The sequence below is a fragment of the Arcobacter sp. CECT 8983 genome, from assembly GCF_004118855.1.
Classification (GTDB): Bacteria; Campylobacterota; Campylobacteria; order Campylobacterales; family Arcobacteraceae; genus Halarcobacter.
Genome location: NZ_PDKF01000002.1, coordinates 320,360 through 377,594 on the forward strand (window position 1 = coordinate 320,360; position 57,235 = coordinate 377,594).

Here is a 57,235-nt window from a genome sequence, read left to right on the forward strand (position 1 = left end):
TGCACCTTTAATAAGGTTCTCTTTTAATTCAGTTGATTTATTTTTAGATTCAAATGAATGCAAATCTACCCTTTGTGTTTAAATTTTCGTAATTCTACAAGACAATAGTTACATGATGGTTACAAGGTGGTATAAATTTAGAGATAAGATTTAAGTATTGTAAAGAAGGAAAGTAAGAGTTGCTTTCCCTCTTTTGAATTATTTTTGTGAAAGAATTATTTTCTTTTGTTCGTTAAATTCTTGGTTAGTAATATAACCTTGTTTTTTCATCTCTACAAGCTCTTTTAATTGTTGCATTTTACTACTTTTAGATGTTGTTGTAGTATTATTAACTTGAGTAGGTTGTTTTGAATTTCCTTCAAGTGAGTTATTTACTCCGTCAACAGCTTTGTCAAATAAACTATTTGAAACATTGTCTGCTAATTGATCCATTTTACTTCCAAAATCAAAAGCAAAAATTGGTGAAGTCACAATTAATGTAACAAGAAGTACCTTTTTAAATTTTAACATTTTTTCTCCTAATATATTTTTTTGTTATTTTATAAGAAAAATCATTAAAATAATATTTAACAATATATCTTACAAAAATATATTTAATATTATTATCTAAAAGTGTATAAATTGTAGAATTAAAATATTGAGACACCAAGAGGAGTTATACTTTTTTTTGAAGCACTTTTAATACTTCCAAGACATAAATTGAATTGTTGTAAAGAGCTATTTTCAACAATTTCAATAATAGCAGAACTAACACTTAATAATTTAAATTCTCTTTCGACTCCAAATCTATCTTTTGATGTCATATAGCCATTATTTATATCTTTTTCATTGTAAAGGCTTGTTGCATTTATTCTAAACTCTTCTTGTACATTTTTAATAACTTCATAAACATAGTCGTAGTTACTATTAACAAAACCTACAAAAAAGTCATCTCCTCCTACATGGGCAATGAAGTTTTCACTTGAGATATTTTTTTGAAGGATTTCAGAGAACATTAAAATTGCACGGTCACCTTGTCTAAAACCATAAGTGTCATTAAAGGGTTTAAAGTCATTAAAATCAAAATATACTATTTGAGTATGTTGATTATTTTTAAATGCAGTAGAAATAAAGTTTTCAATTTGTTTATTACCTGGTAGTTTAGTAAGGGGATTTTGATTCTGAGCTATTTCAAGGTTTCTTTTATATGAAAGAGATAAAAGATTATTAAGATTTATAAATCCATAATATCTAGCATCTTTTGAAACAAATACCCCTTGTGCATCATTTCTCATATTAAAAATTTCTAAGGCTTTATCAATCCCCCAACTTAAATCAATTTCCAAAACAGGTTTAATATAGTTTTTTAGTTTTGCTTTAAATGAGTCGTTTTTTGCTAATGATAATCCATATTGAGAGTATGAGATCTCTTTAATATCTACTTCGTAAATGGCCCCTAAAATTTTTTTATTATCATCAATAATAGGAACAAAAGTATTTAAAGTATGCTCTTTAAAATAAACAAATAGTTCATGTAAACTTGCATTTACATTTAGTGGATCAATTTTGTCAATAAAAGATTTATCAATAAAATTTCCCCTTGAAACTCTTCTATCTTTATTAAAAATATTTTCTTTTGAATAATATTTTTTTATATCTTTTATATTTGTACTTGGTCTTGCTACTAAGTACCCTTGGATATAGTCTGCTTTTATCTCTTTGCATACATAATATTCTTCTTTAGTTTCAACACCTTCAGCTATAACTTTTATGCCCATAGTGTGAGCCATTTCTACAATTGAAGCACAAAATAGTCTTTTCTTTGCATCTTTATGAATATTTTCAATAAAAAACTTATCTATTTTAATAAAATTAGTATCTGATAAATATAATAAATGAAGTCCAGAGATTCCTGTACCAAAATCATCTAAAGCGATATTATAATTTTTTGATTTATATGTACTTACAATGTGTTTAATTAATTGTTGGTCTTCTAAAGAACTATGTTCTGTTATTTCAAAGCAGATATCATCTTTGCTTAATTCATATTTTTCAAGTTGTTTTGATGTTTCACCAAATTGAAAATCTGGCATTGCAAAAAGCCTATTATCAATATTATAAAATAGTTTTAGATTATTTATCTCTATTTTTTTGTATTTTTTAATAGCTTTTTTTCGTAAAAGCATATCTACTTTATAAAGTATCTTTTTATTAGCTAAAGTATCAAAAAAATGGAAAATAGATTCAAACTCTAGTTCTTCAACATTTCTAATTAAAGCTTCTACAGCAAAAATTTTACCTGTGTGAGTATTTACGATAGGTTGAAAAGCGAAGTCGAGTTTGTCAACATCAATTTTTGCTGACATAGGATTTACCTCTTTTTTATAGTATTAAATATGAGCTCTTATTTTGTGTTCGCGGGCAGAATAAAAGTTCATATTTAATGCTATTAAAAGAAAGCAGAGATGCTTTCTTTTAATTTTGTTAGTAGGGAAAGAGATTAGTGTTTTAAATCTTCTAATTTAAGTTTTTTAGAATTCATTACTGCTTTTCTAATTTTTGTTCTATCTGCGTCTGGTAAAGCAATTAGTCCAATTTCAGTTAAAATTCCATCAGGTCCAATCATGTTTTCAGACATAAACATCTCAATATATTTGTTCATAGCAGGAACATCTTTTTTATGAGAGTTTTTAGTATAGAAGAATAGTGATCTTGATACTGGGTACTCACCAGAAGAAATTGTATCTGGAGTTGGAGCTACACCATTAATAGTTGCACCAGCTAATTTATCATCATTTTCAACTAAGAAAGAGAAACCAAAAACACCAAATGCATTAGTATTTTTATTTAGTTTTTGAACAATAATGTTGTCATTTTCACCAGATGGAACATAAACACCATCAGTTCTAATTACAGAGTATTTTTTATACTTTTTATTTGCTTTTTTATCAGCATTATAAAGGTCAGTATATACAGACATTTTTTTGAATACTTTTTGCATTACTAACTCTTCAAATGCATCTCTTGTACCAGAAGATTTTGGTGGTCCATAAACAATAATTTCTCTATCAGGTAAAGAAGCATCAATGTCAGACCATTTTTTATATGGGTTAGCAATTAATTTTTTTCCATCTTTAGATGGTACTTCAGCTGCAACTGCTAATGCTAAGTGCTCTCTTGAAATATTAAATGCAGGATTAACTTTTGATTGTGCAAATGCAATACCATCGTAACCAATTACAGATTCAGTAATATCAGTAACTCCATTTTTTTCACACATTGTGAACTCTTTAGTTTTCATTCTTCTTGATGCATTTGTGATATCTGGTGTATTTAAATCATTTCCAGCACAAAATAGTTTCATACCACCACCTGAACCAGTTGATTCAACTACTGGAGTTGGGAATTTAGTTGTTGCACCTAATTCTTCAGCTACTGCAGATGAGAAAGGATATACTGTTGATGATCCAACGATTTTGATTTGGTCTCTTGCACTTAATGATACAGTAAGCGCAGCACTTGCTAGTAAAGCAATTGTAGTTTTCTTTAATGTCATTTTTGTCTCCATATTTTAATTATGATATGGAAGTATATAAGTAGTTGATTACAACTTGGTTACTAAAGGATTATTTTTGTGTATTAGTTATTTTGTAAGAGTGCAAAAGGGCTATTATAGCCCATTTGCTTCAATAAGTCTTGTTTGATAATCAGTAATAAGAGGATCAATTACTTCATCAAAAAGACCATCATTCATGATTGCATCTAATCTATATAAAGTTAGATTAATTCTATGATCTGATATTCTTCCTTGTGGATAATTATATGTTCTAATTCTTCCACTTCTATCTCCAGTACCTACTTGTTCTTTTCTAGTAGCACCTTCGCTTTGAATTTTCTCTTGCATTTCAAGGTCATAAAGTCTTGCTTTAAGAACTTTCATTGCTCTATCTTTATTTTTGTGTTGAGACTTTTGGTCTTGGTTTGTAACAACAATTCCAGTAGGAATATGAGTAATTCTTACAGCAGAGTCTGTAGTATTTACTGATTGTCCACCATTTCCACTTGCTCTCATTACATCAATTTTTAAATCATTTGGGTTGATTTCAATCTCTACATCATCAACTTCAGGCATAACGGCAACAGTAATTGCTGACGTATGGACACGACCTTGTGATTCAGTAGCTGGTACTCTTTGAACTCTGTGTGTACCACCTTCAAATTTTAATTTTGAATATACATGGTCACCTTTAAATAAAGCTACAATTTCCTTGTATCCACCTGCTTCACTTTCACTTTGGTTCATGATTTCAACTTTCCATCCATTATTTTCTGCATATCTGATATAAGCTCTAAAAAGATTACCAACGAAAAGCGCTGCTTCATCTCCTCCAGTACCTGCTCTAAGTTCTAGAAAGATATTTTTGTCATCATTAGGATCTTTTGGAATCATTAGATATTTAATCTCTTCTTCAAGCTGTGGCTTTGAAGCTTCTAATTCTTTAATTTCCTCTTTTGCAAGTTCTCCAAGTTCTGGATCTTCAAGCATTATTTTGTTTTCTTGAATATCTTCTACAACTTTGATATACTCTTTTGCTTTGTTAACAATTGGTTCAATACTAGATTGTTCCTTTGAAAGCTCAGTCATTCTTTTTATGTCAGAAGTGATATCTGGAGAGATCAATAATTTATTGATCTCTTCATATCTGTCTATAAATGGTTTTAGTTTATCTTGTAGCATATTTGTTAGTATTTATTATATTTATATAGACTCGAATAAAATATTTGAATTTATACTTATATAGCGTTTACTTGTACTTGTAGTCTAGAAACTTTTCTAGCTGCAGTACCTTTCTTTAGGATACCTTTAGATACACAGTGGTGGATGTATTTGTTAGCAGATTTCATTGCTTCAACTGCTTTGTCTTTGTCTGCAGCTTCAATTGCAGCTACTACGTCTTTAGTAACATTTTTAATTCTAGTTTTGTAGAATCTGTTTCTTTCTGTTCTAACTTTTGTCTGTCTCGCTCTTTTCTCAGCAGATTTGTGATTTGCCATAATTATTTAACCTCTTTGTAAAATTTTAAAGGATAGAATATTATCTAAATAACTTTAAAGTTAGTTTAAATTTAGGAAGATTTAATGAAACTATTTGGAACAGATGGAGTTAGAGGATTAGCAGGTGAGTTCTTAGATGCAGTTACTGTATTAAAACTTGCAAAGGCTGCTGGAATCTACTTTAGAAAGCATTCAACAACAAAAAGAATATTAGTTGGAAAAGATACACGAAGAAGTGGATATATGATTGAAAATGCACTTGTAAGTGGTCTTACTTCAGTAGGTTATGATGTAATTCAGATTGGTCCTATGCCTACTCCTGCAATTGCTTATTTAACAGAAAGTATGAGATGTGATGCTGGAATTATGATTTCTGCTTCTCACAACCCTTTTGAAGATAATGGTATTAAATTTTTTGATAACCATGGAAATAAGCTAAGTACTAACTGCGAAGAAAATATTGAGAAAATTTTCTTTGATGATGAAGTATTAAAAGAAGGAACAGTAACTGGGAAAAATATTGGTTCTTCTAAAAGAATTGATGATGTTATTGGAAGATATATAGTTGCAATTAAAAGTTCTTTTCCTAATGATTTATCATTACAAGGGATGAGAATTGTTTTAGACTGTGCAAATGGTGCAGCATATAAAGTAGCACCTACTATTTTAGATGAATTAGGTGCGGATGTAATTACATTAAATGATAAACCAAATGGATATAACATCAATGATGGATGTGGTGCTTTATATCCTAAAAATGTAGGTAAAGTAGTAAAAGAGTATAGAGCTGATATTGGTATTGCCCTTGATGGTGATGCTGATAGATTAGTTATTGTAGATGAAGAAGGAGAAGTTGTAGATGGTGATAAACTTCTTGGTGCTCTTTGTACTTTCTTAAAAGAAGAAAATACTTTAAAAGGAAACGCTTGTGTAGCAACTGTAATGTCTAACAAAGCATTAGAAGATTATTTAAATGCACATGACTTAGAACTTCTAAGATCAAACGTGGGAGATAAAAATGTTTTAGAGCAGATGAAAGACAAAGGAGTTAATTTTGGTGGTGAACAAAGTGGTCATATTATTTTCTCTGATGTAGCTAAAACTGGTGATGGTTTAGCTTCTGCACTTCAAGTATTAGCACTGATTTTAAGAAGAAAACAAAAAGCAAGTGTTGCATTAAACCCATTTGAACTTTATCCACAACTTTTAGTTAATTTAAAAGTTAGTGAAAAAAAACCTTTAGAAGAAATTGATGGACTAGAGGAGATTTTAGAACCAATTAGAAAAAAAGGTATTAGAGATCTAATTAGATATTCTGGAACAGAAAATAAAATAAGACTTCTTTTAGAAGGTAAAAATAAAAAAGAAGTTGAAGAGTCAATGCAAACATTAAAAGAGTTTATTGAAAAAGTTCTATGAGAAAAGAGTATAAATTATCAATAATTATTTTTATAGCTATATTTTTGTTTGATCAATTTGTCAAATATGCTTTTGTAAATTTTTCGTGGGAAGTTGATGGAGCATATATGTCTTTGAAATTAGCATATAATTATGGTGTAGCTTTTTCAATGTTTGAATTCTTAGAAGGATATTTAAAGTATATTCAATTGTTAATTGCACTTGTTGCAACAATATATTTAGTGAAAAATAAAGAAATTTTTTATAAATATTTTATACCAATATCTATTCTTTATGCAGCAGGATTATCAAATATTTTAGATAGATTTACATATGGTGCAGTGGTGGATTATTTTTATTGGCACTATGGTTTTGAATTTGCAATTTTTAATATAGCTGATGTAATGATTAATATTGCAGTTGCTATTTTAATTTTGATGCAAATAAAAGAAATAAGAGAAGAAAAGAAAAAAGAAATAGAAAAATAAAATTTGGGACTTAAATATTTATTTAGGTATAATCCAGAAAAAAATATTAAAACGGGGTTTTTATGGGTCAGACAATAACAGAAAAAATATTTAGTGAACACGTTGGAAGAGAGGTTTACGCAGGAGAAATTGTAAGAAGTCCAATTGATATGGTAATTGGAAACGATATTACAACTCCTATTTCTATTAGAGCGTTTGAAGAAGGAGGATTTAAAGAATTAGCAAATCCAGATGGTTTTGCAATTGTATTAGATCACTTTATCCCTGCAAAAGATATTGCATCTGCAAATCAAGCAAAAATTTCTAGAGATTTTGCAATAAAACATGATTTAAAACACTTCTTCGATGAAAAAGATATGGGTATTGAACATGCTTTACTACCAGAAAAAGGTTTAGTTTTACCAGGTGATGTAATTATTGGTGCAGATTCTCATACATGTACTCATGGTGGATTAGGAGCATTTTCTACTGGTATGGGTTCAACTGATATTTCATTTGGAATGATTACTGGTGGTAACTGGTTTAAAGTTCCAGAATCAATCAAAGTTGTAATGACTGGAAAGCCAAGTGAATATGTATCTGGAAAAGATATTATCTTAGAAGTAATTAGAATGCTAGGGGTTGATGGAGCTTTATATCAAACTTTAGAGTTTACAGGTGATACAGTACAGTATTTATCTATGGACGATAGATTCTCTATTTGTAATATGGCTATTGAAGCAGGTGCTAAAAATGGTATTTTTGCATATGATGAAATTACTGAAGAGTTTTTAAAGAAAACTGCTGAAGCAAATAATGGTTTAAGAGCAGAACCAAAAATTCATTACTCTGATGAAGATGCTAACTATACTAAAGTTCTTGAAATTGATGTAGCTAATTTAGAACCAGTAATTGCATATCCATTCTTACCTGATAATGGACATTCAGTTTCTCAAGCAGTTGCAGATGAAATTAAAGTTGATCAAGTATTTATTGGATCATGTACAAATGGTAGATTATCAGACTTTAAAGTAGCTGCTGAAATTATGCAAGGTAAAAAAGTTGCAAGACATGTAAGAATGATTTTAACTCCTGGTACTCAAAAGATTCTTAGAGATGCTACAAAAGCAGGATATATTGATACATTAGTAGATGCAGGTGCTGTTGTTTCAAATCCAACTTGTGGAGCATGTTTAGGTGGATATATGGGAATCTTAGGTGATGAAGAAGTTTGTATATCTACAACTAATAGAAACTTTGTAGGAAGAATGGGTTCAAGAACTTCTAAAATTTATTTAGCAAACTCAGCTGTTGCAGCAGCTAGTGCTATTTCTGGATATATAACTGACCCAAGAAGTTTATAATGAACAGAACACCGCTAAAAGATATCCCTTGCGTTATTCTTTGTGGTGGTAAAAGCTCAAGGATGGGAGAAGATAAATCTCTTCTTCCTTTTTCTACTTCAAGTACACTTACCCAATATCAATACGAAAAACTAAAAAAACTATTTGAAAATGTATATTTATCATCAAAAGTAGATAAATTTGATTTTATCTCAAAAGAAGAATTGCTTCTTGATGAAGCTAAAATTTATTCTCCAATAGCAGCATTACAATCTATATTTTCAAAACTAAACTTTGATAAAATATTTATAATAACAGTTGATACTCCTTTAGTAAAACTTGAATCAATAAAAGAAATTATAAAAGAATCTAATAATTATGACATTACAGTTGCAAAGACTGACAGAGTCCATAACCTTTGTGGAATTTTTAAAAAGCATAAGCTTCAACCCTTAGTTAATAAAATGTTAAAAGAAGACTTTCATAAGGTTGGTTTCCTATTAAAAGAGCTTAAAACAAATTATGTAGAGTTTTTAGATGATGATGAATTTATTAATCTTAATGAAAAAGATGAGTATCAAAGGGCATTGGAAATTATAAGTAAGACTAATGATATTTATTAGTTATTTGTTAAACTTATAAGTTTTGTATTATTTGTTTTTAGATACTCTTTCATATAAATTTTACTTATAATAAGGATATTAGAATGTCTAATAATAATGAGTTAAAAGAGGCTCTTGCTTTAGTAGATAAAGAACTGAAGAAAAAGGGACTTTCAAGAAGAGATGCTTTAAAGGTTGCAGGTTTAGGTTCTGCATCTTTTTTGATGGGGAGTACTGAACTTGAAGCTGCTACAGTTGCAAACGCAAGTGATGTAAAAGCAAAGATTTTAATTATTGGTGGAGGACTTGCCGGTATATCTACTGCTGCAAGATTATCAAATAGTTTATCAAATCCAGATATAACAGTAATTGAGCCAAATCCAAAATCTGTATCATATCAACCTGGAAATACTTTAATTGCATCTGGAGTATATACCAAAGATGACATTATGTATGATACTAAAGATTTTGTACCAAGTGGTGTAAAAGTTATTAAAGATAAAGCAATTGAGTTTGATCCTGATAATAATAAAGTTAAAACACAAAATGGTGAGACTTTTGATTATGATTATTTAATTGTTGCAGCTGGACTTACTTTAGATTTTGCAAGAATTAAAGGTTTAGAAGAAATAGGAGAGTTGACAACATTAGGTGATTCTTCTAAGCTTATATCAAAGCTTAAAGACTCAGGGGTTTGTTCTATTTATTCAACTGATGGTGCAGTTGCAGCTTGGGAGAGTATGCAAAAATTTATACAAGATGCAAAAGCTGGTAAAAAGGTAGAAGCAGTATTTACTCATCCAAATACATCAATTAAATGTGGTGGAGCTCCAAAAAAAATCATGTATCTTACTAACTCAAGACTCGAAGAAGCTGGAGCAAGAAAAAATGCAAACTTAACTTTTTATCCAAATGGTGGAAGTATGTTTGGAGTTAAAGAGTACCATGACGCCATTTTAAAACAATTTAAAGCAAGAGATTTTAAATGGCACTATAATCATAATCTAATAGGCGTTGATTTAGAGAAAAAAATTGCAACTTTTGATAACTTTTGGGATGAAAAAGGTGCATATGATCCTGATTTAGAAGAGTATGATATTGTAACAAAGCATAAAAATGTAGAAGTACCATATGATTTTTTACATATTACTCCTCCAATGAAAGCTCCAGATGAAATAGGTAACTCTGCAATTGGTTCAGGAAAAGGTTGGGTTCCAGTTAATAAAGAAACGCTACAACATGTAAAATATGACAATATTTTTTCATTAGGAGATATTGCCGCAGTTCCAATGGGAAAAACAGGTGGAAGTGTTAGAAAGCAGTATAAAGTATTAGTTGATAATATTATTTTAAGCATGGAAGGTAAAGCTTTAAAAGCTAAATATGATGGTTATACAGTTTGTCCTTTAATAACTGATATTGGAAAAGTAATGCTTGCTGAATTTGACTGGAGTAAAAAGCCAACACCTACATTCCCCCTTGATCCAACTGTAGAGAGATATGTTTGGTGGTTATTAAAAGTATATATGCTTAAACCAATGACTCAATATGGAATGTTATCTGGTAGAGCATAATTAATTATGAGGAAAGAACTTTTATATTTTTGTTTAATATTTGTTGTTTTATCATTTATTATTCACTATAAAGAGTTTCTTTCTTTTCCTTTAACACATATTCAAAACTTATAAAATGCAGGAGCCTATGGATTTAGTTTTTTGCATCCTTTAATTTTCACAATATTAGTATATATAATATTACTTATAATAAGAATAACAATAAGAATGTTTCTAAAAATATTAAATAAATAATACCTATATAACTAATAATTATACTTTTTATAACAAAATATAATTTTACTAAGTTCCTTTATATCGATAATATATAATAGAATATAGATAATATAAATAAAAAAAATAATAAAATATTATAAAATCAAATATCTAGCAAAGAATATCAATATAATTAATACTAAACATATTATAATAATTACATATTCATTGAAGGAGATTGTAATGGATAATAAAGATTTACTTAATGAGTTTGAAAAAGAACTTATTAAAAAAGGTATATCAAGGAGGGATGCTTTAAAATTAATGGGACTTAGTGCAGTAAGTACTGCAATGCTAAATCCTATTGACTCTGAAGCATCTGAGGCAAAAGCTAGTGATGTAAAAGCAAAGATTGTAATAGTTGGTGGTGGTTTATCAGGTATCTCTACTGCTGCAAGATTAATTAACTCTTTAAGTAATCCAGATGTTACTGTTATTGAACCAAGTGATGTATCAGTTTCATATCAACCTGGAAACACTTTTATTGGTGCTGGGGTATATGAAAAAAAAGATGTAATGTATGAACTAAAAGACTTCTTACCACAAGGAGCAAAACTAATCAAAGACAAGGCTATAGAGTTTGATCCTGATAATAATAGTTTAACTATTTCAAGTGGTGAAAAAATCTTATACGATTATTTAGTAATTGCAGCTGGTCTAACTTTAGATTTTGGGAAAATCAAAGGTTTAGAAGAGCTAGGTGATACATATACAATGGATGAAAAAAGTAAAATCAAAGAGTTGTTTGATGGAACAGGCGTAAGCACAGTTTATAATACAGATGCAGCTATTTATACTTGGAAAAATATGCAAGCAACAATTGAAGAAGCTAAAAAAGGCAAAAAGTTAAATGCTATTTTCTCTCATCCTGATACGGCAATTAAATGTGGTGGAGCTCCTAAAAAAATGATGTATTTAATGGATGCAAGATTAAATGAAGCAGGAAAAGATGTGAGAGCAAATGTAGATATGACATTCTATCCAAACTCTACAAAACTATTCTCTGTAAAAGAGTATGCTGATGCAATTAAAAAGCAGTATGAAGCTAGAAATATGAAATGGAAATTTGCTCATAATCTAAAAGCTGTAGATATTAAAAATAAAGTAGCTACTTTTGAACATTATTGGGATGAAAAAGGTGAATATGATCCTGATTTAGGAGAATATGATTTAATTAGGAAAACTAAAATGGTTGATGTAGATTATGACTTCTTACATGTAGCACCTCCAATGAAAGCTCCTGATGAAATAGGAAACTCTGCTATTGGTTCAGCAAAAGGATGGGTTCCAGTTAATAAAGAGACATTACAACACGTAAAATATGACAATATTTTTTCTTTAGGAGATATTGCAGCAGTTCCTTTAGGTAAAACAGGGGGAAGTGTTAGAAAACAATATAAAGTTGTAGTAGAAAATATCATTTCTAGTATGGAAGGTAAAGCTTTAACTGCAAAATATGATGGTTACACAGTGTGTCCTATTATTACAGGAATTGGAACTGTTATGCTAGCTGAGTTTGATTGGAGTATGAAACCAACTCCATCTTTTCCTTTGGACCCAACAAAAGAGAGATATATCTGGTGGCTTTTAAAAGCATATATTTTAAAGCCTATGACACAATATGGAATGTTATCAGGAAGAGTTTAATAAAAAAGGAGAAGAGTATGAAAGCAAAAAGTTTATTAAAAAGTTTAGTTATTCTAAGTTTACTAGTAAGTAGTGTTTTAGCAAATGATTCAACTAATTTAACAAAGGCAAGTGCAAAAGTTCAAAGTATTATTAATAAGTTCAAGTTAGAGATTGTTGATTATAACTACACAAAGGCAAAGATTGGTAAGGGAACTCATAATAGTGCAAAAGCTATTTTAGTAGATGCAAGACCAAATAAAAAGTATAAAGTAGGAACTATTCCAAGCGCAATTAATATTCCTGATACTGATTATAAAGAGTTTGTAAATCAATTGAAAGATACAGCTAAAAATAAAGAAATCATTGTTTTTTGTGGTGGTTGGAATTGTGGTAAATCTCCCAAAGTAGCTAATATGCTTAAAAAAGATGGTTTTACAAATGTAAAACTATATCAAGCAGGAGAACCTGAGTGGTCTAAGAGAAACTATAAAGAAGTTCATTTAGTAGTAACAAAAGCTGCACAAGCAAATAATAGTGCAGTACTTATTGATGCAAGACCTTATAAAATGTTTTTAGCAGAAACAATTGCAGGTGCAATATCTATTCCTGATACAAAAGTAGAAGAGTTAAAAGGAAGATTTCCTATTCATCAAAATGAAAAAATTATTGTATTTTGTGGTGGATATAAATGTGCAAAATCACATAAGGTAGCAAATAAACTTATCTCAATGGGATATAGAGATGTAAATGTATTTGCAGGTGGACTTCCTAAGTGGAAAAAGGCTGGCTTAAGTACTACAAAAAGTGCAGGAGAAGCGACTTCTAAAAAAGCATCTGCTAAACCAATGATAAGTGAAAATGGTGCTAAACTTGGTTTAGATGAAGGAAGTATTGATGGGGAATGGCTAAATGGCTTTATTAAAGAAAATAAAGTACCTGACTTTATTCAAATAGTTGATGTAACAGATCCAAGTGAGTTTAAAAATGGACATATAAAAGGTGCTATAAATATCCCAGCGGAAAAATTATCAGCAAAACAGCTATATGCAAAACTACCAAAGGGTAAAACTATTGTATTTAATTGTACAGCAGGAGGTAGATCAATTGAAGCATGGACAAAACTAAAAGAAGCAAAATTTGATGTAAGTGAAATTTTCTATTTTGATGCAAATGTTGATTGTAAAGGTACTAAGTGTAAAATTGAAGTAAATGAGGCTTTAGGTATTTAATCTTAAATTTTATTCAAGCATAAAAAAAGGTAGAAGAGTTAATCTTCTACCTTTTTTATTTATAGCAAATTTATTAATTATGCTGCTAATGCTTCTTTTGCTTTTGCAACTAATGCTGAAAAAGCTTCTGCATCATTCATAGCAAAGTCTGCTAGGATTTTTCTATCTAACTCAATGTTAGCTAATTTTAATCCATTCATGAATCTTGAGTAGTTAATATCATTTAATCTACAAGCAGCGTTGATTCTTACGATCCAAAGCTTTCTAATATCTCTTTTCTTTTGTCTTCTATCTCTATAAGCATATACTAAAGAACGTTCTAATTGCTCTTTTGCTTTTCTAAAGTGCTTTCTTCTTCCTGAGAAAAATCCTCTAGCTTGCTTTAAAACTTTTTTATGTCTTCTTCTTCTAACTACACCAGTTTTTACTCTAGGCATATTTTTCCTTTCTTTACTCTATTTTTTAATAGGTGTCGATTTTATTATCGAACTTGTCCACTTATGTGGAGGGACTAAATAATTAACTCTAAAAGTTAATTATGCTTGGCATAACATTCTTTTAACTCTAGTTGCATCAGTTGCAGCTACAGTTTGAGGCCCTCTAAGAGCTCTTTTTCTTTTTTGACTCATCTTAGTTAAGATGTGGCTTCTAAAAGCTGATCCTCTTACAATAGAACCATTCTTTTTTACTTTAAATCTCTTTAAAGCACCACTGTTTGATTTCATCTTTGGCATCGTACAGTTCCTTTCTAATAAATTTGCATTTTCATATTTAATGAAAAAGTTCGAGATTTTACTTAAATTTAGCTTTAATTAAGATTAAATAATATAAAGGAGTGCAGAGGGAGTAGTTCCTCTGCATAGAAAATTTTTGGAGATTGTTTTAAATTGTGTATATTTATTATTTTTTATTTTCTTTAGGAAGAACCATCATATTAACAAATCTTCCCTCTTGTTTAGGAGCAGCATCTCTTACTCCATACTCTTCAAGCATAGGCCATACTCTTTCAAGTACTTCTGCACCAGCTTCTGGATGAGCCATTTCTCTTCCTTTTAGGAAAACTCTACATTTTACGTGGTAACCTTTTTCTAAGAATTCAATAGCATGTTTTACTTTATAATTAATATCATTTTCTGCAATTTTTACAGAGAATTTTACTTCTTTAACTACAATTACTTTTTGCTTTTTCTTTGCTTCTTTTTTCTTCTTTTCTTGTTGGTATTTAAACTTACCGTAATTCATGATTTTTGCTACAGGTGGTTTTGCATCTGGTGCAATAAGTACTAAGTCTAGTCCTTGCTCATCAGCCGCATTCATTGCATCTGCTGTAGAGATGATTCCATAGTTTGTTCCATCATCTCCTGTACATCTAACTTCTGAACATTTGATGTCCTCATTCATAATTGCTTCTGGCTTTTTGTTTTGTCTACTCAAATTTTACTCCCTGATTTGATTTCGTTTAACATATTAATAAATTCATTTTTGCTCATATTTGACTGTTCTCTTTTTCTTCTATCTCTTAATGCTACAGTCTCATTTGCAACCTCTTCATCTCCAACAACAATAATCATTGGAACTCTTTGCTTTTCAGCCATTCTAATTCTTTTATTTAATGACTCATTCATATCAAATATCTTTGAATCAATTTCATTATTTAAAAGCTCTTTTTGTAATGATTTTGCATACTCTACATGAGTATCTGCAATTGGAACAAAAATAACTTGTGTTGGTGCAATTACAAATGGGAACTCACCAGCACAGTGTTCAGTTAAGATTCCGATAAATCTTTCAAATGAACCAAGGATTGCTCTATGAATCATTACTGGTTGTTCTTTCTCACCTTTTTCATTGATAAATTCAGCTTCAAATCTACTTGGTAAGTTCATATCTACTTGAACAGTACCACATTGCCATTTTCTTCCGATAGCATCTAGAATTTTAATGTCAATTTTAGGACCATAGAATGCTCCACCACCTTCATCAATACCATAAGAAATAGCTTTTTCATCAAGTGCATCCATGATACCTTTTGTTGTCTTTTCCCAAAACATATCATCACCAATTGCTTTTTCTGGTTTTGTAGAAACTTCAATTTCATATTTAAAATCAAATAATTTTAGTAAAGAATCAACAAATTCTAAAACTTCAAAGATTACATCTTTCATTTGATCTTGCGTACAAAAAATGTGTGAATCATCTTGAGTAAATTCTCTAACTCTGAATAGTCCATGCATAGCACCAGACATCTCATGTCTATGAACAACACCATATTCAAAAAGTTTTTTTGGTAAGTCTTTATATGATACTAAAGAGTTTTTAAATATTTGAATATGACCAACACAGTTCATTGGTTTCATTGCATATTGTTGTTCATCAATAGTAGTATAGTACATATTTTGACTATAGTTAGCATTGTGCCCTGAAATATCCCACATCTTAGATTTAAGTAGTTCAGGACCACGTACTGGTTCATATCCTCTTATTCTATGCGCTTTATATAAGATATGTTCTAGTTTTGATCTTAGACGTGCTCCATTTGGTAGCCACATTGGAAGACCTGCACCCACATCATCACTAAATGTGAAAAGTTCTAATTCAGTTCCTAGTTTTCTATGGTCTCTTTTTTTAGCTTCTTCAAGCATTCTTACGTAATCATTTAGCTCTTTTTTATCAAAGAAAGCAATACCATAGATTCTAGTAATCATTTCATTTTCTTCATTACCACCTAAGTATGCACCTGCAACTCTTGTAAGTTTGAAGCTTCTAATCATTCTTGTATTAGGTACATGAGGTCCTCTACATAAATCTTCAAATTCACCTTGTTTATAAAGAGTTAATGTATCATCTGTGATATTAGAAAGAACTGCTTGCTTTAATTCGTCATTAGCAAATTTAGTTTGAATTTCTTCTCTTGATGCTTCATATCTCTCAATAGGAAGTTTAGCATTTGCTAACTCTTTCATCTTTTTTTCAATCTTTGGAAGATCTTCTTCTGAGATTTTTTCTTCGGTTTTAAAGTCGTAGTAAAAACCTTCTTTTACTACAGGTCCTACGAAGAATTTCGCATCTGGGTATAGTTCTTTAATAGCTTGTGCCATTAAGTGAGCACATGAATGTCTTAATATTTCAAGAGATTCAGGAGAGTTGTCAGCTTTAATCTCATCTCCACTTAAGTTTAAAGCCTCCGCTGTTTGAAGGTCGTATATCTGCCCTTCTTTTAATATACCAATCGGTTCCAATAAATTCCTTTTTTCCTTAAAAGTTTTTAAAATTCTTATATTTTATCCTAATTGCTCTTAAATTTAATCTTAACAGAGAGTTTTAACAAAAAATTGATAAAATAGTGTATGATTTTAAACTTATCTAAAATAAAAACAGAAGCCTTACTATTATTTTGTAAAGACTTGATTCTTTCATATAAAGATAAAGAAGAAAGTTTTTTCAATATCGACAAAGAGATAATTGATTATATAAATTCAATTTCTAATGATATGTTAACTCAAATCAATAATGTAACTTTTCCTACTGAACACTATATCAAAAATAAAAAGCATTATAGAATTTCTGCTGTTTTAAAAGCATATGATTTTATAAATAATTCATTAACAAAAGAGTTTGAAAAAATAGAAGAATCAAAAAGGGTTTTTAATCCATCAATGTTATATTTTTCAATGCTTGCTGTTTGGTTTAAAGAGTTAGATAAAGAGAGCCGCTCAAAAGAGTATATTTACTTTACAATATATCCTTATGCAAATGTATATGATAAATTGTTAATAAATATAAAAGATGAAAATTTTAAAAGAATTAATATTATGATGTTAGAACTTGCAGAGAGTGTGATCTATAAATATAATTCAATCTCTTTTAATAAGTAAAACTTATAAGTAATCTATAAGAAAAATTAATCTTATCTTATGTATAATTCTTCCAAATTTAAATAAGGAGAATTATGAAAGCATTAGTATTTAAGTTATTAGCGCTATTTGTAATAGTTTCAGTAGCACAGTCACAAGAGTTAAAAGTAATCAAATTTCCAGAAGCAAAAAAACTTTTTGAAAATAAAGAAGCTTTGTTTTTAGATGCAAGGGCTGAAAAACTTTATAAAAGAGGAACTATTTTAGGAAGTTTAAATTTACCAGTAAATAGATTTCAAAAGAGTATTGCATTTTTACCAAATGATAAAAATGCAAAAGTAGTATCTTTTTGTAATGGCTTTAAATGTGAGAAATCAGATGAATTAGCACATCTTTTACAAAAAGCAGGTTATACAAACGTTTTAGTATATAAAGGTGGTTATCCTGAGTGGAAAGAAAAATCAATGCCACTTATGGCTTTAAAGACAGAATCAGACGAACCAAAAGTAGAAGAATCAAAAGGTGAAAAATATCAAGTTAAAGGAACAACTATTTATCTTGGGCAAGATAAAGGAATGATTGATCAATTCTGGTTTGAGAAAGTTGTTTTAGAAAATTTACCTAAAAATATTCAATTAGTAGATATTAGAAAAGAAAAAGATTTTAAAGAAGGTCATATAAAAGGTGCAATAAATGCTCCTTGGGATTCAAAAAATGAAAAAATTGATCTATCACAAATATCTGATGATAAAATAATTGTTTTTTATTGTAATACAGGGATGCAATCAGCAGAAGCAGCTTTAAGTTTAAAAAATAGAGTAGGCAAAGATGTTTTCTATTTTGATGCTAATGTAACTTGTAACAAAAACAATTGTAAAGTTGAAGCAAATGAGAATCTATAAGAGGAGTTAACCTCTTATAGTAAATTTAATTAACAAGAAGGAACATTCCCTGAATCATTAGCGTACTCATATGAAAAATCATAAAGATGTGGAACCCATGAATCTTTAATATCAGCTTCTTTAACATCTGGACAAATTGTAATCATCTCTTTTTTAAAATTTCCAGCTTCATTGATTGAAGACCATTCATCTTGAGAGTGTTTTGCTGCAAATTTAGCACCATTAAATCCACATTTAGATTTAAATTTCTTTATAAAAATTTTTTGACCCTTCCTTGCATCTGCTGAAGCAGTTGTAGAAGCAACACCTAATAATAGAACTGCTGCCATTGAAAGTTTAAGTAACTTTGTCATTATTCATCTCCTAATTAATATTTAGGTATGATTATAACCAAGTAAAATAAAAATAATACTTACATAAGTATAAGAAAAAGTGATAAATATTGAAATACTATATTCTAAAAGAGATTGTAAAATACTTACAAGAAAAAGCCCAAGTTGTAAAACATATAAGTAGAATTGATAACAATTTAATTATAATTGAATTTAATAATAAAAATCAAGTATATTTTGATATGAGTAAAGGGAAAAGTTATATTTATAAAAAAAGAGGAGAAAAAGCCTCTAAAAAAGATTTTAATGCACCCTTTGATGTTGTTCTACAAAAAAGATTTGTTAATTCAAAAATAGAAAATATAGATATTTATAATGAGGATAAGATTATAAATATAAAAGTAAATTCTTCTTCTTCATATAAAAAATTAACTACTATTTTACAATTAGAATTTACTGGAAAACATACAAATGCAATTATTTTAGATGAAGATAGAATAATTTTAGAAGCTTTAAGACACATAGATGAATTTGCTTCAAGTAGAGTAGTTAAAGTTGGAATAAAACTTGATGAAGTTCCAAAACAAGATTTTATCCCCAAAATAGAAAGTCTTGATGATGTAGAAGAGCATTTATATAAAGTATATGAAAATATTGAGACTCAAAATTTAGAAAACCATAGACGACAAAAAGTAAGTCAAGTAAATAAAAAGCTAAAAAAACTGCAAAAGACTTTGGATAACTTGCCTAAAAAAGAGGATTTAGAAGAAGAGTCTACCTCTTTATATGAGAAAGCAAATTTAATACTTGCAAATTTACACACAATAAAACCTTATCAAGAAGTTTTAAAAACTTATAATTATGAAGGAAAAGAAGTAGAAATAAAACTTGATACAAGATACTTAGCCTCAACTTATTCAAATGATTTGTTTAAAAAAGCAAAAAGAGCAAAACAAAAAGCAAATAATATAAAAATTGAGAAATCTAATTTAGAGGAAAAAGTGGAGTTTTTAAAAAGACTTATAAATAATATAAATTCTTGTAAAACAATTGATGAAATAGAGTTTTTACTTCCTAAAAAACAAAAAAATCAAGCCCGTACAAAAAAAAGTCAAAACTATGAAAGCTTTTTTTATGAAGGATATAAAATAATGCTTGGAACAAATGAAAGAGAAAATATATATTTATTGGAAAACTCAAAGGCAAGTGATTTTTGGTTTCATATAAAAGATGCCCCTTCTTCCCATGTAATAGTTCAAAATAGTAAGAAAACTATTCCAGAAAATGTGATTGAAAAAGCTGCAAAAATATGTGCTCAATTCTCAACTGATTATGAAGGAACTTATAGTATAGATTATACACAAAGAAGAAATGTAAAAATACAACATGGTGCAAATGTTTTATATAATCCATATACTACAATAAATGTAAAAATATAATTGAGACAATTATGAGACAATCTTTAGATATTATTATCCTTTTAAAAAAAGAAGGAGAAATAAAAAATGAATTTAAAGAATTCATCAATTGCTTTAGTTGGCTTTTTAGTTTTATTTTCTGGGTGCAGTACATCTTCTTATTCAGTAAAAAAAGTAGATCAATCAACTGTTGTTAAACCTAAGGTTATAAAAAAACCTATTGAAAAATCATTAAAAAGAAAAGTTGCAATTGCAAGATTTACAAATGAAGCACAATATGGAAAGTCTGCTTTATTTGGTTTAAACAATACTTACAAGGCTGAAAAACAAGCAACTGATATTTTATCAGCAAAACTTACTCGAACAAACAAGTTTATATTACTTGAAAGAGATGATTTAGATCTCATCAATAAAGAATTGAACTATCAAAAGTTAGATTCAATGAATATAGGCGCTAATTACTTGGTTGTAGGCTCTATCACAGAGTTTGGTAGGAAAAACCTTTCTGATACTGGTGTTTTTTCAAGAAAGAAAGTTCAAATTGCATATGCAAAAGTTAGTATAAGATTAGTTGATGTTAAAACTGGACAAATAATCTTTGCACAAGAAGGTTCTGGGGAATCTAAAAGTGAAGCTGGAACGGCATTTGGTGTTGGTAAACATGTAGGTTACGATTCTACATTAAACGACAAAGCTATTTCTGCTGCAATTAGTAGTGTTGTTGATGGATTACTTTCAAATCTTTTAAATAAACCTTGGCGTTCATATGTTTTATCATCTAAAAAAGGTAATGTAATTATTGCAGGTGGTGCAAAACAGGGAATCAAAGTAAATGATGAGTTTAATGTTTATAAAAAAGGTGAAACAATTAAAAATCCACAAACTGGCATGAATATAGAACTACCTGGTGAAAAAGTTGCAACAATTAAAGTAGTAACAACTTTTGGTAATACATATACTGATGAGGGTAGTGTTTGTAGAATTGTTTCAGGAAACATAGCTAAATATAAAGCAAAGGATTTATATGTTGAAAAATAGTATTTTACTGATATTGCTAGTTTTATTTACAGGTTGTGGATTAAAAGAAACTACAACTCAATATAGAGATAAAGCTTATCTTTTATTCAATAAGTCATATAACAAAACATACACGGTTGTAGTAAATGATAATAATCAATTTGAATTAAAAAATTGTTATTCAACAAATAATCAGAAATGTACAGATTCTTCAAAAGATACTTTATATGAAGTTTCTGCAGGAACAAATAATATTAAAGTATATGATGACCAAAACAATTTATTACTTGAAGATGAGTTTTATATTGGTTCAAATAACACAAAGGAGATTGATTTACCATGACTTTTAAAAATATTTTTCTAATTATATTGCTAACACTTTTTTTTATAGGATGTGGTGCAAATAAGCAAATTCCTCCTATTTATACTTGGAATAACTATGTAGAAAGCTCTAGTGAATATGGAGTAAAAGGACATGAAAAAGAAGTATTCGAGAAACATGTTGCTGAATTACAAAAAATTATTTTAGATTCTAAAGAACAACATAAAAGAGTAGCTCCAGGTATTTATGCTGAACTAGGACAATTACTTTATCAAAGTGGAAAAAAAGCAAAAGCAAAAGAGTATTTTATACTAGAAAAAACTACTTACTCTGAATCAACAGTATTTATGGATAGAGTAATAGCAAAACTATATGGAGAAGAGAAGTGAAAATAAAAGTATTATTATTAACAATTATTTCGATCTTATTTTTTACAGGTTGTGCTGTATCAACTTCTAAAATAACAAAAGAACAGTATTATCCCAAAATTTATAACAGTAAACCAAATTCAATTCTTGTTTTACCTGCAAAAAATACTACAACTTCAGTTGATGCTACTAATAATTTTAGATATACAATTACAAAACCTCTTGCCGAAAAAGGTTATTATGTATTTCCTGTTCATTTAGTTGATAGCTTTTTCAAAAGTGAGAATTTAGTTGAAGCAGAACAAATTAGAAATATACCAGTTTCTAAACTAAAAGAAATTTTTAATCCGGATGCAATTTTATATGTAGATATTAATGCATGGGATACTGGATATAAGGTTATTACTAGTAATGTTGATGTAGGATTATCTTTCTCTTTAGTTGACGCTAATTCTGGAGAAGAAATTTGGCAAAATAATGCATATGCATATTCTTTCCAAGGATTAGATACTGGAAATGGATTAATAGGTTTAGTTGTATCTGCTATTGCAACAGCAATAAATACAGGAACTGACTATACAAAACTTGCTTATGTAGCCAATGTTGCAGGTACTGCAAATATTCCTTACGGTAAATACCACTCTTTATATGGTATAGATGCCAAACACATACTTCAGTTTACAGATTTTGCTTCTATTGAAGATAATAGATTATATGTAAACCCATATTTTATCCATGGAAATAAAAAAGAAGGTGATATTCCTTTAACTATTAGACAACATGCAAAAGGTTATCATTACTTTCCAGTTGATAATATGAATTTTTTTAATCACAATGGTTATTCAAACTACTATGTAACACAAGAAATTAAAGGGAAAAAGTACTTAAGAAATAGGTTCTTTAAATATGAAAATAATAGACCTTATCTTCTTTCAAAAAACAAAAAAGTTTTTGTTTATACTGAAATAGATGGAACAATTCCATTTAGTGAGGATAGTGGTAAATTCTATTTTAATATTGATAGAGTTGTAGAACTAGAAGAGTTGAAAGATAAATAATTTTTCAACTCTTCCAATAATAAATTTAGATTTTATAAATACTTTCAAAAGCCAAATTTTTGTATAATTTAATCTATTTAAAGAAATAGGCTTAATATGACAGAAATAATAAAATCTAGTTCAACGAGAATAAAAACAGGTGTTGTCTTAATATTGGCAACACTAGTTATAGGGTATATTGATTCATTTTTTATAATGTGGTTACTTTTTGGTATTTTATTAGTGTTTTCAATTAATGAATCAATGAAAATGTATAAAATGCAAAGTGACTCAATATATTTTTATACAGGAATAGTTTGGTTTTTAGCTTACTTTTATCCTTATCCAGAAGATTTAGTATTTTTATTAGCCTTAGTTTATGCTTCATTAATTGCATACAAAAAAGAGATTGATAGAAAACTTTTCTTACCACTTTTATATCCAACAGCTTCATTTTTATTTTTATTAGCACTTTACAATGAATATGGTGTTATGTCTTTATTATGGTTACTTGTAATTGTAGCAGGTGCTGATATTGGAGCATATTTTGTCGGTAGAAGTATGGGAAAAACTAAGTTTTGTGAGACAAGTCCAAATAAAACAATTGAAGGTGTTATTGGTGGAGTTGTAGTTGCAACAATTTTTGGTCTTATTTTCTCATTAGATTATATTTCGACAATTGGAGCAATTGTTATTTCAGTTGTAGTTGCTCTTTCTTCTGTATTTGGAGATCTTTTTGAATCTTATTTAAAAAGAATTTCAGGTATCAAAGATAGTGGTAATATTTTACCAGGGCATGGAGGAATATTAGATAGAACGGATGGCTACCTTTTTGGTGGAGTTCTTATGTTAATGATTCTAAGAGCAATAATTTGATTGTACTTGGTTCTACAGGCTCTATTGGAGTAAATACTCTAAATATAGCAAGAAAATTTGGCTTAGATATTGATGTTTTAGTTGCAGGAACTAATATTGAGTTATTGAATAAACAAATAGAAGAGTTTAAACCCAAAAAAGTTGTAATAGCAAGAAAAGATGACCTTCATAAAGTTAATCATTCTAATGTTAGCTTTGGGGAAGATTCTATTTTAAAAGCAATTGAAAACTCAGAAGCTAAAACAGTAGTAAATGCTCTTGTAGGTTTTTTAGGTTTAAGACCAACTCTAAAAGCAATTGAGTGTAATAAAAAAATTGCTTTAGCAAATAAAGAGTCTTTGGTTGTTGCTGGAAAGTTTATTGACCAAACAAAGCTTAGTCCTATAGATTCAGAGCATTTTGCTCTTTGGTATTTACTACAAAATAAAAAAATTTCTTCAATGACTATTACTGCAAGTGGTGGTTCATTTAGGGATTATCCTCTAGAAAAATTGAAAGATGTTTCTATAAAAGAGGCTTTAAATCATCCAAATTGGTCAATGGGAAATAAAATCACAATTGATTCTGCAACAATGACTAATAAAATGTTTGAGCTTATGGAAGCTGCTTGGTTATTTGATATAAGAAAGCTTGATGCAATTATTGAAACAAAATCTTTAATTCATGGTTTAGTAAATTTTGAAGATGGAAGTTCCACTGCACATATTGCAAATGCTTCTATGCAACTTCCTATTGCCTATGCAATTTTAGGAAAATGTGATGAGCAAATATTAGAACCAGTGGATTTATTAAAAGTAGGAAGTTTAGAGTTTAGAGCAATTGATAAGCAAAGATATCCAATTTGGCAAGTGAAAGATACTATCTTAGGAAACCTTGATTTAGGTGTTGTTTTAAATGCAGCAAATGAAGTAGCAGTATCAAAATTTTTAAATTCTCAAATTGGCTTTTTAGATGTTTCTAAAATAAGTTTAGAAGCATTAGAAAAGTTTTCAGACGTTAAGCCAAACTCTATTGATGACATATTTGAAATTGATAAAGAAGTAAGGGCTTTTTATGAGTCTTGATCTATTACTTCCTTTTGGAATACTTTTAATTTTGGTTATTTATTTAATTTACACTAGAAATAAATTTGAAAAAGATATTGTAAACACCTACGAAGAAAAATTTGAGCAGTGGAAAGAACATTCTAACTCAAATAGTGAAAATAAAAAAGTTTGTAAAGAGTTAGTTGGAATTATTTACAAAGAAGAGTATAATATAACAGTAGAGCTTATAGATGAAAGTGTAAGAAGGAACTTACAACAAGGAAAATATAAAATAAAGGATAAGTAATGAAAGTCTTATTCTTCTTAATGTTGATTTTTTCTTTTTCATTTGCACTTGCAAGTGATTTTAAAAGAAATGGCTCATTAAAAGTTGTTGTAGATAATACAAATAAACTAATGTGGATTGATGATATTAGTGTTTTAAAATTAAAATTTAGCCACGAAGATGGGGAAGAGTATTGTGAAAATCTTTCTTATGCTGGTTTTTCTAATTGGCGACTTCCTGATATAAAAGAGTTGGCATTAATAGTTGATAAAAGAAATGAAAAAACAAATATACACAAAAGCTTTAGATATAGAATTGCAGATGGTTTTTGGGCAAGTAAAGCACACTGGAGAACACTGTGGTTTTATGCTGATTATATGTATTTTGTAAGTGGAACTCCTTATTTTGATAGTAGGCACAAAAAGAAATATGTAAGATGCGTAAGAAGTATGTAGAAAGGTAAAAAAGAAAAAATGGAAAAAAGAGTTTTAGTTTTACATGGATTAGGCGGAAGTGATTTTCCCCATTGGCAAGCACATTTAACAAGAGATTTGATAGAGCAAAATACCCCAGTATCATTCCCTGCTTTACCAAATAGAGATAATCCAAACCTTGAAGAGTGGAAAGCTTATGTAAAAGCAGAGATTGAACACTTTAAACCTACAATTATAGTATGTCATTCTTTAGCAAATATTCTTTGGTTTCATTTATGTGAAGAGTTAGATATAAATCTAAAAAAGTTAATGTTAGTAGCCCCTGTACGAAATAAAGAATTAGAAGAAGCAAAGACATTTTTCCCTTATCCTATTCCTAGTAATTTAAAATCAGAAGAAGTAATTATAGCAGCCTCTACAAATGATCCATACATGAATGTAGAAGAAGCAATTAGATTACAAAGTAAACTTGGTGTTGGAATGAAACTTTTAGAAGAAGCAGGACATATAAATGCTGATTCTGGATATGGAAAACTTGATTGTGCTCTTGATTGGTTAAATAGAGAAGAAGAGTGTGAGGAAAACAGATGATTCTATCTATTGAGTCAAGTTGTGATGATAGTTCCATTGCAATAACAGATATTGAAACAAAAAAATTAATTTATCATAAAAAAATATCTCAAGAATTACAACACTCTGTTTATGGTGGTGTAGTTCCAGAGTTAGCTGCAAGACTTCATGTGGAAGCTCTTCCAAAAATTCTTGAAGAGTGTAAAGAATACTTTCCGAAATTAAAAGCAATAGCTGTTACAAATGCTCCAGGACTTTCTGTTACACTTATGGAAGGTGTAACTATGGCAAAAGCGTTAAGTGTAAGTTTAAACTTTCCATTAATAGCAGTAAATCATTTAAAAGGTCATATCTATTCACTATTTATCGAAAAAGAAGAGATTTTACCTATGACTATTCTTTTAGTTTCAGGGGGACATACTCAAATCATAGAGGCAAACTCTTTAAATAATATGAAAATAATAGCAAGTACACTTGATGATAGTTTTGGTGAAAGCTTTGATAAAGTTGCAAAGATGATGAATTTAGGTTATCCAGGTGGACCAATTGTTCAAGAAAAAGCACTTAAAGGAGATGAAAATAGATTTGATTTTCCCGTTCCTTTAAGACAAAGTCCAAATATAGAGTTTTCATATTCAGGTCTAAAAAATGCAGTTCGAATGAGATTAGAAAAACTAGAAGAAGAAGGACTTTGTGAAGAAGATGTTTGTGATGTATGTGCTTCTTTTGAAAAAACAGCAGTTGCACATATTATGCAAAAGGTGAAAAAACTATTTAAACAAAAGTTACCCAAAAACTTTGCAATAGTTGGTGGGGCAAGTGCAAATATAAGACTTAGAACTGCAATTGAAGATTTATGTCAAGCAAATAGAGTTAATCTTTATCTTAGTGAATTAAAATATTGTTCTGACAATGCAGCTATGATTGGAAGAGTTGCAGTTGAACAATACAAAAACAAAGATTTTACAACAATTGAAAAAATAGATGTAAAAACAAGATTAAAGGAGTTTTGATATGGGTTTAGCTGATTTATTAGCTCAAAATATGGGCTCAGATCTTTCAGGAAATGAGTTTGACACAAAGAAAGAGGACAAAAAGAAAAAGTCTAAATCTAGTGAAGTAATTCCTAAAAATCAACATCAATTAGTTTTTACTTTTGAAAAAAGAAAAGGTAAACCAGTAACTTTAGTTGGAAGATTTTATCTTGAAGAGAAAGACAAAAAAGAGCTTTTAAAACTTCTAAAGAAAAAGCTTGCTTGTGGTGGAAGTATCAAAGAAGAGTGGATTGAGCTTCAAGGTGATGTAAAACAGAAGATAAAACTAACTTTAGAAAAAGAGGGTTGGAAGTTTAAAAAATAAAGGTTTTAAATATGAAGAAAGTTTTTTATGAAGTAAACTCTTTAGATAAAAAGTGTTATAACAAGTTTTCCTTAACAGAAGATATATTAATGGAACATGCAAGTTTTTCTATGGCTAGATTTATTGAAGAAAAGTTTGAAGAAAAAAGTTCTGTTTTAATAGTATGTGGTCCAGGAAACAATGGTGCAGATGGAATTGCCCTTGCAAGATTACTTTATAATAAATTTGATATTAAACTTTATTTGCCTTTTGGTGCTAAATCTTCAATGGCAAAACTTCAAGAAAAAAGAGTAAAGCTTTTAGGTTTATCTTTAGTTGATGAATTAATACAATGTGATATCGTAGTTGATTGTCTTTTTGGAAGTGGACTAAATAAAGACTTAGATGAAAACTCTTTAAATATAATAAACACTCTAAATAAATATGAAAGTTACAAAATCTCTTGTGATATTCCTAGTGGTATAAATATTAAGGGGCAAATAAACCAAGAGGCTTTTTATGCTGATACTACTATTACTATGGGAGCTTTAAAAATAGCACTTTTTAGTGATGAAGCCAAAGATTATGTAGGTGGAATAGAAGTAGCTAACTTAGGTGTTCAAAGAGATATTTATGAAGATGAAACAAATATCTTTTTACTTGAAAAAGAAGATATGAAGTTACCATTTAGAAATAAGAAAAACTCACATAAAGGTTCATATGGACATTTAAATGTAGTTGCAGGCTGCAAAATGGGAGCAGGAGTAATTGCTGCTAAAGCAGCTTTTGGTTTTGGAGTAGGGCTTGTAAGTGTTATTAGTCATGAAGATATAGATTTACCATATCATATTATGCAAACACATTTTTTAAGTGATAATTGTACTGCAATAGCTATTGGTATGGGGCTTGGAAAATATGAAACTGATGAGGTAAAAAAAATATTAGACAATGATATTCCAACAATAATTGATGCAGATCTTTTTTATGAAGAGGTTATATTAGACAAACTTGAAAAAGATGTTGTTTTAACTCCCCATCCTAAAGAGTTTTGTGCCCTTTTAAAATTATGTAAGATCACTGATATAAAAGTTGATGAATTACAAAAAAATAGATTTGAATATGTTTCTTTATTTTGTAATAAATATCCTATGGTAACACTACTTTTAAAAGGTGCTAATACTCTTATTGGTAAAGATAAAAATATTTATATAAATAGTTTTGGAAGTGCAGTACTTAGTAAAGGTGGTAGTGGAGACGTTTTAAGTGGTCTAGTAGCTTCTTTACTTGCCCAAGGCTATGATTCACTTGAAGCAGCAAAAGTTGCAAGTTTAGCTCATGCTATGGCAGCAAATAACTATAGAAAAAATAATTACTCACTAATTCCAGCAGATTTAGTAGAAGAGGTTAGAAAATTATGAAACTATTATTAGTACAAACAACATGTGCTTCAAAGAGTGAAGCTAAGAAAATAGCACAAGTGCTTATTGAAAAAAAATTAGCAGCTTGTATTCAAATGAGTAAAATAGAGTCTTTATATATGTGGAAAGATGAATTTTGCAATGATAAAGAAGTGCTTTTAAGTATTAAAACTAAAAAAGAAAATTTCAAAAAAATCAAAAGCAAAATTAAAGAATTACATAGCTATGATGTGCCGGAAATTATAGGCTTAGATATTAGTGATTCAAGTAAAGATTATAAAAAGTTTATAGAAATAAATTGTTAAAACTTATGGAGGAAAAAACAAAAATGAATGACCAGATTTTAAAAATTGGTGATTATGAATTTAATAGTAGATTAATTGTTGGTTCTGGGAAATATAAAGATTTCCAAACAACTAAAGATGCAACATTAGCAAGTGGAAGTGAACTTATTACTGTTGCTATTAGAAGAGTTAATATTACAAATCCAAATGAAGAGAATTTATTAGATTATTTTAAAGATACAAATGTAAAACTTCTGCCTAACTCTGCTGGATGTTTTACTGCTGAAGAAGCAATTACTACTTTTAGACTTATGAGAGAAGCTACAGGTATTGATATTATAAAACTTGAAGTTATTGGTGATGCACAAAAAACTTTGTACCCAGATGTAATTGATACAATTAAAGCTTGTGAAGTATTAAAAAAAGATGGTTTTACGGTAATGGCATATACAAGTGACGATCCAATTGTTGCAAAAAGATTAGAAGAAGCTGGAGCTGATGCAATTATGCCATTAGCGGCTCCAATTGGTTCTGGTCTTGGAATTCAAAATCCTTATAATATCGCATTTATAAAAGATGCAGTAAAAGTTCCTGTTTTAGTTGATGCAGGACTAGGTTGTGCAAGTGATGCTTCTTATGCAATGGAATTAGGTGCAGATGGTATTTTAGCAAATACTGCAATAGCACAAGCACAAGATCCAATGAAAATGGCAGAAGCTTTCAAATATGCAACTATTGCAGGAAGAATGTCATACAAAGCAGGAAGAATACCTAAAAAACCTTATGCAACAGCTTCTTCACCAGTGGATGGACTAATCCAATTTTAGTAAAAAATAGGAAATTAGAAAATTTTTTCTAATTTCCTATAAAAAGTCTTGACAAATTTTTTTTTATGTTGTATAATTCCGTCCACTTTTTGAAAGATTAGTGAATGTTTCGGGGCGTAGCGCAGTCTGGTTAGCGCACCTGGTTTGGGACCAGGGGGCCGGAGGTTCGAATCCTCTCGCCCCGACCATTTTTGAGTGGTAGGTATAGCTCAGTTGGTTAGAGCATCTGGTTGTGGTTCAGAGGGTCGTGGGTTCGAATCCCATTACTTACCCCATTTTATCATTCTTTCAGGATGATTTTTATATAATTTTTTTACATGCGTCTGTAGCTCAGCTGGATAGAGCAATGCCCTTCTAAGGCATCGGTCACACGTTCGAATCGTGTCAGGCGTACCACTTTATTTAAGATTTGAGTTGTTTTTCAACTGAATCTTTTTTTTTGTCTATATGCGGATGTGGTGAAATTGGTAGACACGCCAGACTTAGGATCTGGTGCCTCACGGTGTGGAGGTTCGAGTCCTCTCATCCGCACCACCTTACTATAATAAAAATCGATAACTTTAAGTTAAAAATCTACTTATTTTTATTTATTATTAACATTATGTTAAATTGCCGCGGAATAGAGCAGTCCGGTAGCTCGTCGGGCTCATAACCCGAAGGTCGTTGGTTCAAATCCAGCTTCCGCAACCAAATTATTACTATCAAAAGAGTTTTAATCCACACAATAAATTGTTTTTTTAGATGAAAGGAACAATAATATGTCAATAACAGAAATAAATTTAATTAAGAAAATAGAAGTATTTTTTAGATTACTTCAGAAAAATGAGAATGTTTTAGATGCACTTAGTAAATCAGGAATTGTAATTCCTAATAGACTACTTACTTTATTTATAAAATAGTAAATAAAATATTAAAATATAAAAAGAGTTAACTCTTTTTATATTTACTCATTTATTGTTATTCTACACCCTACATTTGAAATAGTTTCTATTAAATCATAGTGAAGTTTTGACCTAAGTCTATAAATAAGAGTTCTTAAGGTACTTGCTGAAATAGTATGATTATGCCAAATCTTATACTCTAAATCCTCAAAAGTTACAACAGCTCCATTTGCTCTAATTAGTATTCTAAGTAATTGTCTCTCTTTTAGACCAAGTTTTATAAACATATCTTTGTAGTATAGTTTATCTTTTTCTTTATCAAAGTAATAATCAAATCCTAATCTCATAAGACTTTTGTCAATTTTAGGTACAACTGCATTTTTACTTTTATATATACCTAAAAGAATATTTGATTTAAGTTCATCTCTTTTAAATGGTTTTATTAAATAAGTTACAGGATTAGTTTCAATGGCTCTATTTAATGTTTTTTCATCAGAGTATGCTGTTGTATAGATAATTGGGATATTGCTAGTTTTTTGTATTTGCTTTGCGACATCGATACCATCTTTGTCATCTCTTAAATCAATATCCATTAATATAATATCAGGTTTATTGTCTTTAACACTTTTTAAGGCGCTACCATAATCTGTTGCCATGTCTGTTACAATGAAATCAAGTTTTTCTAAAACTTTCTTGATTTCAAGTGCTACAATTGTTTCATCTTCTACTATTAGTACTTTATTCATGATCTCGTTTTCAAAAATTATTTTTTTATATAGAATTATATCATTTTTTTGTCACACCTTAGTCACGCTTACTCTTTTAAGAATACTTTTTTAAAAAATTTAGATGCCAAATTAGGATTATAAGAAATTATTAAAAAAGGAATATCAACATTTCCATAAGAATCTAATTCTTTTTCTACTTTCACTCCACCAAGCTTTTCAAATAGTTTTAGATGATCTGCTCTAATCCCTGAAAGAGCTAGATTGATGTCATTATTTATAAATATATTGTAGATACCACACATTAGATATTTAAACTCTTGATTAAGACCTTTGTTTCTATTTTTAACAATATTTCTTGATATCTCACCTATAAGGTTAAACTCTTCTCTTTGTTTTGTAAAAGAACATTTTTTTTCAGATGGTAACCCATGATTTGAATCAAATATCAATCTTATTGTTCCAGATATTTCATTATTATTCTTACAATAAATTACTGCTGAGTTTTTATCAAATACATCAAAATTTAATCCAGCAATCACATCTGGACACTCTTTTTGATAAGAGATTTCATGGTAAACATTACTTCTTAGTTTAAAAACTTCAATAAGTTCTTCAGCACTAAGTGCTAAACTTGTATTTGTGTATCTATTATCCCAATTCAATCTTTTATTAAAACTAATGGTCTCTTCAATAGTTTCTTCTAGAAAAACTCTTTTTTTAAATACTTCAAGAGCATATCTTTGCTCTTCATTGAACTTTTCAGGCAGGTGATTTATCTGTTTATTTATATTATGTTTTACAAACTCTTGCAAGAAGTTAATTGATATGTTTCTATTTAAGTGACTCATTGTTTGTCCTTTTTTAGACAAATCTTACATGGGTATTGTCACAGTTTATGTCACAAAATTGTGAAAATTAGGGCTTAGAAAGTGGTATTTATTTTACATCCAACATTAGGAATAGTCTCAATAAGTTTGTATTCTAGTTTAGCTCTTAATCTATAAATCAAGGTTCTTAATGCTCCTTTTGATACTGGATAATCAGGCCAGAGTATATATTCCAAGCTATTAAAAGAGACAATTGAACCTTTAGCTTCTACTAAAATATTTAAAAGGGTTCTTTCTTTTGTGCTTAGTTTAATTATTAGGTTTTCATAAAATAGTGTTTCATCTTTCATATTATAGTAGTAGTTTAAGCCTAAATGGATGAAGTCTTTATTTTTGAATAATTCAATAGAGCTATTTATTTTATGCAAAGCTAAATAAATTGTTGTTTTTAATTCTTCTCTTTTGAAAGGTTTCAATAAATATGCTATTGGATTTGTTTTGACTGCTTTTTTTATTGTTGCTTCATCAGAATAAGCAGTAATATAAATAATAGGAATATTTTTAATTTTTTGTATATCTATTGCTGCTTCTATACCACTTTTACTATTTTTTAGATTTATATCCATAAGAATAATAGAAGGGTCATTTTCTTTTACACATTTTAATGCTTCATCATAGTTTGTAGCACAAGCTACTACAAAGTAACCAAGTTTTTCAATACTCTTTTTTATATCTAAAGCAACAATTGTTTCATCTTCTACAATTAGAAATTTTTCATTAGTCATCATCTTGCCAGATAATTTTTGTTTCTACTCCCTCTGTTGATTTTATCTTGATATCACCCTTTAGCTGATTTTTTGCAAGTGTATCTACAAGGGTTAAACCTAAAGAATCAGTTTTTTTATTTTCGTCAAAACCAATTCCATTATCTTTAACGTGGAAAATAATTTGATTATTCTTTTTAAAAAGCTTGATTTCTATATTTCCTACAAAGTCAGGGAAAGCATATTTAAATGAGTTTGTAAGAAGTTCATTTAAAATAAGACCACAATAAACTGCTTGTTCCATTTTTATATTGGCTCTTACATCTAAATCAATATCAACATCTTTTTGATAACTATCAATAACTTCTTCAATTAAAGCTTCAAAATATTCATAGGTATTTACATGTGAGATATTATCTTGCTTATATAATAACTCATGTAAATGGCTCATTGCATTTATTCTGTTTTGAATTGTTACTAAGATATCTTGAAGTTTTTCATTGTGTATTTCATCGGCTTGAAGTCTTATCAATGATACTATTGTTTGCATATTATTTTTAACTCTATGATTTAACTCTTTTAAAAGCAACTCTTTTTCTACAAGAGTCTCTTTTAAATCTTTTGTTCTCAAAGATACTTCTTTGCTTAGTCTTTTTGTTTCATTTTTCTGATGAACAATAAGTCTTTTATTTGCTTCATCTTTGTCTTTTTGCAAACTATTGATTCTATTTGCAAGGGCAATTGAAAAAATAGTTGCTTCAGATACAAAGGAAGCTTCTACAATATATGGGAAATAGTCATAAACATTAAATATTCCGGCACTTGATAAAAACATAGTAAGTCCAGATATTAAAAATACAAACCAACCAAAAAGTATGAAGTATGCTTGTTTATTTCTTTTTATTGTTGCATATAAAGTAAGACCCATTAAATAGATTAATAAAAGCATTGTTAATGTATTTCTATGTTTATCATATTCGTCAGTCAATAGGAAAAAGACTATTGAAATAGGAATTAATATTAAATAAAAATTCAAGAAAGCATTATTTTTAGGATATTGTTTTATATTTAAAAACTCTTTTGTAAAAAAAGCTAGGGCTATTATAGGAATAGCAACAATCACAGATGCAAACTTCAATACTTCTTCAATCCAGCCTTGAGGAAGTATATAAATTGTTGCAAAACCAACATATAAAATATGATGAATAATAATACCAACAATATATACTACATAGTATAAGTAGCTTATATCTTTAGTAAAAAAGTAGATAAATAGATTATATATTCCTAAGATAAACATTGCTCCAAAAAATAAAGCAAGTATCATTTGATGTTTTAACTCTTTTTCAAAGAAAGTAAAGTTTTCCCAAAGTTTTAGTTTTATAATCATAGTAGTAATATATGAACTTGCTTTTATATAAATAGTTTTTTCACTCTTTGGTTTGATAACAAGTAAAAAAACAGGGTTTACAGTTTTTATATCATTATGTCTAAAATATAAGCCCTTCAAAGATTTTATATTATTTTGTAAATCATAAAATGTGACATGACTTGTTAGTGCATTGTCATATTCTAAAACTTTTTTAATAGGTTTATTTGTTGGATTCTTTAGTTTGAAACGTATCCATACATTAAAGTTTGGGGCATATCCATATGAGAGCCTACTTTCACTATTTTCTTCAAAAAGATTTTCATTCTCTTTTATCTCATTTATAGTTAATTCTTTTGTATAGTCAATGTATATATCTGAATATTTTAATATATCTAGCTTTTTTATATCTTCATAAACTAAAACAGGTTTAGCATAAAGAGTAGTAAATAATAAAAACATAGAAATAATAATTTTATTGAGCATTAAGTATCCTAATAATAATTATTAAATTATACACAAGATAGATTATTTACATATAAAATATATCTTTTTTGTTATTATTTAGGAAAATAGTAACACATAGCCTTATATTATATTAATTTAAGGTTTATTTGTTAGAATTTCAACCCTAAAAGTTAAAGCAACTTTTAGTTTGGGGTATCGCCAAGCGGTAAGGCACTGGTTTTTGGTACCAGCATTCGTAGGTTCGAATCCTGCTACCCCAGCCACTTTTTCAATATTGGTTAGCCGCGGAATAGAGCAGTCCGGTAGCTCGTCGGGCTCATAACCCGAAGGTCGTTGGTTCAAATCCAGCTTCCGCAACCAATTTTATTTTAATTTTTATCTTTTTTTATTTCAGAAGCTGTTTTAATAATATCAATACCATATTTTTCTCTTAAAGCTTGTATTTCATTTCCTAGTTTTTTCTTTTTTAAGTCATTTTCATATTCAAAAATATTATAGGTGTGTTCATTCTCTTTTGAAAAATTATATACAGTTATATTTAGTTGAACAACACCGTGAGAAGGATGGTTATCATTTTTAATAAATAATTGTTTTATCTGGGCTTTAAAATCTTCTTCATTAAATATTCTATTAACATTTATAAAATCTTTTGATTTAATTCTTGACTCATATCTTATTTGTAAAGCATATGATAAAGGGTTTTTTTTAGCTTTTTTCACTAAAAATGATAAATATCTACTAAGGATTATAACTCTTCTTATAAGCTCTTCTCTATCATAAATTGCATCAAAACTTCTTCCTATACCAATAGATTTTTTATCTCTTTTCATATTAAGTTTATTATCTTCAAGTCCACAAACTCTATTGTATAGCTCAATTCCTGGTTTTTTCCATGAGTAAAATAGTTCTTTTTTACTTTCTATATCACCTAGGGTTTTTATTCCATAACCCTTTAATCTCTCTTGATATTTCTTTCCAATACCAGGAAACTCTTCTATAGGAATATCTTGGATAAAATTTTTAATATGCTCTTTTTTAACATATTTTATTCCATTTGGTTTCGCATATTCTGTAATTAATTTTGAAAGATATTTAGAAGGAGCTATCCCTATAGAAATAGGAAGATCTAAATCTTTTTGAATCTTTTGTTTTAATTTGAAAGCAAACTCTTCTACCTCGTCATCTTTTATATAACCACTTAAATCTCCAAAAAATTCATCAATAGAAAACTGTTCTACAAGGGGAATTTCTTTTTTAAGTAAGTCACTTAGTTTTTTTGATAACTCATGATATAAAGGGTAGTTTGGTGGAAGCATTTTAAGCTTAGGGCAGAGTTTTAAAGCTTCATTTACACTCATAGCTGTTTTAACTCCAAAGGATCTTGCTTCATAAGAGGCTGTTGTTATAATTCCTCTTATTCTTCCATTTTCATCTACAAAATACTCTTTAAAGCTTTTTTCTCCTTCATTTGTAAGAATGGTACTTACAAAAGCTCCTCCATTTTCGCTAATTTTTCTAAGCTCTTTTTGACTAGAAAAAATATTTAGATTACTTCTTCCTCCTACAGCAGCAGGAATATTTTCTAAACTTTTATCAACAGTTCTATGGGCAGATACAAAAAAGCAGTCTAAGTCTAAGTGTAAAAACATAAAATTATTATAGCAAATAATATTTCAATTTGCAATAAAATTTCATATGGTAATATTTGAAATTAAATCAATTTCATCATCAACAATGATAATTACATCTATACAATAAGATACATCAAGTTTTTTTATTTGTAAATAGTAGTCAATACTTCTTTTTAGTTTTGATATTTTTGAAGCAGTTATGTTGTTTATAGCAGATTCATAGTCAATTGAGGATTTTACTTCTATAAAGTGATAGATATCATTTTTTTTTGAAATGATATCTATCTCACCAAGTTTTTTGGCATAAAAGTTTTGTTCTATTATTTCAAAATCAAAAGATTTTAAATAGTCACATGCTTTTTGTTCAGCTACTTGACCTTTTTCTTTTGTTGACATAATTTTTTAATCAACCACCACCAACAAATTGTAAAAGTTCAAGTTTATCATTTTCTTTTACAGTATATGAATTCCACTCATCTTTTTTTACAATTTCCATGTTTACAGCAGCTGCCATTACTTTTTCTTCAATTCTTAATTCATCAATAATTGCTTGTAATGTAGAGTTATCTGGGAAATTTTTATTTTCTCCATTAACAATAAGCTCCATTTAGATTCCTTTGTTTTTAGTGATTTTAACACAAGTTTCTTTTATACTTATCAAATATAAAAGAAGCTTTTTGTTTTAAGATATGAATGGAAACTAGAAAGTTTCCCATTCATCGTCATTGCTTTTTTCTGCTTTAATTACTTTATTTTGTGCTGGTTCTTTTTGTTCTACTTTTTTTGAAGTAGTAGTTTGGTTTGAATAATCAACTTTATTAGAAGAAGATTTTGTTGTATTTACACTTGATTTATTCAAAAATTCTGATTTATTTGCTTCATTAACAATATTTATTGCCATTTGTGAAGTTTGATTTGCAATATCACTTGTATTGTTTGCAATACTTGCATTTTCTTGAGTTGCTTTATCTAGTTGTGCAACTGCATCATTAATCTGTGCAATACCTGTTGTTTGTTCTTTTGAAGCAGTTGTAATATCATTGATTAAACTTTCTGTCTCTTGAACTTTTGCATAAATTCCATCATATCCCTCAATCATTTTTTGAGAAATTGATTTACCATTATTTGCTTTTTCTGTAGCATTTTCAACAATAGTTTTAATCTCTTTAGCTGCTTCAGCTGATCTACTAGCTAGGTTCCTAACTTCAGCTGCAACAACTGCAAAACCTTTTCCAGCTTCACCAGCTGTTGCTGCTTCTACTGCTGCGTTTAATGATAAAATATTTGTTTGGAATGCAATTTGGTCAATTACAGTAATTGCATCTGCTATAAGTTCAGTTTGTGCATTTATTTCTTCCATAGAAGAAGTAGTTTCGTTTGCCAGATTTTGACCTATTTTAACAGAGTTTGTTAATTCTTGAGTATATGTTGCCATTTGTGTAATATTTCCAGAAGTATTTGTAATAGTTCCAGTAATCTCTTCTAATGCAGCTGCTGTTTCTTCTAATGATGCAGCTTGTTGATTTGAACTAACACTTAATTTTTCAACATTTGATCTTAGCATTTCAGCATTTTCATTCATTGTTGTACCATTTTTTAAATTATCAAGTAACATTCTATTGATAATTTCAGATAACTCATTTAGTGTTTTTGCAACTTCACCTTTAGGGTTTTGAATATTTTCTCTAAAGTCTCTATTTTTAAAGCTGCTTAATACTTTGTTAACTTCATTGATATCATTATGAACATTATTTTCCATAATTTCAAGCATTTCATTAAAGATAATTTGTAACTCTTTAAGGGCTTCATTTTGAGTTGTTTTATCAATCTTTTTATCTAAGTGTCCAGCTTTTACTTCTTCTACAACTCTTTTCACATCATCTATTAAAGCGGCATCTTGTTCAATTAAAGATTGTGTTTTCTTTATATTTTCATTAACCTCTTTAGACATAGTACCAATCTCATCTTTACTACTATCATCTAGCATATCAACATTTGATTGTTCTTTATTTAAGTATTTAAAGAAAGAAAGTAAACCATTTTGGAAGTTTTCAAGTGGATCAAAAATACTTTTCTTTGCAATTAGTAACATTATGAAAGCTAAGATAATCATAACTATAAGAATAATTATAATATTTGTAATCATAGTATTGAAGATTTCTTCTTCAGTTGCAGCTTTCATTTTATTAATTGAACTACTAATATTATCTACATATGCTCCTGTTCCAATAATCCAATCCCATGGCTCAAACTTCATTACATAAGAAAATTTTGGTTGTGGTTTTTCAAAACCTGGTTTTGGCCATACATATTCAACTAAACCACCTTTTGGATTTCCTTGTGTAATTTTTACCATTTCATTGAATAAAAAAACTCCATTTGGGTCTTTGATTTTAGATAAATCTTTCCCATTTAGTGCTGGTTTAATAGCATGCATAATCATATTTGGATGAGAATCGTTTATCCAATAGTAACCAGCCTTGCCATATCTGATACTTTCAATGGCATCTAAAGCAGCTTTTTTATAAACTTCTTCTTTCTCAGGATTAATTTGAGCTCTTTTATAAAATGCCTCTACAGTTTTAACAGCTATTTGTACATAACTTTTTAATTCTGCTTCTTTTGAGCTATAAGCATCGCTTTCAAACTTATCTGTAATTGTTTCAGAGGTTTTGTATAGTGCAATATTTGATTCAACTAAAATAATCACTGAAACAATTACAATAGAACTGATTACAATGGCTAATAGCTTTGCTTTTATCGATAGATTTTTCATTCAAGTCCCTAGTCATAATTTATCTATATTATTTTACTTAAACTAAGGTATAAAGGAGTTTTTTAAAAAAAATAAAAAAAAAATTTATTATAATTGTTACTTTTTTACATATAAAGTTTTAAACCTATCTCCCATTCCAGTAGGTTCTATAAGAAGTTTGACTTTCTGTAGTTCTTTTAAATATGTAGGCTCATTTGTGTTAGTTTTTAAAATTTCAAGTAAATCAATTATTCCAAAATCAACTAGTGTATTCATTTGAGTATTAAACTTAATATTATTGATATTCTTTTCTTTAAAAATATTAGTTAAATAATTAAAGCAAACATCATAAGTGATATCACTATTTTTATAATTTATGCATAAATCCATTTCTTTATCAAATATAGGAAATACTTTATGGTCTTTATATATTCTTGCAGAGAAGTCATTTCTGTAAAATTTATCTCCATAATCAAAGGTTAAAAAGTGAAAGTTATCTATATTTTTACATATAACACTTATAAACTCTTCATAATCTAAACAAACTTCACCTTTAGTAAGTTTATATTTTTTGCAATGTTCAAGAAGCTTTTTATTTTCACATTTTTTAAAAACTATTTTCTCATTTTCAATAAATCCTTGATACAAAACCTTATCTTTTTCTAAGATTAGCTCACAAGCAAAGGCATCAAATATTTCATTTGCAACAATAAATGCAGAATCTAGTTTTAATTCTTTTATATCATTATAATGAATGAAATTAATTTCATTGCCAAATGATTCTTTTAAATACTGTTTTTGCACTTTTTGTAAATGTTCAAATCTTTCAACAATAGCAAAGTTAAGTCTCTTTAGAAGTTCTGGTTTAAGTGTATATATAAATTGAATTATATCTGCTAGCAAGTAACCATGATGTGCTCCAATTTCTACAATTGAAGTGTCTTCTTTTAAGTTACCATTTTGAATTTCATCTACTATTTCTTTAGCAATTGCTCCACCAAAAAAACTTGAAGTTGAAACAGAAGTATAAAAGTCCCCTTCTTTTCCAATCTCTTTATAATTACTATAATAACCATCATTAGAATAAAGCCATTCTTGCATATATTGTTTAAAAGTTTTTTTCTTTGAATTCATTTTTGAAGTTTAGCTAAAAAAGTTTGAGATTCCTATACAAGGTGTAACTACATTGTAAATGAATTTAGATATAATAACGGTAATAAATTATTTTAAAATAAGGAGTAGCCCAATGGAAAAAAGAACAAAGATTTTAGCAACACTAGGACCTGCAAGTAACAGTGTTGAGATGATTGAGGGGCTAATAAAAGCTGGAGCAAATATGTTCAGGCTTAATTTTTCACATGGTGATCATGAATATCATTTAAATACATTAAATAATATTAGAATTGCTATGAATAATCTTAATACTACTATTGCAGTATTACAAGATATTTCTGGACCTAAAGTGAGAATAGGTGATGTAAAAGAGCCTTTTGAACTATTAAAAGGTGATGAAATTACTTTTGTTAGAAATGAAATAGTTGGTTATAAAGAAGCTGATAAAAAATATATTGTTTCTATTAATTATCCAGAATTACTAGACAAAGTAAAAGTAGATGAATATATCTATTTATATGATGGAACAATAAGAGCTAAAGTAATTGAAACAGGTGAAGAGATCAAAGCAGTAATAGAAAACCATGGTATATTAGCTTCTAAAAAAGGAATCAATTTTCCAAATACTGTAATTGATATAGATGTAATTACTGAAAAAGATAAAAAAGATATTGCTTGGGGTGTTGAAAACAAGGTTGATTACTTTGCAATTTCTTTTGTACAAAATAGAAGAGATATGGAACATGCAAGAGAACTTCTAGGTAACTATAAAGGAAAACTTATTGCAAAAATTGAGAAGTTTGATGCCGTTGAAAATATTGATGAAATTATTGAAGCAAGTGATGGAATAATGGTTGCAAGAGGTGACCTTGGAATTGAAGTTCCTTATTATGAGGTACCAACAATTCAAAAAAGACTTATCAAAAAAGCAAATGAAGCTTGTATGCCAGTTATTACTGCAACTCAAATGCTTTTATCTATGACAGAAAATGAAAGAGCAACTAGAGCAGAAATCTCAGACGTTGCAAATGCTGTTTTAGATGGAACTGATGTTGTTATGTTAAGTGAAGAGAGTGCTGTTGGAGTTGATCCTATTAATACTGTGCAAACAATGGCAAATATTATTAAAAAGACAGAAGAAATTTATCCTTATGATAAACATGAAAAATTAGCATATCATGATGAGTTTGATGTTATTCAAGCAACAGCTACAAAATTAGCAGATGATTTAGGTGCAAAAGGTATTATTGCTCTTACAAGTTCTGGTAAATCAGCCATGAAAATATCAAGATATAGACCAAGAACACCAATTTATATTTTCTCTCATAAAAGAAGAGTTTTAAATCCTTTATGTGCAAACTGGGGAGTATTTCCAATTGCTAAAATAAAAGCTGCACAAGCTTCTAAGATGATCCATATTATGCTTAAAAAACTTGAAGCAAAAGGTGTACTTGATAAAGAAGGAGTTTATATAGCAACAATTGGATATCCAGTTGGTATTCCAGGAAGTACAAATACCATTAAAATTTTAACACCATCAGAAATGGATTATTATTTAAATCTTCCATCGATGAAGAAAAAATAGTTAGATTTTAAAAGGAAGCTTTATTCTAAATAAAGCTCCTTTGAATTTTTCGTTCTTATAAGTAAAGTCTTTATTCTCAACTTCAATTTCACCCTTTAAATTTGAATCAATTATATTTTTAGTCATATATAGACCTATTCCAGTACCTTGAGATTTAAATTTAGTAGTAAAATATGGTTCGAAAATTCTAGTTATGATATCTTCTTTTATTCCACCTGCATTATCATAAATTTCAATCAGAGCATTCTTTTTTTGTTTTTTTATTGTTATAAAGATATATCTAGGAGAGTTTTTTTCAAGTAAGGCATCTTTTGCATTATTTAAAATATTTAAAAGTACTTGTATAAGTTCATTTTCATAGCTGTGAATAAAAACTTCTTCTATATTAAAAATAAGTTCTATATCTTTATTTGATAAGTTTGCAGAAATAAGATTTAATACATTATTTAAAGTACCCTCAATTTTAAACTCTTTGATATGTTTATCTTTTGAGTAATAGTTTCTAAAATCATCAATTGTATTTGATAATAGTTTAGTACTAGTTACAATTCCTTGTAAATCTTTATCCAATTCTTCATCATTAATTCTACCTATCTCTTTTTTTACCCTGATACCACTTGCTAAAGTACTAATAGCTGATAAAGGTTGTCTCCATTGGTGAGCAATATTTCCAAGCATCTCTCCCATAGCTGCAAGTTTTGCTTGTTGGTTTAATAAAGAGTCTTTTTGTCTAAGAGTATTAACTTGTTTTTTTACTTTATCTTCTAATTCTTCATTTAATTTATGAAGTTTGTTATTACTATTTTCTAAGCTTCTTGAATAGTATTGAAAAATATTTTTTAATCTCTTTGATAAAATCAAGATAATAATTATAATCACAATAGTAACAAGAAGTGAAGCAAAAACTATAGTAGCAATATCATTTTCTAAGTTTTTTTCTAAAAGCTCTTGCTTTCTATTTATTTCTTTATTTAAATTGTCATTATAAAGACCAGTACCTATTACCCAATCTAGAACAGGTACATATCTAACATAAGATATTTTTTTAGAGGGTACATATCCTTTAAAAAGTTTTTCTGACTGTTGATATTCTATAAATGCAGATTTATTTTTTATTGCTTTATTAACTATTGAAGTTACATTTTCTTGTATTTTCTCATCAAGTTTATTAAGTGGTACTCCTTCTATCTTTTTATTTCTATGTAAAATTGATGTACCTTTTGAATCTATAATAAAAATGTATGAACCATTAGGATATTTAAGTTTTTTTAAAAATTCTATTGAATTATTTGATATTTTTTGTTTAATATCTTTTGTATATAAAGCACTACCAATAACAATATTCAAAGGTTCATATATTTTGATAAACCCAATTTTTTTTTCTTTTTCTTTTGAGTTAGGTCTATTCCAGTACCAAGTAGCAAAACCTTGATTTTTGTTATTCTCAAATGTTTTTTCAAAATTTTCAAAAAGACTAGTTCCTTTTATATCTTCTATATTTTTAAAAGAAGTCCCCACATGTGAAGGAGTACTTGCATTAGAAATCACTTTTGCATCTTTTCTATCATAAAGAAAAAAGTATCCATCTTTATTTTCAAAAAATCTTAATTTACTCATTCTTTCATTTATGAAAGAGTAAAACTCTTCTTTTGAAAGATGAGAATGATTTTTATACATAAGGTTTAAATTCAGGTAACCAAGATTTACAATATCTCTTATTGCATGTTTTGATCTGATGATTTCATTTTTATAGTTTTCATTTAGTAGAAGTGTTAAGTTATCAATCTTCTCTTTTATTGAGCGTTTTAATTCTAAAGTATGGATTTCTTGTAGTTTATCTATTTCATTATTATGTGATTCATATCTTGAAGATATGAATATGTTTGTAAGAATAAAAGATGTTAGTATTACCCCAATAATTGGTAGAAGTACAATCCATTTTATGATTTTTATTTCATTAGTTAATTTACTCATAATAAATTATTATAGCATAAAGCTATAATAATTGAGAGTTTAATTAAATAATTTTAGAATATATCTCTAAAAGTTCAATTTGTTTTTGTAGTTCTAATATATCCACTTCTAAAGATTTAATTTTTTGTGAGTTTGCTAAAGTATCAACGTCACTTTGTGTTTTTAATTGTGCATTCTTTTCTTCAACAATAATTTTTAGTAAAGAGTCATATAGTTTATAGTCTTCTTTTGCTATGTCTTTTTTTCTTTCAATCATATCTATTTTAGAAAGTTTTGTTTTATAAAAGTTTTGTTCTTCTAAAATTATATTATTTAGGTTTAATTTTGCTTTTAAATATTCAATTCTTTGTGCTTGAACATCATTTAATGCTCTTACATCAATTGGCATTGAAACAGAAACACCATAGTTAGTTGTTGTTTCATCATTGATTGCAGGGTTTTCATCTGTATCGTGATAATGACTATAGTCCATACTTACACTAAAAGTAGGTAGGTATTGTGATAAAGACATTGTTATAAGATAATCTTTTTGTTTTATATCAACTCTTGCTTTTGCTAGTTCTAGTGAGTTTGCTAAAAAGTTTTCTTTATCAGTAAGAGTTAACTTTGGTAACTCAAACTTTGTATACTTTTTACTAGCTAGATTATTAAAGTTGTTTTCTAACTCTTTTTTCTGAAAGTATAAATCTGCTAAAGAGTTTTTAACTGTATTTGCATCTATAATGGCATTGTCTAGAAAAGAAGTATCTAAAAAGCCATTTAATACTTGTTCTTTTTTTCTTTGAATATCAATATTTGCATTTTTTAATAAATACTCATTTTTTTTGATATTTAAATCTATAATATGAAGATTAAAAAGTAAAGTAGTTACTTGTTTTATTAACTCTTTTCTTTGTGTTTCAATATCTAAATCATTATATTTGTAGTTTACATTTGCATATTTTATTGCACTATAAATTCCACCACTTTTAAATATAGGTTGGTTTATTGATATCATACTTCTTGCTGTATCATAAGTTTCAGTATAATCTTTTTTATAGCTCAAAGTAACTGGGTTAATCCAGTCTTTTCTTAACTTTGAACTATTTTCTTCATTTTGTTTTTTAGAAAAATCAATAATATCCAATCTATCTTGTGAAAGTATTTTTTCATCTAACTGTTTAGCAAAAGTATTAGATATAAAAACTGTTGAAATAAAAAATAGACTAGCTAATTTTAGATATTGCATCATCTAACCTTTTAAATCCTTCATCAATCTCTTTTTTAGATATTGTTAATGGAGGTAAAAGTCTTAATGTATTTTTTCCAGCTCTTAAAACTAAAACACCTTCTTCAAAAGCTTTTTTAATGATATTTGCAAGGGTGTCTGCATCTTTGATTCTAATACCTTTCATTAAGCCTACACCAACTTTTTCATTTAATAAAGCAGAGTGTTTTTTAGAAAGTTCATTTAATTTGTTATCAAAATAAATAATAATTTCATCTAATTGCCCAGAGTTTTTATAATCATCTAAAATATCTACTACTTTACAAGCTGCTGCTGTACTTAAATAGTTTCCTCCAAAAGTAGAACCATGGTCTCCATAAGTAAATAGGTCTTTAAGTTTAGTTACAACTGCTCCAATAGGAACTCCTCCTCCAAGACCTTTTGCTAAAGTGATAATATCAGGTTCAATTTCATATAGATTTGAAGCTAAGAATTCACCTGTTCTATATACTCCTGATTGAACTTCATCAATAATTAATAAAATATCTTGCTCTTTTAAAAACTTTGCAAGTTCTTGTATATCTTTTTTATCAAAGGGTTGAACTCCACCTTCTCCTTGAACTAACTCAATCATAACTGCAACAGTTTCATCATCGATTGAATTATATATATCATCAATTCTTGCATCATATTTAAAACCATCTGGATATGGTGCGAAGTTTGGTGAGTGCATTGATGCTTGTCCTGTTGCTTTAACTGTTGTGATAGTTCTTCCATGGAACGAGTGTTCTAAAGTAATTACTTTATATCTTTTTTTATCAAATTTAGTTTCACCATATTTTCTTGCTAATTTAATAGCTCCTTCATTTGCTTCTGCTCCAGAGTTTGCAAAAAATGTTGCAACATCCATTTCTGAAAGTTTTGCAATCTTTTCTGCAAGTTTTGCTTGTGGTTCAATTGCATAAAGGTTTGAAATATGAATAATATTATTAGCTTGTTTACTAATTTCATCTGCAACTTCTTTATTTCCATGACCTACTGAAACTACTCCAATTCCTGAAGTGAAATCAATATAATCTTTATCAGTTTCATCGAAAAGTGTTGCGTTTATACCTTTTTTAAAGTTTACATAATTTCTTGCATATGTTTGAAGTACAAACTGCTTATCTAGTGTTTCTAACATCTGTTTTCCTAAAAAATATATTATATAAAAGTAATTATATCTAATTAATATTAACGAAAGTTATCAATGATTATTTATAGCTTTCTGATAATATCGATTTAAGTCAAAAAGTCCAAACTGTAGTTTATTTTGCTTTTTAAACTCATTGGTAAACCAATCGTAATCATCCCAAAAATTAGGATTTGCTCTATTTATTATATATTTTAAAATTAATTTTTCTTCTTCTTGGCTTTCTTGATAGTCATTTATAAGAGTAAAAAATTCATGTAAATCTTTCTGTTTCACTTTAATAAAGATATTAGGATATGAACCAACTATTCCTTTAATAAAATTGATTCTATCTTTTTTGGGATTTAATCTTGAATCTTCATCAAACATAAGTGCAACATTATCATGCCATCTATTTATAATCATAGTATAAATTAGATTTTCACCATTTTCAAGCTCTATTTTTATATAAGCTAAATTTGTTTTATCATCTGTATGATATTGAATAAATTTAGAATTGTTTGGAAGGGTTAATGTTTTTAAAGTCTCTTCAATCTCTTTTTTATTTGTATATCTTTCTAATATTTTTGCTGGAACATACTCTTTGTCTATAAAATTGATTTTATCTTTTTGTATATTTAAATATGAAAATAGTTTATTGGTAAATTCTGTTTTATATTTTTTTGTTTCATAGTTTATATTTGGTTCATTATCAGAAGGAATATAAAAAGACAATCTTTTAGCAAACCAACCTTTATACCAAGAGTTAAAGTGTTCACGTCTTACATCTTTAGGTAAAAACTCCAAAAAGTTTGTTTCCCCTTCAATTCTAAGTCTATCCATATGTTTTCTTACTAAAAATTGGTGTGATGTACTTCCAAAAACATCAAATCCAGCTACAAGTGAATAATAAAGTCTTTCAATTAAAGGAAAATCAATAACCCACATAGTTTTTGGAATATTTCCTAAAGCACCTTTGTGAACAGAAGCTGAATCAAAATGTCTATAAATAGTTAAAACAGAGTCATTACTATTTTTATTTCCTTTCCACAGATGTTCAAAGCCTAAGCCCTTTGGGTAATGATTTTTGTAAACTTTGTTTTTATTTTCAAAATATATTTTTGCTTGTTGATAGTTTTTGATAATTGTAAAGGTTTCTATTAAGTCAGGAGTTTCTCCATACTTATTTGGGATAGAAAGATTTTTTAGGTTATTATCTAAAAAGTTTTTATCATTAACTGTGATATCTGCTTCTGGGTCCATAAACATAACCCAAAAATGGTCATTGATTACATTTAGTGCAATTTGACCTTTACAAACAGGACCTCTTATGTATGTCATTATAAAATAATGAATATCATCAAGTATAAATTTATATCTACTTTTTGCAGGTATTTGTTTAAATGTTTTTAATGCATTCACAGAGACTTTAGTGTCAAAAAGAGGCATGTGAGGCTTTTCATGCCATTTTGTATTTATAAATAGATCTTTATATGTTTGTAATTTTTTGTCATCTAAACTATAAACCATATGTGTTTTATGAACAATTGTTGATGTAATAGGTCTTATTCTATAGTAAAACTTTTCTTCAATTTGAGTATATGGAAATCTTGTTGCAATAATATCAATTTTTCCACTTTTTGTTCTTGATCTTACTATTTGAAAAAAGTTTTGACTATTTTTATCAAAACTTAGGTGTGCTAGGAATAAGTGTTCATAGATATATCTAGCCGTAACTTGATACTTTATGTTTTCATTATTAAAAAACTTTTCAAACTTTTTTATTTGATTTTTTTCTAAAGTAGTTGTTAAATCTTTTTTATCATCTTTTAATTTACTAGAATTTAGCCATGATTTTAAAATATTATGCTCTTTTTTACTTAAAGCAGGAAAGCCGTAAGGCATAGCTTTGTGAGGATTATCTTCTAAATAATCATCTAATTCTTTTTGATTTTTCACACAGGCTAATTCATCTGTTTCAGGAGAATAGTCTCCTTTATTTATAGGGTTCTTTTGTTTTTCTTTTAATAGTCGTAACATTATAGATTCATTTGATTCTTCTTTCTTTGTTACTGAAAAGTAATCTCTTTTTCTCCATTGTTCTTCTGTTTTTGCATCTACAAAAAGTCTTGATGGTTCAACAGCACTTAATCTATTTGCATATATATCTTCTTTTGAAGCACCTCTTGTAAGTCCTTCAAAAGATGAAAGTTTTAATTGACATGGTGAGTTGTAACATGAGTGACAAGTAACACATCTATTATCAAAAATAGGTTTGATATCTTTTGTATAAGAGAGTTGTTCTGTTGCAAATAAGACATTTGAGAAAACTAAAAATAAAGCCAGTAAAAAGTGCTGGGGAAGGTGCATATATAAATCCTAAAGTTATTAATGAAAACATTATACATTAATTTAAATTTTTAAAGCTGTTTTTGATAAAATCAAAACTAAAATTAAAGGGAAAAAATGCAACACCTCATATCTACTTCTGACTTTACAAAAAATGAAATCTTAGAACTTTTTGATGATGCAAAAATGTTTTTAGATATGCAAAGTAATGAGATTTTAAAAGGTAAAATTATTGTAAATCTATTTTTTGAAGATTCTACTAGAACAAGAAGTGCTTTTGAAATGGCAGCAAAAAGATTAGGGGCACAAGTAATTTCTTTAGATGTTGGAAGAAGTTCAAGAAGCAAAGGCGAAACTATTTTTGATACTATTGCAAATATTAATGCAATGAGTCCAGATGCAATTACTATTAGACATAGTGAGTGTGGATTACCTGGCACTTTAGTTGAACATGTTGATTGTCCAATTATCAATGCAGGTGATGGGAAAAATGAACATCCTACTCAAGCCTTATTAGATTTATTTACTATTTATGAACACTTTGAAGGAGAAACAGAAGGTAAAAAAATTGCAATTATTGGAGATGTAAAAAGCTCAAGAGTTGCAGGCTCAAATAAAAAACTTTTACCTACTTTTGGTATTGATGTAAATTTTGTTGCACCAGATTGTTTTAAATATGAAAATGATGAGTTTAAACAGTATGATAACTTATCTGAAATTATTGATGAAGTAGATGTTGTAATGAGTTTAAGAACTCAACTTGAAAGACACAATGAAGTTTACTTTACATCATTAACTGAATATGCAAAAGATTATTGTGTAACTAAAGATACTTTTGGAGATAGAGATATTTTATTACTTCACCCAGGACCAGTAAATAGAAATATTGATATTTCAGATGAAATGTTAGCAGACCCTAGAAATAAAATTTTAGAGCAAGTTAGAAATGGAGTTGCAGTAAGAATGGCAATTCTAAAAAAACTTATTAAATAAATTGAATAAAGACTTACAAAATATATTAAATAAATATGGCTCTTCAAGGGAGCCATTTTTTTTCCTAATTTCTTATGATTTATCACAATTTTATGTGAAACCACTAAAAGAACTTTCTAGCGAAATAAAGTATGAGATTAATGAAAAGGTATCTTCAAAATTAGCAAATGAAAATTTAGAAAAGAAAGAGTTAAAGAAATATCCAATCTCTTTTAAAGCGTATAAAAAGAGTTTTGATATTTTACAAGAACATATAAAAAATGGTAACTCTTATATTTTAAATTTAACAGCAAAAACAAAAATAGAAACAAAATTTACACTAGATGAAATCTATGAAAAAGCAAATGCTAAATATAAACTAAAGTTTTTTGACAAATTTGTTTGTTTTTCTCCTGAAAAGTTTGTAGAGATTAAAAAGAATAAAATCATGACTTTTCCTATGAAAGGAACAATTGATAGTAAAATAGAGAATGCAAGTGCTAAGATTTTAGGAAATATAAAAGAGATGGCAGAGCATACTATGGTTGTTGACTTACTTAGAAATGATTTAGGAATTGTTTCAAATAAAATCAAAGTAGATAAGTTTAGATATATTGATAAAATAAATGCAGGAAATAAAAAACTTTTGCAAGTTAGCTCAAAAATAACAGGCCATCTTAATGAAGATTGGCATAGTAAAATAGGGGATATTTTAACTTCAATTTTACCAGCAGGTTCAATAACAGGAACACCAAAGAAAAAAACTATAGAGATACTAAAAGAGAATGAAACTTATGATAGAGATTTTTATACAGGTATTTTTGGAGTATATGATGGAAAATCATTAAACTCTTGCGTTTTAATAAGGTTTATTGAAAAAGATAAAGAAGGTAAGCTTTATTATAAAAGTGGCGGTGGAATTACTTGTGACTCTAATGTAGAAGATGAATACAAAGAGCTTATTGATAAAGTTTATTTACCCTTTTAATTACAAAAAGATTACACAAAAACTTATTTTTTAATATTGTAACCAAAAAGTTAATTTTTTCTATTAAAATCCTTGAAATTTTTTTTGAGGAGAAGAAATGAGAAACACTATTTTTGTAATAGAGTATGCAAAAGGAAGTGATAAAGGGTTTGATGGATTTAGGCCTGATACAAAACCAATTTTAGACGCAATTGAGGATGTAACTGATTATAAAACTGAAATAGTTTTTTATAGACCAAATAGAAAATATGAACTACTTGAGTATCTAAAAGAAAAAGCAGTTTCAGTAATAAGTAGAATTAATCCAGGAAATTTAAAAGAAGTTGATGAATATTTTCAATTTCTAAAAGCATTAGGAAATTCAGGAGTTGAAATTCATACTCATCCAGATGTTATGATTAATCTTGATTTCAAAGATATCCTAGCAAAACTAAAAGGAACTAGACTTGGAGATGAAGATACATACTTTTATAATACATTCACTGATTTTGCAAGAAAATTTCCTGCAGATTTAGATAAATATGGAATTAGAGTTTTAAAAACAAACTATGGTTCTACAGGTGAGGGTGTATATTTAGTATCTAAAAAAGATGATGGTTCAATTTTCTCTGTTGAGGCTGTAAACAATGAGAAATTTTATTATGATAATATCAATGAATTTTTAGAAAAGTTTGAATCAAGATTTGAAGAAGAATCAGAGTATGCTGCATATTTCAAAGAGAAAAATGGTTTTGTAGGATGTAGATATTTAGAAAGAATTTCAGAAGGTGAAGTTAGAGTATTACTAGTAAATGATAAACCTATTTCTGTTGTGCATAAAAAACCTCAAGAAGGGGAGTTTTCTGCAACACTATTTTCAGGAGCTCAATACAAATATGAGTCACCAGATGAACCAAAATGGAAAGATGTAGTAAAGCTTACAACAAAAGGTTTAAAGGATTTAAAACCATTTTTAAAAGGACAAAATTATCCTCTTCTTTGGACTATGGATTATATTATGGATTATGATAAAGATGGAAATGATATTTATGTTTTATCAGAAATTAATTGTTCTTGTGTAGGAATTACAACAGAACTTCAATATGCAAAAGAAGTTGCAAAGGTTTTTGAAACAAAAAAGAAAAAATTTAAGAAAAAGTAGGATTATCCTACTTTTTTGCTTCTATATCTTTTTATAATTTGTTTAAACAAAAATAAAAGGATATAAAATGAAAAATACTGCACTACTATTAGTAGATTTACAAAATGACTATTTCTCAGAGTTTAAAGGAGCAAAGTACCCTTTAGTAGGTACTTTAGAAGCTTCAAAAAATGCTTCAATACTTTTAGAAGAGTTTAGAAAAGAAGCTTTAAATATAATTCATATAAAACATGAAAATCCAAATGAAAATGCACCTTTTTTTCAAATAGGTTCAATAGGAGGACAAATACATAAAAGTGTAGAACCTTTAGAAGAAGAAACTGTAATAAGTAAAAATTTTCCAAATTCATTTTTGAAAACACAACTAAAAGAAGTTTTGGATGAGAAAGAAATAGACTCGCTTGTTATCATAGGAGCAATGACTCATATGTGTGTTGATGCAACACTTAGAGCAGCAAAAGATTTTGGCTATAATTGTACTATTATAAATGATGCTTGTGCCACAAGAGACTTAGAGTTTAATGGAAATACTGTATCTTCACAAGAAGTACAAAATAGTTTTATGGCTGCATTTGAGTTTGCTTATGCTAAAGTAGAAAGTACAAATGATTTTTTAAAAGGTTTTAATAATTGAAATTAAATAACTTACTTGTTTTATATGTATATGATAAACACTCTTCTAAAGATGAAGTTTTACCAATTTTACAGAATAACCTAAAAAAGGTTTTTACTGCAAATAATATAAAACAAGCTAAAAGTTGTTATAAAAAATATTCTCCATGTATTATCGTTTTAGATGACTCTTTTTATGATAATACAATGGTGAAATTTCTTCAAGAAGTTAGACAAAGTGATATTAAAACAGCATTTATAGTTTTAAGTGCCAATAAAACAAATGCCTATCTTTATGACTTAATGGAGCTTTATATTACAAAATATATTTTAAAACCCTTTTGTCAAGAGAAATTTTTAAAAGCTTTAGAAAAGTGCCTTGAAGTTATTGAAAGTAGAATATACAGTAATGTAAACTTAGGTAAAGGCATATTATTTAACTTTCAAACCCAAAGTATAACAAAAGAAGGGAAGGTCTTTGTTTTAAATAAGAAAGAATCCATCTTAGTAAATCTTTTTATTCAAAACCCAAATAGAGTAATAACTTATGAAGAACTAGAGTATCATATTTGGGATAATGAATGCACAACTGCAGCATTAAAGTCATTGATTCGTGACTTTAGAAAAAAAACTTATAAGACAATCTTACAAAACTTTTCAGGTATAGGTTATAAATTAAATATACAAAATTAATTTTTACTCCATAGTTTTAAAAAGTTTAAGAGATCATACTTAACATAGATATTTTCGGTTATGTCATGTTTTGTTTGGGGAAGTACTACTACTTTTGCATTTTTATATTTTTTTAGTGCTTTTGTACAGTGACCTTGTACTTCATAATCTCTATTTGGTTCAGAATTTTCACTAAAAAACTCATCATGGGTTCCAATAATATTTAAAAAAGGGTCATTCTTTTTTGCTCCAATTTTAAAATCTTTTGAGTAATATCCATTTTCACAAGAATAAGCTGTAACAATTCTTCCTTTAAATTCATTGCCTTTATAAAATGCGGCAGCTAAGCCACCTTCTGAATTACCCATTAAAAACATATTATTTTTATCTATAAAGTTAAACTCTAAAATATTTTTTAGATTATAGACAATCTCTGCTTGTCTTAATTTATGAACCTTTTGATAGGAACTTAGTTTGTCAGGGGTTGAATATGTAGGTCTATTTTTGATTTTTAATGAGTTTGGAGAAATGAAAATAAAGCCTTGTTCTACAATCCATTTTCTATAAATAGTTCCTTTATTTAAGCCTTTTGACCCATGGATAAATAAAACAAGAGGAAATTTTTCTTTATAATCTTTATAGTCTTTAAACTCTTTTTTTAACTTATATAATTGTCCAAAGTAGGGCTTTTTAATTCCCATAAAACCTTTTGGCAACCCAATATATGCATATTTAAAAGTATCATAGAAGTTCTCATATTTCTTTATTGTCTTTTTTATTTTAATCAAACTAGTTGTTCCTAAAATTTTTTTAGATATTATAACTAAAAATATTAACAATAAAGAGACAGAATAAATGAACTATTTTGAGACTATAAAGTGCGAAGATTATGAGGTTTTTAATTTAGAATTTCATGAAAAAAGAGTTGCTAAAACAGTATCTTTAAACTTAAATTTACAAGAGTATATTTATCCTCCATCAAATAAATTATATAGATGTAAACTTATTTATGATGAAAACTCTATTTTAAGTGTTGACTTTTTTGTTTATGAAAAAAGAGAAATAAAAAGTTTTAAAATTATAGAAGATGAGAAAATAGAATATTCAAAAAAATATTTAGATAGAAGTAGTCTTGACAAACTTTTTGAGAAAAGAGAAACTTGTGATGATATTATTATTATAAAAAATGGTTTTATCACAGATACTTCAATTGCAAATATTGCTATTTTTGATGGAACTAACTGGCTAACTCCTAAGAAGCCACTACTAGAAGGAACAACAAGAGCAAGACTTTTAAAAGAGGGTTCTTTAGTTGAAAAGGATATAGATTTACAAATGTTAAAAAAGAGTAAAAAGTTAGCGCTTATGAATGCAATGATTGATTTTGATATTATAGAAGATTATTCATTTTCTTCGTAGATTCTTTTTAAAAGATTATTCCATTTATCCTCTTTACCCCAATCTATATTTTTTACCTTTTTATAGATTTTTTTATTTTTTAAAATAAATGCTTCTTTTTCATTAAAAATAAATTTTGGGATTAAATCTGGTCTTTTATTAAAAGGAAGAACTCTAAAACTTAGATTATCCAAAATTAAAGGCATTGAGTTTTTATTTTCTAAGTAAGTTAATACCATGTGATAGTTTGTTGCACCTTTTACTTTTACAACAGCTAAAAAAAGTTTATCTTTAGAAATTCCAACTTCTTTTAGAGTAAAATATTTTGCAATTGCATAATCCTCACAATCTCCTTTTCCTTCAATAAGAAACTCTTTTGGAGTAGCCCAATAATCATCAGAACTATATTTTGTTGAATCATCTACTGGTAAAATTTTATTATAGAAAGTATTTACATAATTTAGTTTTTTTTCTAATGTAAAATCTTTTATCTTATTTTTTAATTTTAGATATTTTATAAGTCGTAAATAAACAGCTTTTTTATTTGGATTATCTTTTAATTTAATTTTATCTTCATTAGTCAAAGATATACTTTTTGCTTGTAAAAATAAAGTAGAAATAAAAATAAGTAAAATTATGCGTTTCATAAGTTATAATAACAAACTAATTTAAAATGCAGGATTAAAAATGATTAATAATATATTAGAAGATGTAGAGTATAAAGAATTAGTTAGTGAACAAGTTAAAGATACGATGATTTATTTAGTAAACAAAGGACAAGAGTTTGCAATTACTGCAAATATTGATGCAGTTGATTTTACTCCAGAATTGCCATCTGCAACAAAAGATCAACTTGCAAAATTTTCACTTTTTATACTTAAAAACTATACCTATACTACAATTAAGATTAGTGAAAACCACATAAGTTTTGAAGCTGGTTTTGGAAGTGAAAATTTTGGTTCAACAGTTAAGATACCTTTCCATGCAGTTTTCCAAATAGTTGTTGATGAATCAATTTTATTTGTTAATTCTATTGCAACAATAGATAAATACAATGAAAATGTAATTAAAGAAAAATCATTAAATATTTTTAAAAATAATCCAAATAATAAAAGATTTAAATAAATTGACTTTAGAACGAGAAATAAAAACTGCATTTAAAATCTCTATCCCTGTTATGATGGGATACTCTGTTTTAGGTTTTGCCTTTGGATTACTTTTAGTCTCTTTTGATTATCCTTGGTATTTAGCACCTCTTATGTCACTTTTTATATATGCAGGGGCTTTACAGTTTGTAGCAATTAATTTTTTTAATGCAAAAGCAGGATATATTGATATTGCATTAGCTTCATGGTTTGTAAATTTAAGACAATCTTTTTATGGTTTGTCATTATTAAAAAGGTTTAAAAAAACAGGGAAGCTAAAACCTTATTTAATATTTGGGTTAACAGATGAAACCTATGCACTTTTAACAACAATAAAAGATGATGAACAATTAAAAAAGAAGTGGTACTATTTCTTTTTAACTGCATTTAATCAAAGTTATTGGTTTATTGGATCAACATTAGGTGCTATTGTAGGTTCAAATATTGAGTTTAATACAGCTGGTTTAGAATTTTCTTTAACAGCCCTTTTTGTAGTATTATGTATAGAACAATATAAAAATCTAAAAAATCCAATACCTTTTTCTATAGGTTCAGTTGCTTCAATAATAGCTTTAGTTCTTGTGCCTTCTGATAAGATGCTTATTGTAACTATTTCACTTTCTTTACTGTTACTTTTTTTCTTTAGACAAAGGCTTAATAATGAGTAGTATGGAGCTTTATATTGCAATTGCAATTATGGCAGTTGTAAATTTATTAACTAGGATTTTCCCATTTGTATTTTTTGCTAAAAATGATTTGCCAAAATCAATGGAGTTTATCGAAAAGTTTTTCCCTGCAACTATTATGACAATTTTAGTTTTTTATACTTTGAAAGATATTGATTTTTCTTTATATCCTTATGGAGTAAAGGAAATTGGAGGAATAGTTTTTACTGCTCTTTTACACTTAACATTAAAAAATTATTTAGTTTCTATTTTCTTGGGAACTATATTTTATATGGCTTTAGTACAATATTTTTAGTACTAAAGCTTTTTTCTTTTACTAAAAAAATAAAATGTGAATTAGGTTTTAAGATGAGCAAAAGCTCATCAGTGAGTTTATTGTTTTGGTGAGAATGGGAATAATGCAGATCCCCAAGTAAGTCCTGCTCCAAAAGCATCAAATAAAATCATATCTCCTGCTTTAACTTTACCTTGTTCATAGGCATAATTCATAGCCATAGGTATAGAAGCAGCTGAAGTATTTCCATATTTATCAACAGTAACAACTGTTTGTTCCTCATTTAGTCCTAAAGCTTTACCTACTGCTGAGATAATTCTATAGTTTGCTTGATGAGGGATGAAGTGAGTAATATCTTTATTTGTGATATTATGTTTTTCCATCATTTTTTCAACATCAGATGTCAATGTTTTAACAGCAAGTTTGAAAGTTTCATTTCCTTTCATTTTAATACAAGCCATTTTATTATCTAAAACTTCTTGTGAGCAAGGGTGTTTACTTCCTCCACCAGGAGTTTTAATTAAGTCATCAAAATTTCCATCACTTGAGCAGTTTACATCAACTATAGCTTCTTCTTTTTTATCTGTTGCCGAAATAATTGCTGCACCAGCACCATCTCCAAAGATAAAGCAAGTTCCTCTATCAGTATAATCTAAAATTGAAGTATATTTTTCTGCACCAATAAT

62 protein-coding genes and 7 tRNA genes (2 of these 69 cut by a window edge) are annotated in these 57,235 nt (G+C 28.0%); 42 read left to right on the top strand and 27 right to left on the bottom strand.

Translation table 11 applies throughout. From position 1 onward, the window contains the following. The 6 genes from pstC to rpsT all read right to left on the bottom strand — a co-directional run. Positions 1–63: the beginning of a phosphate ABC transporter permease subunit PstC gene (pstC, locus tag CRV01_RS01600; protein ID WP_129006410.1), read on the bottom strand. It extends 867 nt beyond the left edge of the window; the window shows 63 of its 930 coding nt (coding positions 1–63); the start codon lies at positions 61–63; its stop codon lies beyond the left edge, outside the window. 135 nt (positions 64–198) lie between these two features. Further along, positions 199–510 carry an SHOCT domain-containing protein gene (locus CRV01_RS01605; RefSeq protein WP_129006412.1) on the bottom strand — a complete coding sequence of 104 codons (312 nt, stop codon included), beginning with the start codon at positions 508–510 and terminating at the stop codon, positions 199–201. Between the two features lie 119 nt (positions 511–629). Continuing rightward, the gene (locus tag CRV01_RS01610) at positions 630–2,345 is read right to left on the bottom strand and encodes a bifunctional diguanylate cyclase/phosphodiesterase (RefSeq protein WP_129006414.1); all 1,716 of its coding nucleotides are present in this window, start codon (positions 2,343–2,345) and stop codon (positions 630–632) included. Between the two features lie 134 nt (positions 2,346–2,479). Further along, a complete protein-coding gene (locus CRV01_RS01615) occupies positions 2,480–3,535 on the bottom strand; it encodes a substrate-binding domain-containing protein (protein WP_129006416.1) in 1,056 nt (351 codons plus the stop codon). 114 nt (positions 3,536–3,649) lie between these two features. Then, positions 3,650–4,717: a peptide chain release factor 1 gene (gene prfA / locus CRV01_RS01620; protein WP_129006418.1), complete on the bottom strand. Its 1,068-nt coding sequence runs from the start codon at positions 4,715–4,717 to the stop codon at positions 3,650–3,652. A 56-nt stretch (positions 4,718–4,773) separates the two neighbouring features. Continuing rightward, complete coding sequence (gene rpsT, locus CRV01_RS01625; protein WP_129006420.1) at positions 4,774–5,034, bottom strand: 30S ribosomal protein S20; 261 nt, start codon at positions 5,032–5,034, stop codon at positions 4,774–4,776. 84 nt (positions 5,035–5,118) lie between these two features. Between rpsT and glmM the strand changes: the two genes are divergently transcribed. The 7 genes from glmM to CRV01_RS01660 all read left to right on the top strand — a co-directional run bounded on the left by glmM (position 5,119) and on the right by CRV01_RS01660 (position 13,531). Beyond that, positions 5,119–6,453 carry a phosphoglucosamine mutase gene (glmM, locus tag CRV01_RS01630; protein ID WP_129006422.1) on the top strand — a complete coding sequence of 445 codons (1,335 nt, stop codon included), beginning with the start codon at positions 5,119–5,121 and terminating at the stop codon, positions 6,451–6,453. After that, complete coding sequence (gene lspA, locus CRV01_RS01635) at positions 6,450–6,920, top strand: signal peptidase II (protein WP_129006425.1); 471 nt, start codon at positions 6,450–6,452, stop codon at positions 6,918–6,920. Before glmM ends, lspA begins: the two co-directional genes overlap by 4 nt. Positions 6,921–6,982: 62 nt before the next feature. Then, positions 6,983–8,263, top strand: a complete 1,281-nt coding sequence (locus CRV01_RS01640; protein ID WP_129006427.1) for a 3-isopropylmalate dehydratase large subunit — start codon at positions 6,983–6,985, stop codon at positions 8,261–8,263. After that, positions 8,263–8,865: a molybdenum cofactor guanylyltransferase MobA gene (gene mobA, locus CRV01_RS01645; RefSeq protein WP_129006429.1), complete on the top strand. Its 603-nt coding sequence runs from the start codon at positions 8,263–8,265 to the stop codon at positions 8,863–8,865. Before CRV01_RS01640 ends, mobA begins: the two co-directional genes overlap by 1 nt. An 83-nt stretch (positions 8,866–8,948) precedes the next feature. Then, the gene (locus tag CRV01_RS01650; protein WP_129006431.1) at positions 8,949–10,418 is read left to right on the top strand and encodes an NAD(P)/FAD-dependent oxidoreductase; all 1,470 of its coding nucleotides are present in this window, start codon (positions 8,949–8,951) and stop codon (positions 10,416–10,418) included. A 438-nt stretch (positions 10,419–10,856) separates the two neighbouring features. Next, the gene (locus CRV01_RS01655) at positions 10,857–12,320 is read left to right on the top strand and encodes an NAD(P)/FAD-dependent oxidoreductase (RefSeq protein WP_129006433.1); all 1,464 of its coding nucleotides are present in this window, start codon (positions 10,857–10,859) and stop codon (positions 12,318–12,320) included. A 17-nt stretch (positions 12,321–12,337) separates the two neighbouring features. After that, on the top strand, positions 12,338–13,531 hold the full coding sequence (locus CRV01_RS01660; RefSeq protein WP_129006435.1) for a rhodanese-like domain-containing protein: 1,194 nt from the start codon (positions 12,338–12,340) through the stop codon (positions 13,529–13,531). 77 nt (positions 13,532–13,608) lie between these two features. Here CRV01_RS01660 and rplT read toward each other — a convergent pair whose 3' ends face one another. The 4 genes from rplT to thrS form a co-directional block, all read right to left on the bottom strand. Further along, the gene (gene rplT / locus CRV01_RS01665; RefSeq protein WP_129006437.1) at positions 13,609–13,968 is read right to left on the bottom strand and encodes a 50S ribosomal protein L20; all 360 of its coding nucleotides are present in this window, start codon (positions 13,966–13,968) and stop codon (positions 13,609–13,611) included. A 99-nt stretch (positions 13,969–14,067) separates the two neighbouring features. Next, a complete protein-coding gene (rpmI, locus tag CRV01_RS01670) occupies positions 14,068–14,265 on the bottom strand; it encodes a 50S ribosomal protein L35 (protein WP_129006439.1) in 198 nt (65 codons plus the stop codon). A 166-nt stretch (positions 14,266–14,431) separates the two neighbouring features. Then, complete coding sequence (infC, locus tag CRV01_RS01675) at positions 14,432–14,932, bottom strand: translation initiation factor IF-3 (protein WP_258238292.1); 501 nt, start codon at positions 14,930–14,932, stop codon at positions 14,432–14,434. Between the two features lie 29 nt (positions 14,933–14,961). Continuing rightward, on the bottom strand, positions 14,962–16,770 hold the full coding sequence (gene thrS / locus CRV01_RS01680) for a threonine--tRNA ligase (protein ID WP_129006443.1): 1,809 nt from the start codon (positions 16,768–16,770) through the stop codon (positions 14,962–14,964). 108 nt (positions 16,771–16,878) lie between these two features. On the opposite strand from thrS, the gene CRV01_RS01685 reads away from it, so the two are divergent. Further along, entirely contained in the window at positions 16,879–17,406 is a 528-nt protein-coding gene (locus CRV01_RS01685; protein ID WP_129006445.1) for a hypothetical protein, read from the top strand. A 74-nt stretch (positions 17,407–17,480) separates the two neighbouring features. After that, entirely contained in the window at positions 17,481–18,287 is an 807-nt protein-coding gene (locus CRV01_RS01690) for a rhodanese-like domain-containing protein (protein WP_129006447.1), read from the top strand. 29 nt (positions 18,288–18,316) lie between these two features. On the opposite strand, the gene CRV01_RS01695 is transcribed toward CRV01_RS01690, so the two are convergent. Further along, entirely contained in the window at positions 18,317–18,640 is a 324-nt protein-coding gene (locus tag CRV01_RS01695) for a cytochrome C (RefSeq protein ID WP_129006449.1), read from the bottom strand. A gap of 89 nt (positions 18,641–18,729) precedes the next feature. Here CRV01_RS01695 and CRV01_RS01700 point away from each other — a divergent pair, with 89 nt between their 5' ends. From CRV01_RS01700 to CRV01_RS13615, 21 genes are all read left to right on the top strand, one after another. Then, entirely contained in the window at positions 18,730–20,058 is a 1,329-nt protein-coding gene (locus CRV01_RS01700) for an NFACT RNA binding domain-containing protein (RefSeq protein ID WP_129006452.1), read from the top strand. Positions 20,059–20,124: 66 nt separating this feature from the next. Further along, on the top strand, positions 20,125–21,075 hold the full coding sequence (locus tag CRV01_RS01705; protein WP_129006454.1) for a CsgG/HfaB family protein: 951 nt from the start codon (positions 20,125–20,127) through the stop codon (positions 21,073–21,075). Then, the gene (locus CRV01_RS01710) at positions 21,062–21,397 is read left to right on the top strand and encodes a hypothetical protein (RefSeq protein WP_129006456.1); all 336 of its coding nucleotides are present in this window, start codon (positions 21,062–21,064) and stop codon (positions 21,395–21,397) included. Before CRV01_RS01705 ends, CRV01_RS01710 begins: the two co-directional genes overlap by 14 nt. Then, entirely contained in the window at positions 21,394–21,765 is a 372-nt protein-coding gene (locus tag CRV01_RS01715; RefSeq protein ID WP_129006458.1) for a DUF4810 domain-containing protein, read from the top strand. Before CRV01_RS01710 ends, CRV01_RS01715 begins: the two co-directional genes overlap by 4 nt. Continuing rightward, positions 21,762–22,802, top strand: coding sequence for a GNA1162 family protein (locus tag CRV01_RS01720; protein ID WP_164969994.1), 1,041 nt, complete (start codon positions 21,762–21,764; stop codon positions 22,800–22,802). Before CRV01_RS01715 ends, CRV01_RS01720 begins: the two co-directional genes overlap by 4 nt. 96 nt (positions 22,803–22,898) lie before the next feature. Beyond that, positions 22,899–23,657 carry a phosphatidate cytidylyltransferase gene (locus tag CRV01_RS01725; RefSeq protein WP_129006462.1) on the top strand — a complete coding sequence of 253 codons (759 nt, stop codon included), beginning with the start codon at positions 22,899–22,901 and terminating at the stop codon, positions 23,655–23,657. Beyond that, positions 23,654–24,721, top strand: coding sequence for a 1-deoxy-D-xylulose-5-phosphate reductoisomerase (gene dxr / locus CRV01_RS01730; protein WP_129006464.1), 1,068 nt, complete (start codon positions 23,654–23,656; stop codon positions 24,719–24,721). Before CRV01_RS01725 ends, dxr begins: the two co-directional genes overlap by 4 nt. Next, positions 24,711–24,989, top strand: coding sequence for a hypothetical protein (locus tag CRV01_RS01735; RefSeq protein WP_129006466.1), 279 nt, complete (start codon positions 24,711–24,713; stop codon positions 24,987–24,989). The genes dxr and CRV01_RS01735 overlap by 11 nt, the downstream gene beginning before the upstream one ends. Beyond that, positions 24,989–25,423, top strand: a complete 435-nt coding sequence (locus CRV01_RS01740; RefSeq protein WP_129006468.1) for a DUF1566 domain-containing protein — start codon at positions 24,989–24,991, stop codon at positions 25,421–25,423. Before CRV01_RS01735 ends, CRV01_RS01740 begins: the two co-directional genes overlap by 1 nt. A gap of 18 nt (positions 25,424–25,441) precedes the next feature. Further along, positions 25,442–25,993: an alpha/beta hydrolase gene (locus tag CRV01_RS01745; protein ID WP_129006470.1), complete on the top strand. Its 552-nt coding sequence runs from the start codon at positions 25,442–25,444 to the stop codon at positions 25,991–25,993. After that, positions 25,990–26,985 (top strand): tRNA (adenosine(37)-N6)-threonylcarbamoyltransferase complex transferase subunit TsaD, encoded by a 996-nt coding sequence (gene tsaD / locus CRV01_RS01750; RefSeq protein WP_129006472.1) that lies wholly within the window; start codon positions 25,990–25,992, stop codon positions 26,983–26,985. Before CRV01_RS01745 ends, tsaD begins: the two co-directional genes overlap by 4 nt. Before the next feature lies 1 nt (position 26,986). Further along, positions 26,987–27,331, top strand: a complete 345-nt coding sequence (locus tag CRV01_RS01755; RefSeq protein ID WP_129006474.1) for a translation initiation factor SUI1 — start codon at positions 26,987–26,989, stop codon at positions 27,329–27,331. An 11-nt stretch (positions 27,332–27,342) separates the two neighbouring features. Beyond that, entirely contained in the window at positions 27,343–28,728 is a 1,386-nt protein-coding gene (locus CRV01_RS01760; RefSeq protein ID WP_129006476.1) for an NAD(P)H-hydrate dehydratase, read from the top strand. Further along, positions 28,725–29,033, top strand: coding sequence for a divalent-cation tolerance protein CutA (gene cutA / locus CRV01_RS01765; RefSeq protein WP_129006478.1), 309 nt, complete (start codon positions 28,725–28,727; stop codon positions 29,031–29,033). Before CRV01_RS01760 ends, cutA begins: the two co-directional genes overlap by 4 nt. A 23-nt stretch (positions 29,034–29,056) precedes the next feature. Continuing rightward, a complete protein-coding gene (locus tag CRV01_RS01770) occupies positions 29,057–29,839 on the top strand; it encodes a thiazole synthase (RefSeq protein WP_129006480.1) in 783 nt (260 codons plus the stop codon). 110 nt (positions 29,840–29,949) lie between these two features. Beyond that, positions 29,950–30,027: transfer RNA gene (locus tag CRV01_RS01775), tRNA-Pro, on the top strand. Positions 30,028–30,037: 10 nt separating this feature from the next. Further along, positions 30,038–30,114, top strand: a tRNA-His gene (locus CRV01_RS01780). 44 nt (positions 30,115–30,158) lie between these two features. Next, positions 30,159–30,235 (top strand) — tRNA-Arg (locus CRV01_RS01785). A gap of 53 nt (positions 30,236–30,288) precedes the next feature. Continuing rightward, positions 30,289–30,373: transfer RNA gene (locus CRV01_RS01790), tRNA-Leu, on the top strand. A 79-nt stretch (positions 30,374–30,452) separates the two neighbouring features. After that, positions 30,453–30,529: transfer RNA gene (locus CRV01_RS01795), tRNA-Met, on the top strand. Positions 30,530–30,597: 68 nt separating this feature from the next. Then, complete coding sequence (locus tag CRV01_RS13615; RefSeq protein ID WP_164969995.1) at positions 30,598–30,738, top strand: hypothetical protein; 141 nt, start codon at positions 30,598–30,600, stop codon at positions 30,736–30,738. Between the two features lie 44 nt (positions 30,739–30,782). On the opposite strand, the gene CRV01_RS01800 is transcribed toward CRV01_RS13615, so the two are convergent. The 4 genes from CRV01_RS01800 to CRV01_RS01815 all read right to left on the bottom strand — a co-directional run bounded on the left by CRV01_RS01800 (position 30,783) and on the right by CRV01_RS01815 (position 34,894). After that, complete coding sequence (locus CRV01_RS01800) at positions 30,783–31,466, bottom strand: response regulator (protein WP_129006482.1); 684 nt, start codon at positions 31,464–31,466, stop codon at positions 30,783–30,785. A 68-nt stretch (positions 31,467–31,534) separates the two neighbouring features. Then, a complete protein-coding gene (locus tag CRV01_RS01805) occupies positions 31,535–32,296 on the bottom strand; it encodes a hypothetical protein (protein WP_129006484.1) in 762 nt (253 codons plus the stop codon). 74 nt (positions 32,297–32,370) lie between these two features. After that, entirely contained in the window at positions 32,371–33,060 is a 690-nt protein-coding gene (locus CRV01_RS01810) for a response regulator (RefSeq protein WP_129006486.1), read from the bottom strand. Then, a complete protein-coding gene (locus tag CRV01_RS01815) occupies positions 33,053–34,894 on the bottom strand; it encodes a 7TM diverse intracellular signaling domain-containing protein (RefSeq protein ID WP_129006488.1) in 1,842 nt (613 codons plus the stop codon). The genes CRV01_RS01810 and CRV01_RS01815 overlap by 8 nt, the downstream gene beginning before the upstream one ends. Positions 34,895–35,064: 170 nt before the next feature. On the opposite strand from CRV01_RS01815, the gene CRV01_RS01820 reads away from it, so the two are divergent. Together CRV01_RS01820 and CRV01_RS01825 are read left to right on the top strand one after the other, a co-directional pair. Next, positions 35,065–35,139, top strand: a tRNA-Gln gene (locus tag CRV01_RS01820). A 20-nt stretch (positions 35,140–35,159) separates the two neighbouring features. Continuing rightward, a tRNA-Met gene (locus tag CRV01_RS01825) sits at positions 35,160–35,236 on the top strand. An 8-nt stretch (positions 35,237–35,244) separates the two neighbouring features. On the opposite strand, the gene CRV01_RS01830 is transcribed toward CRV01_RS01825, so the two are convergent. The 5 genes from CRV01_RS01830 to CRV01_RS01850 all read right to left on the bottom strand — a co-directional run bounded on the left by CRV01_RS01830 (position 35,245) and on the right by CRV01_RS01850 (position 40,396). Beyond that, a complete protein-coding gene (locus tag CRV01_RS01830; RefSeq protein ID WP_129006490.1) occupies positions 35,245–36,525 on the bottom strand; it encodes a DNA polymerase IV in 1,281 nt (426 codons plus the stop codon). Between the two features lie 42 nt (positions 36,526–36,567). Continuing rightward, a complete protein-coding gene (locus CRV01_RS01835; RefSeq protein WP_129006492.1) occupies positions 36,568–36,903 on the bottom strand; it encodes a YraN family protein in 336 nt (111 codons plus the stop codon). Positions 36,904–36,913: 10 nt separating this feature from the next. Next, positions 36,914–37,114, bottom strand: a complete 201-nt coding sequence (thiS, locus tag CRV01_RS01840; protein WP_129006494.1) for a sulfur carrier protein ThiS — start codon at positions 37,112–37,114, stop codon at positions 36,914–36,916. Between the two features lie 93 nt (positions 37,115–37,207). Next, a complete protein-coding gene (locus tag CRV01_RS01845) occupies positions 37,208–39,283 on the bottom strand; it encodes a methyl-accepting chemotaxis protein (protein ID WP_129006496.1) in 2,076 nt (691 codons plus the stop codon). Between the two features lie 96 nt (positions 39,284–39,379). Continuing rightward, entirely contained in the window at positions 39,380–40,396 is a 1,017-nt protein-coding gene (locus tag CRV01_RS01850) for an SAM-dependent methyltransferase (RefSeq protein WP_258238283.1), read from the bottom strand. A 112-nt stretch (positions 40,397–40,508) separates the two neighbouring features. On the opposite strand from CRV01_RS01850, the gene pyk reads away from it, so the two are divergent. Then, the gene (gene pyk / locus CRV01_RS01855; RefSeq protein ID WP_129006498.1) at positions 40,509–41,960 is read left to right on the top strand and encodes a pyruvate kinase; all 1,452 of its coding nucleotides are present in this window, start codon (positions 40,509–40,511) and stop codon (positions 41,958–41,960) included. On the opposite strand, the gene CRV01_RS01860 is transcribed toward pyk, so the two are convergent. From CRV01_RS01860 to CRV01_RS01875, 4 genes are all read right to left on the bottom strand, one after another. Beyond that, the gene (locus CRV01_RS01860; RefSeq protein WP_129006500.1) at positions 41,961–43,934 is read right to left on the bottom strand and encodes a cache domain-containing protein; all 1,974 of its coding nucleotides are present in this window, start codon (positions 43,932–43,934) and stop codon (positions 41,961–41,963) included. Between the two features lie 43 nt (positions 43,935–43,977). Continuing rightward, the gene (locus CRV01_RS01865; RefSeq protein WP_258238284.1) at positions 43,978–45,162 is read right to left on the bottom strand and encodes a TolC family protein; all 1,185 of its coding nucleotides are present in this window, start codon (positions 45,160–45,162) and stop codon (positions 43,978–43,980) included. Next, positions 45,140–46,324 carry an aspartate aminotransferase family protein gene (locus tag CRV01_RS01870; RefSeq protein WP_129006504.1) on the bottom strand — a complete coding sequence of 395 codons (1,185 nt, stop codon included), beginning with the start codon at positions 46,322–46,324 and terminating at the stop codon, positions 45,140–45,142. Before CRV01_RS01870 ends, CRV01_RS01865 begins: the two co-directional genes overlap by 23 nt. 63 nt (positions 46,325–46,387) lie before the next feature. Continuing rightward, complete coding sequence (locus CRV01_RS01875; RefSeq protein WP_129006506.1) at positions 46,388–48,682, bottom strand: fatty acid cis/trans isomerase; 2,295 nt, start codon at positions 48,680–48,682, stop codon at positions 46,388–46,390. A 96-nt stretch (positions 48,683–48,778) separates the two neighbouring features. Here CRV01_RS01875 and CRV01_RS01880 point away from each other — a divergent pair, with 96 nt between their 5' ends. The 5 genes from CRV01_RS01880 to CRV01_RS01900 all read left to right on the top strand — a co-directional run bounded on the left by CRV01_RS01880 (position 48,779) and on the right by CRV01_RS01900 (position 53,067). Continuing rightward, a complete protein-coding gene (locus CRV01_RS01880; RefSeq protein ID WP_129006508.1) occupies positions 48,779–49,654 on the top strand; it encodes an aspartate carbamoyltransferase catalytic subunit in 876 nt (291 codons plus the stop codon). A gap of 1 nt (position 49,655) precedes the next feature. Beyond that, a complete protein-coding gene (locus CRV01_RS01885; RefSeq protein WP_129006510.1) occupies positions 49,656–50,621 on the top strand; it encodes an aminodeoxychorismate synthase component I in 966 nt (321 codons plus the stop codon). A gap of 97 nt (positions 50,622–50,718) precedes the next feature. Beyond that, positions 50,719–51,762, top strand: a complete 1,044-nt coding sequence (locus CRV01_RS01890; RefSeq protein ID WP_129006512.1) for a Cj0069 family protein — start codon at positions 50,719–50,721, stop codon at positions 51,760–51,762. 67 nt (positions 51,763–51,829) lie between these two features. Continuing rightward, a complete protein-coding gene (locus CRV01_RS01895; RefSeq protein WP_129006514.1) occupies positions 51,830–52,396 on the top strand; it encodes a cysteine hydrolase family protein in 567 nt (188 codons plus the stop codon). Beyond that, a complete protein-coding gene (locus CRV01_RS01900) occupies positions 52,393–53,067 on the top strand; it encodes a response regulator transcription factor (RefSeq protein WP_129006516.1) in 675 nt (224 codons plus the stop codon). Before CRV01_RS01895 ends, CRV01_RS01900 begins: the two co-directional genes overlap by 4 nt. Here CRV01_RS01900 and CRV01_RS01905 read toward each other — a convergent pair. Further along, on the bottom strand, positions 53,064–53,834 hold the full coding sequence (locus tag CRV01_RS01905; RefSeq protein ID WP_129006518.1) for a dienelactone hydrolase family protein: 771 nt from the start codon (positions 53,832–53,834) through the stop codon (positions 53,064–53,066). The genes CRV01_RS01900 and CRV01_RS01905 overlap by 4 nt on opposite strands. A gap of 67 nt (positions 53,835–53,901) precedes the next feature. Between CRV01_RS01905 and CRV01_RS01910 the strand changes: the two genes are divergently transcribed. Further along, complete coding sequence (locus tag CRV01_RS01910) at positions 53,902–54,465, top strand: aminotransferase class IV family protein (RefSeq protein ID WP_129006520.1); 564 nt, start codon at positions 53,902–53,904, stop codon at positions 54,463–54,465. Here the strand turns inward: CRV01_RS01910 and CRV01_RS01915 are convergent. Continuing rightward, complete coding sequence (locus tag CRV01_RS01915; RefSeq protein ID WP_164969996.1) at positions 54,447–55,028, bottom strand: transglutaminase-like cysteine peptidase; 582 nt, start codon at positions 55,026–55,028, stop codon at positions 54,447–54,449. The genes CRV01_RS01910 and CRV01_RS01915 overlap by 19 nt on opposite strands. A gap of 103 nt (positions 55,029–55,131) precedes the next feature. Between CRV01_RS01915 and CRV01_RS01920 the strand changes: the two genes are divergently transcribed. Genes CRV01_RS01920 through CRV01_RS01930 form a run of 3 tightly spaced genes read left to right on the top strand, consistent with a single transcriptional unit; the run spans position 55,132 to position 56,570 of the window. Beyond that, a complete protein-coding gene (locus CRV01_RS01920; RefSeq protein WP_129006524.1) occupies positions 55,132–55,569 on the top strand; it encodes a hypothetical protein in 438 nt (145 codons plus the stop codon). Position 55,570: 1 nt separating this feature from the next. Next, positions 55,571–56,257, top strand: a complete 687-nt coding sequence (locus CRV01_RS01925) for an AzlC family ABC transporter permease (RefSeq protein ID WP_258238285.1) — start codon at positions 55,571–55,573, stop codon at positions 56,255–56,257. Next, positions 56,250–56,570, top strand: a complete 321-nt coding sequence (locus CRV01_RS01930; RefSeq protein WP_129006526.1) for a branched-chain amino acid transporter permease — start codon at positions 56,250–56,252, stop codon at positions 56,568–56,570. The genes CRV01_RS01925 and CRV01_RS01930 overlap by 8 nt, the downstream gene beginning before the upstream one ends. Before the next feature lie 77 nt (positions 56,571–56,647). On the opposite strand, the gene CRV01_RS01935 is transcribed toward CRV01_RS01930, so the two are convergent. After that, positions 56,648–57,235: the 3' portion of a beta-ketoacyl-ACP synthase III gene (locus tag CRV01_RS01935; RefSeq protein ID WP_129006528.1), read on the bottom strand. Its footprint extends 411 nt past the window's final position; 588 of the gene's 999 nt are visible here — the last part of the coding sequence; the start codon falls outside the window, past its right edge; the stop codon is at positions 56,648–56,650.

Excerpts from the sequence above, each read along its gene's own strand:
- CRV01_RS01605 (WP_129006412.1), bottom strand. The coding sequence starts at position 510 with ATGTTAAAATTTAAAAAGGTACTTCTTGTTACATTAATTGTGACTTCA.
- CRV01_RS01610 (WP_129006414.1), bottom strand. The coding sequence starts at position 2,345 with ATGTCAGCAAAAATTGATGTTGACAAACTCGACTTCGCTTTTCAACCT.
- CRV01_RS01615 (WP_129006416.1), bottom strand. The coding sequence starts at position 3,535 with ATGACATTAAAGAAAACTACAATTGCTTTACTAGCAAGTGCTGCGCTT.
- prfA (WP_129006418.1), bottom strand. The coding sequence starts at position 4,717 with ATGCTACAAGATAAACTAAAACCATTTATAGACAGATATGAAGAGATC.
- rpsT (WP_129006420.1), bottom strand. The coding sequence starts at position 5,034 with ATGGCAAATCACAAATCTGCTGAGAAAAGAGCGAGACAGACAAAAGTT.
- glmM (WP_129006422.1), top strand. The coding sequence starts at position 5,119 with ATGAAACTATTTGGAACAGATGGAGTTAGAGGATTAGCAGGTGAGTTC.
- lspA (WP_129006425.1), top strand. The coding sequence starts at position 6,450 with ATGAGAAAAGAGTATAAATTATCAATAATTATTTTTATAGCTATATTT.
- CRV01_RS01640 (WP_129006427.1), top strand. The coding sequence starts at position 6,983 with ATGGGTCAGACAATAACAGAAAAAATATTTAGTGAACACGTTGGAAGA.
- mobA (WP_129006429.1), top strand. The coding sequence starts at position 8,263 with ATGAACAGAACACCGCTAAAAGATATCCCTTGCGTTATTCTTTGTGGT.
- CRV01_RS01650 (WP_129006431.1), top strand. The coding sequence starts at position 8,949 with ATGTCTAATAATAATGAGTTAAAAGAGGCTCTTGCTTTAGTAGATAAA.
- CRV01_RS01655 (WP_129006433.1), top strand. The coding sequence starts at position 10,857 with ATGGATAATAAAGATTTACTTAATGAGTTTGAAAAAGAACTTATTAAA.
- CRV01_RS01660 (WP_129006435.1), top strand. The coding sequence starts at position 12,338 with ATGAAAGCAAAAAGTTTATTAAAAAGTTTAGTTATTCTAAGTTTACTA.
- rplT (WP_129006437.1), bottom strand. The coding sequence starts at position 13,968 with ATGCCTAGAGTAAAAACTGGTGTAGTTAGAAGAAGAAGACATAAAAAA.
- rpmI (WP_129006439.1), bottom strand. The coding sequence starts at position 14,265 with ATGCCAAAGATGAAATCAAACAGTGGTGCTTTAAAGAGATTTAAAGTA.
- infC (WP_258238292.1), bottom strand. The coding sequence starts at position 14,932 with ATGAATGAGGACATCAAATGTTCAGAAGTTAGATGTACAGGAGATGAT.
- CRV01_RS01685 (WP_129006445.1), top strand. The coding sequence starts at position 16,879 with ATGATTTTAAACTTATCTAAAATAAAAACAGAAGCCTTACTATTATTT.
- CRV01_RS01690 (WP_129006447.1), top strand. The coding sequence starts at position 17,481 with ATGAAAGCATTAGTATTTAAGTTATTAGCGCTATTTGTAATAGTTTCA.
- CRV01_RS01695 (WP_129006449.1), bottom strand. The coding sequence starts at position 18,640 with ATGACAAAGTTACTTAAACTTTCAATGGCAGCAGTTCTATTATTAGGT.
- CRV01_RS01705 (WP_129006454.1), top strand. The coding sequence starts at position 20,125 with ATGAATTTAAAGAATTCATCAATTGCTTTAGTTGGCTTTTTAGTTTTA.
- CRV01_RS01710 (WP_129006456.1), top strand. The coding sequence starts at position 21,062 with ATGTTGAAAAATAGTATTTTACTGATATTGCTAGTTTTATTTACAGGT.
- CRV01_RS01715 (WP_129006458.1), top strand. The coding sequence starts at position 21,394 with ATGACTTTTAAAAATATTTTTCTAATTATATTGCTAACACTTTTTTTT.
- CRV01_RS01725 (WP_129006462.1), top strand. The coding sequence starts at position 22,899 with ATGACAGAAATAATAAAATCTAGTTCAACGAGAATAAAAACAGGTGTT.
- CRV01_RS01735 (WP_129006466.1), top strand. The coding sequence starts at position 24,711 with ATGAGTCTTGATCTATTACTTCCTTTTGGAATACTTTTAATTTTGGTT.
- CRV01_RS01740 (WP_129006468.1), top strand. The coding sequence starts at position 24,989 with ATGAAAGTCTTATTCTTCTTAATGTTGATTTTTTCTTTTTCATTTGCA.
- CRV01_RS01745 (WP_129006470.1), top strand. The coding sequence starts at position 25,442 with ATGGAAAAAAGAGTTTTAGTTTTACATGGATTAGGCGGAAGTGATTTT.
- tsaD (WP_129006472.1), top strand. The coding sequence starts at position 25,990 with ATGATTCTATCTATTGAGTCAAGTTGTGATGATAGTTCCATTGCAATA.
- CRV01_RS01755 (WP_129006474.1), top strand. The coding sequence starts at position 26,987 with ATGGGTTTAGCTGATTTATTAGCTCAAAATATGGGCTCAGATCTTTCA.
- CRV01_RS01760 (WP_129006476.1), top strand. The coding sequence starts at position 27,343 with ATGAAGAAAGTTTTTTATGAAGTAAACTCTTTAGATAAAAAGTGTTAT.
- cutA (WP_129006478.1), top strand. The coding sequence starts at position 28,725 with ATGAAACTATTATTAGTACAAACAACATGTGCTTCAAAGAGTGAAGCT.
- CRV01_RS01770 (WP_129006480.1), top strand. The coding sequence starts at position 29,057 with ATGAATGACCAGATTTTAAAAATTGGTGATTATGAATTTAATAGTAGA.
- CRV01_RS13615 (WP_164969995.1), top strand. The coding sequence starts at position 30,598 with ATGTCAATAACAGAAATAAATTTAATTAAGAAAATAGAAGTATTTTTT.
- CRV01_RS01800 (WP_129006482.1), bottom strand. The coding sequence starts at position 31,466 with ATGAATAAAGTACTAATAGTAGAAGATGAAACAATTGTAGCACTTGAA.
- CRV01_RS01805 (WP_129006484.1), bottom strand. The coding sequence starts at position 32,296 with ATGAGTCACTTAAATAGAAACATATCAATTAACTTCTTGCAAGAGTTT.
- CRV01_RS01810 (WP_129006486.1), bottom strand. The coding sequence starts at position 33,060 with ATGACTAATGAAAAATTTCTAATTGTAGAAGATGAAACAATTGTTGCT.
- CRV01_RS01815 (WP_129006488.1), bottom strand. The coding sequence starts at position 34,894 with ATGCTCAATAAAATTATTATTTCTATGTTTTTATTATTTACTACTCTT.
- CRV01_RS01830 (WP_129006490.1), bottom strand. The coding sequence starts at position 36,525 with ATGTTTTTACACTTAGACTTAGACTGCTTTTTTGTATCTGCCCATAGA.
- CRV01_RS01835 (WP_129006492.1), bottom strand. The coding sequence starts at position 36,903 with ATGTCAACAAAAGAAAAAGGTCAAGTAGCTGAACAAAAAGCATGTGAC.
- thiS (WP_129006494.1), bottom strand. The coding sequence starts at position 37,114 with ATGGAGCTTATTGTTAATGGAGAAAATAAAAATTTCCCAGATAACTCT.
- CRV01_RS01845 (WP_129006496.1), bottom strand. The coding sequence starts at position 39,283 with ATGAAAAATCTATCGATAAAAGCAAAGCTATTAGCCATTGTAATCAGT.
- CRV01_RS01850 (WP_258238283.1), bottom strand. The coding sequence starts at position 40,396 with ATGAATTCAAAGAAAAAAACTTTTAAACAATATATGCAAGAATGGCTT.
- pyk (WP_129006498.1), top strand. The coding sequence starts at position 40,509 with ATGGAAAAAAGAACAAAGATTTTAGCAACACTAGGACCTGCAAGTAAC.
- CRV01_RS01860 (WP_129006500.1), bottom strand. The coding sequence starts at position 43,934 with ATGAGTAAATTAACTAATGAAATAAAAATCATAAAATGGATTGTACTT.
- CRV01_RS01865 (WP_258238284.1), bottom strand. The coding sequence starts at position 45,162 with ATGCAATATCTAAAATTAGCTAGTCTATTTTTTATTTCAACAGTTTTT.
- CRV01_RS01870 (WP_129006504.1), bottom strand. The coding sequence starts at position 46,324 with ATGTTAGAAACACTAGATAAGCAGTTTGTACTTCAAACATATGCAAGA.
- CRV01_RS01875 (WP_129006506.1), bottom strand. The coding sequence starts at position 48,682 with ATGCACCTTCCCCAGCACTTTTTACTGGCTTTATTTTTAGTTTTCTCA.
- CRV01_RS01880 (WP_129006508.1), top strand. The coding sequence starts at position 48,779 with ATGCAACACCTCATATCTACTTCTGACTTTACAAAAAATGAAATCTTA.
- CRV01_RS01890 (WP_129006512.1), top strand. The coding sequence starts at position 50,719 with ATGAGAAACACTATTTTTGTAATAGAGTATGCAAAAGGAAGTGATAAA.
- CRV01_RS01895 (WP_129006514.1), top strand. The coding sequence starts at position 51,830 with ATGAAAAATACTGCACTACTATTAGTAGATTTACAAAATGACTATTTC.
- CRV01_RS01910 (WP_129006520.1), top strand. The coding sequence starts at position 53,902 with ATGAACTATTTTGAGACTATAAAGTGCGAAGATTATGAGGTTTTTAAT.
- CRV01_RS01920 (WP_129006524.1), top strand. The coding sequence starts at position 55,132 with ATGATTAATAATATATTAGAAGATGTAGAGTATAAAGAATTAGTTAGT.
- CRV01_RS01930 (WP_129006526.1), top strand. The coding sequence starts at position 56,250 with ATGAGTAGTATGGAGCTTTATATTGCAATTGCAATTATGGCAGTTGTA.